Raw genomic sequence first — 47255 nt, 5'->3', positions numbered from 1 at the left:
CCGCACGACCCGTACGGCGACGGCCCGGGGGCCGCGCCGTCGGAGCCGGCAGGCCGGGGCGAGGGCTGGGAGGGCGTCTCCGGGCAGGACTCGTTCGGCGGTCGGGCGAGTGGTCCGGGCCCGCGGGGTCAGGGTCGGCATGACCCGTACGGCGAGGGGGCCGGCGCTGCGTCGCCCGGGGTGCCGGACCGGGCCGGGGGGCCGGAGTTCGCTTCGGGGCAGGTGCCGTTCGGTGATCGGGCCGGTGGGCCGGGCCCGCGGGCGGAGGGCCCGCACGGCCCGCACGACCCGTACGGCGACGCCGCAGGCCCGGGGCAGGACGGCGCGTACCGGGACGGAGCGTGGGGAGGTCCGACGGGGCGTTCGTCCGTGCCGTCGTCCGGTGGCCGGTACGCCGATGACACCGGGGGCGCGGTCCTCCGGGGGGCGTCCGGGAGCCCGGCCGCGCCCGCGGTGCACGGGCCGCAGGGACAGGCGTCCTCCCGGGCGGAGGCCCGTACCGCGTCGGCGTTCCCGCCCCCGCCGGACGGCGCGCCGGAACCGGTGACGCAGCCCGCGGCCGCGCCGGAGCGCTCCCCTGCCTGGCAGACGCCGCGGGGCGAGGTCCCGGTCGTCCCCCCGGAGTGGCGGGCGCCAGACCGGCCGCCCCGACGCCTCCCCAGGCTCGGCCGGCGGCCCCGCGGGGATCTGCAGACCCTGCTGGGCGGCCTTGAGGCCCAGCCCCGGAACCCCTCCGCCCCGGCCTCCGCCGCGGACGAGGCGCTTGTCGACGCGTTGCGCGAGCACCTTCCCTACGAGGCGACGACCCGGCTGCTGGCCGAGATCGCGCGCAGATGGCCGAGCTGGCCGCACAAGATGCGGCGCGAGCTGTGCCTCGCCGTCCTCGATCTGGGCCTGCTGGTGACGGACGACCGTCCCGGCTGCCCCGGCGACGATCTGCGGGCCGCCAACGCCGCTTCCCTGTACCGCTGGGCGGTGCGCCCGCTGGGCGGCGAGCCCCAGGTGGCCGACGGACTGGCCGAGCTGCTGCCGCGGCTGAGCCGGTCGGACGGCGCGGGCCGCGCCGCGTTCTGGCAGATCGTGGAGGGCACGCGGGACGACGACGCACTGCTGGACGCCGCGGTGTGGCGGACCCTGGTGACGACGGCGCACGGACGGCCGCCGCGCCCGGCCGCCTCCCCGGCGGCGCGGTCGAGCGGCTGGGGAGGCGGCGGCACCCGCACCGTTCGGCCGGCCTCCGGCCGGGCAGGTTCCCAGGACGGCCGGTGGATCGTCACCACCATGGTGTGCGTCCTCGCGGCCTGCGTGGGGCTGATCGTCCTGCTGGCGCAGCTGGCGTAGTCCGGGTGACGCCCGCGGCCCGTGCGGGCGGAACCCGACCGGAGACCCGCATCGGATTCCGCCCGGAGACCTGCCCGGAGACCCGCACCGGTTTCCGCTCGGAGACCCGGGCGGAAACTGGTGCGCCGTTCGCCGGGTGAACGGCGCACCGCGCGGTGAGGATGAGGGCATGGGATTCCATGTCGACTCCGAGACCGGGCGGCTGAGCCGGGTCATCCTGCACCGGCCCGATCTGGAACTGAAGCGGCTCACGCCGTCCAACAAGGACGCCCTGCTCTTCGACGACGTGCTGTGGGTGCGCCGGGCGCGTCAGGAGCACGACGGCTTCGCCGACGTGCTGCGCGACCGCGGCGTCGAGGTGTACCTCTTCGGCGATCTGCTCCGTGAGTCGATGGAGATCCCGGAGGCCAGGAAGCTCGTCCTGGACCGGGTCTTCGACGAGAAGGAGTACGGGCCGCTCGCCGCCGACCACCTCAGATCCGCGTTCGAGGAGCTGTCCGCCGCGGATCTCGTCGAGGCGCTGGTGGGCGGGATGACCAAGCGGGAGTTCCTCGCCGGTCACTCCGAGCCGACGTCCGTCCGCTTCCATGTGATGGATCTGGACGACTTCCTGCTGCGCCCGCTGCCCAATCATCTGTTCACCCGTGACACCTCCGCATGGATCTACGACGGGGTGTCCATCAACGCCATGCGCTGGCCGGCGCGGCAGCGGGAGACGGTGCACTTTGAGGCGATCTACCGGCACCATCCGCTGTTCACCGGGCCGCAGGCCGGGCCGTTCCATCACTGGTCGGAGGGGCAGGGCGACTATCCGTCCACCATCGAGGGCGGTGATGTGCTGGTCATCGGCCATGGCGCGGTGCTGATCGGGATGAGCGAGCGCACCACTCCGCAGGCCGTGGAGATGCTGGCGCGGGGCCTGTTCGCGGCCGGCTCCGCGCGTACGATCGTGGCGCTCGACATGCCCAAGCGGCGTGCGCTGATGCATCTCGACACGGTCATGACCATGGTCGACCGGGACACCTTCACCCAGTACGCGGGGCTCGGCATGCTCCGCTCGTACACCATCGAGCCTGCCGAGGGCGCGCAGGGGCTCAGGGTCAGCGACCATCCGCCGGAGCAGATGCACAGCGCCATCGCCGCGGCGCTGGGGATGAAGGAGATCCGGGTGCTCACCGCCACCCAGGACGTCCACTCGGCCGAGCGCGAGCAGTGGGACGACGGCTGCAATGTGCTGGCCGTGGAGCCGGGCGTGGTGGTGGCGTACGAGCGCAACGCCACCACCAACACCCATCTGCGGAAACAGGGCATCGAGGTGATCGAGATCCCCGGCAGCGAACTGGGCCGGGGCCGGGGAGGCCCGCGCTGTATGAGCTGTCCGGTCGAGCGGGACGCCGTCTAGCGTTCCCGCACCCCACCGATGCACCCCGGCTCTGTATATGAATGCGAAAGCTTGTATATACTTCCAGCCGCACCGCAACCGCGACCCAGGAGCAGCCGTTATGGCGACACACCTCGCAGGCCGCCACTTCCTCAAGGAGCTGGACTTCACCGCAGCCGAGTTCCGCGGCCTGATCGAGCTGGCCGCGGAACTCAAGGCCGCCAAGCGGGCGGCGGCCGAGGTTCAGCGGCTGCGCGGCAGGAACATCGCGCTGATCTTCGAGAAGACGTCCACCCGCACCCGCTGCGCCTTCGAGGTGGCCGCCGCGGACCAGGGGGCGTCGACCACGTATCTGGACCCGTCGGGCTCGCAGCTGGGGCACAAGGAGTCGGTGAAGGACACCGCTCGCGTCCTCGGCAGGATGTTCGACGCGATCGAGTACCGGGGCGACAGCCAGGCGGCGGTCGAGGAACTCGCCGCATATGCGGGAGTGCCGGTCTACAACGGCCTCACCGACGACTGGCACCCCACCCAGATGCTGGCCGACGTCCTCACCATGACCGAGCACCGCGACCGGCCGCTGGAGGAGATCTCCTTCGCCTACCTCGGTGACGCCCGGTTCAACATGGGCAACTCCTACCTGGTGACCGGCGCACTGCTGGGCATGGACGTACGGATCGTCGCCCCCCGGGCGTACTGGCCGTCCGAGCGGGTGCAGGCCCGCGCCCGCGCCGCCGCCGAGGCGAGCGGCGCACGGATCACCCTCACCGAGGACATCGGGGACGGAGTGCGCGGCGCGGACTTCATCGCGACGGACGTCTGGGTGTCGATGGGGGAGCCCAAGGAGGTCTGGGACGAGCGGATCACGGATCTTCGGCCGTACGCCGTGACCATGGACGTGCTGCGCGCGACCGGCAACACGGCGGTGAAGTTCCTGCACTGCCTCCCCGCGTTCCACGATCTCGGCACCGCGATCGGCCGGGAGGTCCATCAGAACCACGGGCTGCGCGAGCTCGAAGTCACCGACGAGGTCTTCGAGTCGGAGCACTCCATCGTCTTTGACCAGGCCGAGAACCGCATGCATACGATCAAGGCCGTGATGGTCGCCACATTGGGGGCGCAAGCGGCCTAGTGCCCCTCCCGGCAAGCTTTGCCCCGTCGCGCCGCCCTGCACGCACTCCCCCTGGGCCCTGCGGGCCCGGGAGGTGCCCCCACGCCGTGTTGGCCAAAAGCCCAAGTAGCTCCGCTACGAGGACTTCCGGCCGCCTTGCGATCGCACGCACCGGACGACGCTCCTTGACGGGCAAACATTGCCGGTCGCGGCACTAGCTCCTCGTGGCCGGGGCGGCGCTGTAAGCGGGATACGGCCGCCGCCGTTCACGGCTGGCCGCCGTGCGGGACACCCGGCCCGAGCCGGTCAGCGCCGCATCGAGAGGGTGAACCAGACCGCCTTGCCCGCGGGGGTGGGGCGGTGCCCGCAGGCGGAGCTCAGGGTGCGGAGCAGCAGCAGGCCCCGGCCGTGCTCCTGCCAGGGGTCCGGCTGGCAGCCCGGCCCCGGCGGGGTGAGGTCGCCGGGCGGCGCCGGATCGCCGTCGTGGACCTCTATCCGGCAGCCGGACGGCAGCAGTTCCACGACCAACTCGACGGGGGCCGCACCGGCCGCGTGTTCGACGGCGTTGGCCACCAGCTCGGCGGTGAGCAGCTCGGCGGTGTCGCTGTACGCCGTTCCCCCCGCTTCGGCCAGCGCCGTACGGATCAGGGCGCGCGCCATGGGCACGGCGGCAGCCGTGCGCGGGAGCGCGATACGCCAGGAGCCGTGGCCGGGGGCCGGGCTGTGGCCGGGTGCATGGAGCAAGATCCGCTGTCCGTTCGGGGAGATTGTGGCGACAACCATACGAACGGTTGTCTGTCTGGGATGCGACCTGTGCCACATCTGAGACGGGTTCATGTCCGAAGACGGACATCTGACCGCTGTATCGCGTATACGTGACGGCAGTCACGTAAGGGTGATAGCTTCGAAGGGCGGCAGGCAGTCCGCTCGCACCGGCAGTCCGTTCGCAGAAGGAGGCCACTCGCCCATGAGTCCCTTCACCGGATCCGCGCAGAGCACCGAGAAATGGCGTCATCTGCGGCTGGCGACGGACGACGGCGTCGCGACCGTCACCCTCGCCCGCCCCGAGAAGCTCAATGCGCTCACCTTCGGCGCGTACGCGGATCTCCGCGATCTGCTGGCCGAGCTGTCCCGTGAGCGGTCCGTACGCGCCCTCGTCCTCGGCGGCGAGGGCCGGGGTTTCTGCTCCGGCGGCGACGTCGACGAGATCATCGGCGCGACGCTCTCCATGGACGCCGCCCGGCTGCTGGACTTCAACCGGATGACCGGCCAGGTCGTGCGGGCCGTGCGGGAGTGTCCCTTCCCCGTCGTCGCGGCCGTCCACGGCGTCGCGGCGGGCGCCGGCGCGGTGCTCGCCCTCGCCGCCGACTTCCGCGTCGCCGACCCGTCGGCCCGGTTCGCCTTCCTCTTCACCAAGGTGGGGCTCTCCGGGGGCGACATGGGCGCCGCCTATCTGCTGCCCCGGGTCGTCGGCCTCGGCCATGCGACCCGCCTGCTGATGCTGGGCGAACCGGTCGACGCCGCAGAGGCCGAACGCATCGGCCTCATCAGCGAACTGACACCCGAGTCCCAGGCCCCCGCCCGCGCCGCCGCCCTCGCCCGCCGCCTTGCCGAGGGCCCCGCCCTCGCCCACGCCCAGACGAAGGCCCTCCTCACGGCGGAGCTGGACATGCCGCTCGCGGCGGCCGTCGAACTGGACGCGTCGACGCAGGCGCTGCTGATGAAGGGGGAGGACTACGCGGAGTTCCACGCGGCGTTCACGGCGAAGCGCGCGCCCGAGTGGCGGGGGCGGTGATGTCCCCCATCCCTCCCGCTACGCCCTGGGGTGCGGGAGGACCCCCACTTCCCGAAGCCGGGGGCAGGCCCCCGGATCCCCGTACGGCCTCCGATGGAGCCCCTCCGGCGCTTGAGGAGCGGGGGTCCGGGGGCGCAGCCCCCGAATACACAGCGGCGCCCACGCCCGCCCTCCGCATCGCCGTCATCGGCGGCGGCCCCGGCGGCCTCTACGCCGCCGCGCTGCTCAAGCGGCTCGACCCCGCCCGCACCCTCACCGTCCACGAGCGGAACACCCCCGACGACACCTTCGGCTTCGGCGTCGTCCTCTCCGACGAGACCCTCGGCGGCATCGAGCACGCCGACCCCGACGTCTACCGCGCGCTGCGGCGCGAGTTCGTCCGCTGGGACGACATCGACATCGTCTGCCACGGCCGTACCCTCACCTCCACCGGCCACGGCTTCGCAGCCCTCGGCAGACGCCGACTGCTCCAGATCCTGCACGAGCGCTGCCGCGGCCTCGGCGTGGAGCTCCGCTTCGGCACACCCGCCCCGCCCGCGGCGGAACTCGCCCGCACACACGACCTGGTGATCGCCGCGGACGGGGTGCACAGCACCACCCGCTCCGAGCACCCCGACGCCTTCGGCCCGCGGATCACCACTCACCGCTGCCGCTACATATGGCTCTCCGCCGACTTCGCGTTCGACGCGTTCCGCTTCGAGATCGCCGAGACCGAGCACGGCGTGATGCAGCTCCACGCCTACCCGTATGCCCGACGCCTCCCCTCGACGAGGCCCTCCGGGCCGGAACGGCAGCCGTCAGGAGCCTCCACCGTCATCGTCGAGATGCGCGAGGAGGTCTGGCGCGCCGCAGGTCTCGCGGACTGCGACGAGCAGCAGTCCGCCGAGCGCTGCGCCAAGATCTTCGCCGAGGCCCTCGGCGGACGGCCGCTGCGCGGCAACAACAGCGCCTGGACCGCCTTCCGCACCGTCGTCAACGACCGCTGGACCCACGGCAACACCGTGCTGCTCGGCGACGCCGCCCACACCGCCCACTTCTCCATCGGCTCCGGCACCAAGCTCGCCGTCGAGGACGCGCTCGCACTCGCCGCGTGCATCGAGGAGCAGCCCACGCTCCCCGAAGCGCTCGCCGCATACGAGGCAGAGCGCCGCCCCGTCGTCGAGTCCACCCAGCGCGCCGCCGCCGCGAGCCTGCGCTGGTTCGAGGAGCTCGGCGGCTATCTGGGCCAGCCGCCCCGCCAGTTCGCCTTCAACCTGCTCACCCGCAGCCGCCGCGTCACCCATGACAACCTCAGGCTCCGCGACCGTGCCTTCACCGATTCCGTGGAGCGGGACTTCGGCTGCCCGCCCGGCACACCTCCCATGTTCACGCCGTTCCGGCTGCGCGGACTGACGCTGCGCAACCGCGTCGTCGTCTCGCCCATGGACATGTACGCCGCCGAGGACGGCGTCCCCGGAGACTTCCACCTCGTCCATCTCGGCGCCCGCGCCCTCGGCGGCGCGGGTCTGGTGATGACCGAGATGGTGTGCGTCAGCCCCGAGGGCCGGATCACGCCCGCCTGCGCCGGCCTGTACACCCGCGGCCAGAGCGAGGCCTGGCGGCGTGTCACCGACTTCGTCCACACCAGCGCGCCCGGCACGGCCATCGGCGTGCAGCTCGGCCACTCGGGCCGCAAGGGCTCCACCAAGGTCATGTGGGAGGGCATCGACCAGCCGCTGGACCACGGCAACTGGCCGCTGGCCGCGGCCTCCCCGCTGCCGTACCGCGCGGGGGTCAACCAGGTGCCGCACGCGCTTGACCGCGCCGGGCTCACCGAGATCCGGGAGCAGTTCGCCGCGGCGGCAGGCCGTGCCGCGCACGCCGGGTTCGACCTGCTCGAGCTCCACTGCGCCCACGGCTATCTGCTCTCCGGGTTTCTCTCCCCGCTGACCAACCACCGCACCGACGCCTACGGCGGCAGCCTCTCCCGCCGCCTCCGCTACCCCCTCGAAGTGTTCGACGCCGTACGCGAGCGCTGGCCCCACGACAAGCCGATGACGGTCCGCATCTCGGCCGTCGACTGGTTCCCGGGCGGCGTCGTCGCGGACGACGCCGTCGAGATCGCCCGTGCCTTCGCAGCCCACGGCGCGGACGCCGTCGACGTGTCCAGCGGCCAGGTCGTCCCTCAGGAGCGCCCCGAGTTCGGCCGCTCTTACCAGACGCCCTACGCCGACCGCATCCGCAACGAGCTGCACATCCCGGTGATCGCCGTGGGCGCGATCTCCTCGTGGGACGACGTCAACTCGATCCTCCTGGCCGGCCGGGCCGATCTGTGCGCCCTGGCCCGCCCCCACCTCTACGATCCGCACTGGACCCTGCACGCGGCGGCCGACCAGGAGTACGCGGGCGAGGCGGCGCCCTGGCCGCCGCCGTACCGCGCGGGCAGCCGCAAACCCCCTACGGGCCGCACCGAGGCGCCCAAGCCCCGTCTCACCCTGGACCCCTAGGGGGCCCTCCCGTAACCGGGGGCTTCCCCCTCCAGACCCCGGTACGGCCTGAAGGCCGTGTCCTCGAGACCGCAAGGCGGCCGGAAGTCCTCGGAGCGGAGCTGCTCGGGCTTTCGGCCAACGCAGCGTGGGGGTGCCTCCCGGGCCCGCAGGGCCCAGGGGGAGTGCGGTGCAGGGCGGCGCGACAGGGCAGGCCCGCCGGGAGGGCACTAGGCTCCCCGGACCGTGCCGACGAACTCCGCCCCCGCGTCCCGCAGCCGCGCGTGCAGCCGTGCGAAGACCTCGGCCGAGCGGCCTCCCGGCCAGCCCTGCGGCAGCAGCGCCTCCGGCAGCCCGGGGTCCGCGTACGGCAGACGCCGCCAGGAGTCCAGGGCCGTCAGATAGTCCCGGTAGGCCTCCTCGGGCGGGGTGTCCTCGCGCGACTCCCAGCCCCGCAGCACCGGCTCGTGCAGATCGAGGAACTGCTCGTGCTGTTTGGCGATGGCCGTCAGATCCCACCAGCGGGCCGCCGCCTCCGCCGTCGGCGCGAAGCCGAGGTGCTCGCCGCGGAACAGCTCCACATACGGGTCGAGTTGCAGCCGCCGCAGGGTGTGCCGGGCCTCCTCGTACAGCCGCGCCGGCGCGATCCACACGCCCGGTGCGGCTGAGCCGAAGCCCAGGCGGGACAGCCGGGAGCGCAGCAGATGGCGCTTGTGCCGCTCCGACTCGGGCACCGAGAACACCGCGAGCACCCAGCCTTCGGACAGCTCGGGGGAGGTGCGGGCGTAGATCCGCCGGTCCCCGTCGTCGAGGAGCTGCCGGGCGTCCTCTGACAGGGCGTAGCCCGCGGCCCCCTGGTCCGTACGCCCGGAGACCAGCAGTCCGCGGCGCTTGAGCCGGGAGACGGAGGAGCGTACGGACGGGGCGTCCACGCCGAGGACCGCGAGGAGCCGGATGAGTTCGGCCACGGGAAGCGGCCCCGGCCGTTCGCGTCCGTACGCGCCGTACAGGGTGACGATCAGGGAGCGGGGAGTGTGCTGCTCGGCCACGTGATCACTCTAGAGCCAGGGTTCACCGAAGGTCTCGCAGCCTGAAGCGCTGGAGCTTCCCGGTCGCGGTGCGCGGCAGGGCGTCGAGGAAGACGATGGAGCGCGGGCACTTGTACGGGGCGAGCCGTTCCCGCACCGCGGCGTTCAGCGCCTGCACGGCGTCGTCCCCCGGGGCCGCGCCTTCGCGGAGCACCACGTACGCCACGGCGATCTGGCCGCGCAGCTCGTCCGGGCGGCCGACGACCGCGGCCTCCGCCACGTCCGGATGGTGCAGCAGCGCGTCCTCGACCTCGGGCCCCGCGATGTTGTACCCGGCCGAAATGATCATGTCGTCGGCGCGGGCGACATAGCGGAAGTAGCCGTCCCGCTCCCGCACATATGTGTCGCCGGTCAGATTCCAGCCGTCCCGCACGTACTCCGTCTGGCGCGGATCGGCCAGATAGCGGCAGCCGACCGGGCCGCGCACGGCCAGCAGTCCCGGCTCGCCGTCGGGCAGGGGCCGGCCGGAGGGGTCCACGATCCGCGCCTGCCAGCCCGGTACGGGCAGCCCGGTGGCGCCGGGCCGGATCGCCTCGTCGGCGGCGGAGATGAAGATATGCAGCAGTTCGGTCGCGCCGATGCCGTTGATGATCCGCAGGCCGGTCCGCTCGTGCCAGGCACGCCAGGTGGCCGCCGGGAGGTTCTCCCCGGCCGACACGCAGCGCCGGAGCGAGCCGAGGTCGTGCCCGCCGCCGTCCCGGCCGAGGCTCTCCAGCATCACCCGGTAGGCGGTGGGCGCGGTGAACAGCACCGACACCCGGTGCTCCGCGATCGCCGGCAGCAGCTGCTTCGGCCCCGCCTGCTCCAGCAGCAGCGCGGAGGCCCCCGCCCGCAGGGGGAAGACGACGAGGCCGCCGAGGCCGAAGGTGAAGCCCAGCGGAGGGCTGCCCGCGAAGACGTCTTCGGGTTCCGGGCGCAGCACTTGTGCGGAGAAGGTGTCGGCGACGGCCAGCACATCGCGGTGGAAGTGCAGACAGCCCTTGGGCCGCCCGGTGGTGCCGGAGGTGAAGGCGATCAGCGCCACGTCGTCGGCCGCCGTCGGAACCGCCGGGTACGGGGTCGGCGGCGCGGCTGCGGCCAGCCGCAGCAGGTCGTCCGGGCCGTCGGAGCCGTAGGGGGTGATGCGCAGTCCGGGCGCCTTGGCCTCCGTCAGCCCTTCGAGCGACCGCTCGTCGCACAGCGCATGGCTGACCTCGGCGAGTTCGCAGATCGTCCGCAGTTCCCGGGCGCGCTGCTGGGCCAGTACGGTGACGGCCACCGCGCCCGCCTTCAGCACAGCCAGCCAGCAGGCGGCCAGCAGGGGTGTGGTCGGCCCGCGGAGCAGGACGCGGTTGCCCGGCACCACGCCCAGGCGGGCCGTCAGCACATGCGCGATCCGGTCGACCTGCTCGCGGAGCCGCCCGTAGGTCCACGGTTCGCCGGAGCCGGTGCGGAAGGCAGGCCGTCCGGGCCCGAAGCGTTCGACGGTGGCGTCCAGCAGCTCCACGGCGCAGTTCAGCCGCCGGGGATAGGACGGCCCGGGCGGCCCGTACAGCAGATCGGGCCACTGTGCGGTCGGCGGCAGCCGGTCGCGCGCGAAGGTGTCGAGATGGGCCGAGGGTGTCAGCTCCATGGTCGTTCGCCCCCCTTGCCGTGGTGGCGGCCTTGTCGCGGTGGCGTCGCACAAGGAGCGTATCGTGATGGTGACGACAGTCAACGGTTCGCGATAGCGACAGAGGGAGTGGGGCAGGAATGTCCGTATTCTCACTCGACCCGGCACAGATCGCCTGGTGTGCGCAACTGCGCACGCTCGCCGCCGAACGGCTCAGGCCGCTCGCCGAGGCGGGCGAGCCGGGCCGCGTCAACCGCCCCCTGGTCGCCGCGCTCGGCGAACTGGGCCTGCTCAGAAGGGTCTTCACGGGCAGTGCGCTGGAACTCTGCCTGCTGCGCGAATCCCTCGCCCACGGCAGTACGGAGGCCGAGACCGCCCTCGCCCTCCAGGGGCTGGGGGCGGCCCCGGTGCACCAGGCGGGCACCAGGGCGCAGCGGGAACGCTGGCTGCCCGAGGTGGCCGCCGGGCGGGCCGTCGCCGCCTTCGCGCTCAGCGAGCCGGAAGCCGGCTCGGACGCGGCGGCCATCGCCCTGAAGGCCGCGCCGGACGGCCCCGGCTGGCGGCTCAGCGGCGAGAAGTGCTGGATCTCCAACGCCCCGGAGGCGGACTTCTACACCGTCTTCGCCCGTACGGCCGAGGGCGCGGGCACCAGCGGCATCACCGCCTTCCTCGTCCCGGCCGACCGTCCCGGCCTGTCAGGCTCCCCGCTGGAGATGCTCTCCCCGCACCCGATCGGCGCCCTCTCCTTCGACGGCGTTCCGGTCGGCCCCGACGACGTCCTGGGCCAGGCGGACCGCGGCTTCCGGGTGGCGATGCGCACCCTCGACCTGTTCCGCCCCAGCGTCGGCGCGTTCGCCGTCGGCATGGCGCAGGCCGCCCTGGACGCGGCGCTGGCGCACACGGCGGTCCGCACCGCCTTCGGCGGGCCGCTCAGGGACCTCCAGTCCGTGGCCCACACGGTCGCCGAGATGGCCACCCGCACCGAGGCCGCCAGGCTGCTCGTCTACGCCGCCGCCGCCGCGTACGACGACGGGGCAGCCGATGTCCCCGCCCGCTCGGCGATGGCGAAGCTGCTGGCCACGGAGACGGCCCAGTATGTGGTGGACGCGGCCGTCCAACTGCACGGCGCCCGGGCGCTGCGCCGCGGACATCTGCTGGAACACCTCTACCGCGAGGTGAGGGCGCCCAGGATCTACGAGGGCGCCACCGAGGTCCAGCGCACGGTCATCGCCCGCCGGCTCTATGCGGCCGCCGGCCGGGGACCGGACGCGGCCGCGCCCCCCGCCGGGGCTCCGGCCGCCGGGCACTTTCCGACCGGGGGAGCGCCTCGGCCCACGAGCGCGACCCCGGACACGGGACCGTCGTCGGCGACGATGCGGGCCGGGGGCTTGGTGCGGGCGGCCGCAGGGCCGTCGGATACGGGACGGGGCCGGCCTTCCGGCTCCTCCTCGGCCGCCGGACCCTCTTCGCGACCGGAGCCGCCCCCGGGCACGGGAGCCGCCCCGGCCGGGCCGCACACGCCCGGCGCCAAGCCGCCTGCCGAGGAAGGTCCCGCCGAGGAGTCGCCCGTATGAGCCTGGACCGCCGCAACCCGGCCGAACTCTCCCCGCCCGCGGGCTTCTCGCACGCCGTCGTCGCCACCGGCTCGCGCGTGGTGTTCCTGGCCGGGCAGACCGCGCTCGACGGCCACGGGGCCGTCGTCGGGGACACGCTGCCCGAGCAGTTCGAGACCGCACTCTCGAATCTGCTCACCGCCCTCGCCGCGGCGGGCGGCGCCCCGCGCGACCTCGCCCGGGTCACCGTCTATGCCACGGACGTCGCCGACTACCGTGCGCACACCCCCGAACTGGGCCGGATCTGGCGGCGGCTCGCCGGCCGCGACTACCCGGCAATGGCCGTCCTCGGCGTCGTACGCCTCTGGGACGACCGGGCGCTCGTCGAGCTCGACGGCTTCGCCGTGCTCCCCTGAGCCGCCTTCCTCACCTCTCTGACCAGCTCATTCACCCTCCGCCCCGGTGTGATCGACTGGTGGGGCGGAGGAGGCAGCCTTACCGTCGAAGCGTGGGCGGTCACGTCTGCTGGCCCTCACACGAGGGCACGGTGCACCATGACCAGCTCGCAGCCGACGCCACCGCCGCGGACCGCCGCCTCGCACAAGGGCGACGGCAGCGGGATCGCGCTTCTGATCATCGCCTCGTGCCAGCTCATGGTGGTGCTCGACATCACCATCGTGAACATCGCGCTCCCGCACATCCAGCGAGCGCTCGACTTCTCCACCACCAACCTTTCGTGGGTCATCAACGCCTACACGCTGACCTTCGGCGGACTCCTGCTGCTCGGCGGCAGAACCGGCGACATCCTCGGACGCAGACGGGTCTTCATCTTCGGCGTCCTGCTCTTCGTCCTGGCCTCGCTGCTCGGCGGGCTCGCCCAGAACCCCGGCCAACTGCTCGCCGCACGCGCCCTGCAGGGCATGGGCGGGGCCGTCGCCTCCCCGACCGCGCTCGCGCTGATCAGCACCACCTTCGCCGAAGGACCGGCCCGCAACCGGGCGTTCGGCGTCTTCGCGGCCGTCTCCGCCGGCGGCGGCGCGATCGGACTGCTCGCCGGCGGCATCCTCGTCGAATGGCTCGACTGGCGCTGGGTGTTCTTCGTCAACGTCCCCATCGGACTGCTGATCGCACTGGCCGCTCCCCGCTGGATCCAGGAGTCCGAACGCCACCCCGGCAACTTCGACTTCGCCGGCGCGCTGACCTCCACCGCCGGCATGGTGTCACTCGTCTACGGCTTCATCCGCGCCGCCCAGCAGGGCTGGCGGGACGGACTGACCCTGGCCGCCTTCGGCGGGGCCGTGGTGCTGCTGTCGGCCTTCTTCCTGATCGAGCGGCGCTCCCGGCAGCCGATCACCCCGCTGAAGATGTTCGCAGACCGCAACCGGTCCGCCACCTACGGCATGATGCTCTGCCTCGCTGCCGCGATCTTCGGCATGTTCTTCTTCCTCACCCTCTTCGTGCAGAACGTGCTGGACTTCAGCCCACTGCAGGCCGGGCTCGCCTTCCTGCCCGTCAGCGCGGTCATCGCGGTCGGCGCGGGGACGGCCTCGCAACTGCTGCCCCGGTACGGCCCCAAGCCGTTCATGGTCGTCGGCGCGCTGCTGTCCGCCGCCGGGCTGTCCTGGCTGACGCTGACCGACATCCACTCGACCTACGCCGGCAGCATCCTCGGGCCCATGCTCGTCTTCAGCCTCGGCATGGGGCTGCAGTTCGTGTCGCTGACCCTGATGGCGCTGTCCGGGGTCCCGCCGCACGAGTCGGGCGCGGCGTCCGGCATCCTCAACGCCACCCAGCAGGTGGGCGGTTCGCTCGGACTGTCGATCCTCGTCACCGTCGCCGGGACGTACAGCGCCAACAAGGCCCGTGAGCTCATCCCGTCCTTCCTGGCCGACGCCACCCCCGCCCAGCGCGCCGAGTTCGCGCGCACCAGGGAACTCCCGCCGCCCTGGGGCGACCAGGTGCTCACCGCCGGGGCCTCGGCGGCCTTCGTCACCGCGGCCGCCTTCGCCGTGATCGGCGCGTTCATCGCGCTGTTCGCCATCCAGGTGCGGCCCTCCGACCTCGAACGCCTGCAAGGAGGTTTCACCCCCGAGCCGTGACGGCAGTCCGAGACGGGTGTGAGAGGGAGGAGGCGAACGTGTGCGCCGACGACTCGCCCGCCGTGGCGGGGGTCGCCCTGCTGGACGCGGACGCGAACTACCTCTTCGCGGACGACGCGTACCGCCGGATGACCGGGGAACCGGCCGGCGGCCTCGAAGGCCGGCCCGTCGGCGCCCGGGCCGCGGACGTCGCCGGGCCGCCGGGACTGCTGGCCGCCGTCCTCGCCGACGGACGCCCGCGCACCCACGCGAGCCCCGGCCGCCGCTGCACCTGGCAGCGGATGACCGGGGCACGCTCCCAGGCGCTCGGCCTCATCGGCGTACTGATCGAACAGGCCCCCGGCCCGCCGCCCCGCCTCCATGTCGCGGCGGCAGCCGACCGCATCGGCACGACCCTCGACGCGGAGACCACCTGCGAGGAACTCGCCCGCTATGTGAGCACCGCCCTCGCCGACGCCGCCGCCGTCGATCTGACGGCGGCCCCCGACCCGGCGGCCGCACCGCTGCGGCGCACCGCGGCGGCCGGCAGGACGGAACTGCTCGCCGACCCCGCCCCCGCGGCCGCCGCAGAACGGGCGATCCGGGAAGGCCGCCCCGTCCTCGACGACCGGTGGCTGGCCGCGCCCCTGATCGCCCGCGAACGAGCGCTGGGCGTGGTCCTGGCGGCACGTGCGCACTCCCGCTTCACCCGCGACGACGTACTCCTGACACAGTCGGCCGCGCTGCGTGCCGCGTTCGCCGTCGACCACGCCCGCCGCTACGCCGAGGCCCGGCGCACGGCCGTCGAGCTCCAGCGCGCCCTGCTGACCGACCCCGGCCTGCCGCACCCCAACCTCCAGCTCGCCACCCGCTATCTGCCCGCAGGGACCGGGGACCTGGTGGGCGGCGACTGGTTCGAGACCGTGCGCCTCCACTTCGGCCGCACACTGCTCGTCATGGGCGATGTGATGGGCCACGGCGTGGCCTCGGCCGTCGACATGAACAGCTACCGCGCCGCACTCCGCGACGTCGCCGCCGCCGACCTGCCGCCCCACCGAGTGCTGCGCCGCCTGGACATGGCCATCTCCGACGCCGCGTCCCGCCGCCCCGCGGCCTGCCTGCTCGCCCGCGTGGACCCGGCCCGCGGCATCGTCTCGTTCTCCAGCGCCGGCCATCTGCCGCCCGCCGTCTTCGCCGGCGACGGCGCCGCCGAGTTGGTCGACGTGCCCGTGGGCCCGCCCCTGGGCACGGGCCTCGGCGGCTATGACATCGTCAGCCGCCGGCTCCGCCCCGAGGACACGCTGCTGCTGTTCACCGACGGCCTGGTCGAACGCCGGGGCGAGGACATCGACACCTCCCTCGCCCGCCTCGCCCGCTTCCGCCCACGCCCCGGCTGCACGGTCGACGAACTGGCTGACGAGGTCCTCGCCCGCCTCGACGCCGCCCACGCGGCCGACGACGTGGCCCTGATGGCGGCCCGCATCCGCGAACGGGCCCTCCCGGAGCCGGACTGATCCATCCGAGGACCCGGCCCGCGTGGCCGCCGAACCACTCGTCAGGCGTGGCCCGTCGGGTGGGCGGCGACGACGCGGCGGAAGAGGGCTTGGACGGCGGTGGTGATGTCGGCGCCGGTCTTGGTGTGGTGGCAGGGGCCGGTGTAGGCGTGGGTGAGGAAGTCGGCGGTGAGCTCGGGGTCGGGGACGTCGAACTCACCGGCTCTGTGGCCTTCGGCGAGGAGGGTGACGAGCAGGTCGCGGGCGGCGGTCATGGGTTCCTCGCCGGCGGCGCCGCCGGGCTCGTGGAAGAGCCGGTGGTAGAGCTCGTGGTGGTCCTGCTCCGCGGCGATCCAGGCGGCGACGAGGCCGTCGAGGCGTTCGGTCCAGGTCAGGCCGGGCTGGGCCAGGAGAGCGGCGGGCTGCTGGAGCATCCGGTCCCACATCTCGGCCTGGAGGGCGGCCAGGAGTTCCTGTTTGGAGTCGAAGTAGAGGTAGACCGTGCCCTTGGCGACCCCGGCGCGGGCGGCGACCTTGCTGACGGTCAGCGCCTCGTATCCGTCGTCCAGGAGCAGGCCGGCCGTGGCGTCGAGGATCTGGCGGCGGCGGACGTCGGGGGGCTGGAAGCGTCCGGTCGGCTGGGCGGTTGCGGACCTCTCCGCGGGCACGGGCTCTCCTCGGTGGTGGGGGCTGCCGTGGGCCGGTCAGCCTGTGGTCTCCAGGGTGTCATGCGGCTTGCGGGCAATGACGATGACCGCGTGATCCTCGCTGGGGTGCTGGATCCGCGGCACCACCTGCCGCTCGGCGCGCACGACGTCCAGGCCGAGGCCGGTGAGGGCTTCGGTCAGCTCGGCGAGGGTGGCGAGGTCGCCGGGCTTTCCCCAGTCGCAGGCCTCCTCGTCCCATTCGCCGAGGGCCAGGATCCCGCCCGGGGCGAGTGCGGTGGCCAGGACGGCGAGGGTTGCGGTGCGGGCGGGGCCGCGGGGCGGCAGCGCGTAGGAGCTGAGGGCGAAGTCGTAGGCGGTCTCGGGCTGCCAGGTGGCGCTGTCGGCCACGGCGAGTTCGATCCGGTCGTCCAGGCCGCGGGCGCAGGCGCTGGCGCGGGTGGAGGCGATGGCGCGGGGGGCGAGGTCCACGCCGGTGACGCGCCAGCCGCGTTCGGCGAGCGCGAGGGCGTTGCCGCCGGCGCCGCAGCCCAGGTCCAGGGCCCTGCCCGGGAGCAGCCCGTAGGCGGGGGCGAGGAGCATCGGGTCGGGGGCGGCGGTGTCGCTGCCGTCGCCGGTGTAGAGGGCGTCCCACTCGAAGTCCGGGTACGAGGCGGCCCCGGGGCCGTGGGTGTGGTTGCCGTCCTGCGTACCGCAAGCGTGGCCGGTGGTGTGGGTCACATTTCCTCCAGTGGGAATGGAATCGATCGAATGACCGTTGGTCAGTAGTATGACCGCTGGTCATTCGATTCCGTCAAGTCCCTTCGGAGACATCTCATGGACACCACCGCCCAGTACGACACCGTGATCATCGGCGGCGGGCCCGCCGGACTGACCGCCGCGCTGACCCTGACCCGCTACCGCTGCCGCACCCTGGTGATCGAGTCCCCCGCCCCGCCCCGCAACGCCGCTTCCCGCGGTGTGCACGGCCTGATCGGCCTGGAGGGCGCCACCCCCGACGAGCTGCGCTCCCGCGCCTGGGACGAGCTGAGCCGCTACGGACTGGCCCAGCGGCTCGACGCCACGGTCGGCGAGATCACCCCGCTGCCCGGCGACGGCTTCACCGTGCGAACCGACGACGGCGCCACCGCCTGGGCCCGCAATGTCATCCTGGCCACCGGCGTCATCGACCAGCACCCCGACGGCGTGGAGGGCTTCGCCGCATGCTGGGGCCGCACGGTGATCCACTGCCCCTTCTGCATCGGCGAGGAGAACGCCGACCGCACCTGGGCCCTGGTCGCCGACGAGCCCGCCTACCTCGCCATGGCCGCCACCGCCTTCCGCGCCTGGACCGGCGACGCCATCGCCATCGCCCCGCCCTCGCTGCCCGGCGCCGACGACCTGCGCCGGAGTCTGCAGGAGCAGGGCAGCGATCTCGTCCAGGGCGAGATCACCCGCCTGCACCACACCGACGGCGACCTGCACGCCGTGGAGCTGGCCGACGGCGCCCTCCTGGAACGCCAGACCCTGCTCTGGCCGCAGCCGCAGCGGCAGGTCCCGCTCGTCGAGCGCCTGGTCGCGGAGCACGGCCTCGCCCTGAGCGACGGATACGTCACCGTGGACGACGGCCGCCAGACCAGCATCCCCGGCCTCTACGCCGCCGGCGACCTGACCGGCCAGACCTGGGAACAGGGAGTCGTGCCCGCCGTCACCGCCGGCAGCGCCGCAGCCGACGCCATCCACTTCGCCCGCCTGGCCTGACCGCCCCGACCCGCCGGCGTCGCGGTCGCCCCCCCCCTCGGGATCCGCAGTGTCCGGCTGGCAGGGTGCATCGGGCCGGAGGGGCTCAGGGCCCGGTCGGAGGCCCGGAGCGCCCCGGAGCCGCCTTGGCCGGTCCGTGTGTGGCATGCCGCTTGCGGAGTAATGAGGGGATTGGGCTATTCGGCTGTGTCACCCTGTGGTCTTGTTTGATCACGGTCGTGCCGGGAGGCCGGGGTGTACCGCCCACATAAGTGGCTGTGTGAACGGATCCGCCGGGACGGCCGTGCAGCCCCTGCCGTCCCGGCACGGGGTTGTGCCCGATGCAGCCGATCGGTCCCGCCCCGGTCGAGCCGCGCCGCCCGAGTGCGGTCCGAGCCGCGGGTGTACGGCTTGCTCGTCCTGGGCGATCGGCGGACCGCCGCGATCGCCGAAGCCGGCGTGCCCGCCCGGCCGCTCTTCCCGGTGACCACCGAGCGGCGCACCCCCAAGGGCACGCTGATCCAGACCGGCGCCGGCCCCGGACGACCGGAGGCCACCGCGAGCGAGTACCGGCAGAGCAGGCGAGGGTGATGGCGCACGGCGAGGAGAGAGAAGAGGGCAAACGGCAGTCCCGCGTCGACGCCCTGGAGCGACTGAACGCCGAACTGGGCAGGATCGATGCTCAGCTGCGCGCCCTGGCCGCCGCGAAGGACCGGATTCAGGGCCTGCTGGAGGCTGTGGTGGAGATCACCCGGGAGGTGGAGCTGCCCTCCGTGCTGCACCGCATCGTGACCACCGCCATGGACCTGGTCGGCGCCCGCTACGGGGCGCTCGGGGTTCTCGACGAGTCCGGCGACCAACTGGCGCAGTTCGTCGCGGTCGGCCTGGACGAGCAGGATCGCCAAGCGCTGGCCGACGTGGGTCTTCCTCGCGGCAGAGGCGTGCTCGGGTACCTGATCCACCATCCGCAGCCCTTGCGGGTGGACGACATCTCCTCCCACCCGGCCTCGGTCGGCTTCCCTCCCGGCCACCCTCCTATGCGCGCCTTCCTCGGCGTCGCCATCAGCGTCCGCGGCGACGTCTACGGCGACCTCTACCTCTCCGAGCGACGCGACGGACAGCCCTTCGACGTCGGCGACGAGAACATCGTCGTCGCCCTGGCCAGCGCCGCCGGCGTCGCGATCGAGAACGTCCGACTCCTCGAACAGGTCCGCGCCGGCTCCGAACAGTTCCAGCGGCGTCTGCTGCCGACGCTGCCCGACCTGCGGCCCTTCGACGCCGCAGCCATCTACCGTCCCGCTGCCGAACCCCACCATCTGGGCGGCGACTGGTACGACGCCATCCCGCTTCCGGACGGCGCGGTGGCGGTCGTCATCGGCGACGTGGTCGGCCACGATCTGGATGCCGCCGCCGCCATGGCCTCCACCCGCCACATGTTGCGCGCGCTGCTGTTCACCCTGCGCACTCCGCCCAGTGCCGTCCTCACCCAACTCGATCGCACCCTGGAGGCCATCACCGACAACCCCGTCACCACCACCAGCCTGGCGCGCATCGAACCCGACGGTGCGGCCTGGAGGTTGCTCTGGAGCAGCGCGGGCCACGTCCCGCCTCTGCTGATCACCCCCGACGGCCAGACGGAATACCTCTTCGCTGAGCCCGGACTGCCGCTGAACGTCGACAGCGGGCGGCCCCGCCCCGACCACACTCACCCCCTGCCCCCGGACGCCACCGTGGTCTTCTTCACCGACGGTCTGATCGAACACCCCGACCACCCGATCGACGAAACCCTGAGCGAACTCGCCGACGTCGCCACCGCGCACGCCTCCCTGCCCCTGCACGACTTCGTGCAGGCCCTGGCCGACCACAACCCCAGCGACAGGCACGACGACATGGCCCTCCTCGCCCTGCGCACGCCGAGCCGCAGCCGCACCGACCCAGAGCGACACGGCTGAGGCGGAACCGCCAGGGCGGCGACACCACCACGAGCGGTCACCCGGAGCAACCCGACGGCGCATATGGCGGAAGGTCACACAGATGGGCGGCGCAATGGCGGAACCGGCAGAGCCGGCGGACGGTGAACAGCGGAGCAGCGCCACGGGGAGGGCTCCCCGGTGACGGTCGCGCGCCGTGACACGCTCCGCCGCGGCGCCACGGCGGCCCTGCAGATCGTGGCCGTCGCCGCGCTCTACTACGCCTCCGGCAAGCTGGGACTGCTCCAGCAACTCGTGCGCGGCCAGGTCACGCCACTGTGGCCCCCGACCGGCATCGCCCTGACCGGCCTGCTCCTGATCGGCCCGCGGGTCTGGCCCGGGATCGCGCTCGGCGCCCTTCTGGTCAACCTCCCCCTCGGGCCGTCGGCCCCTGTCGTTCTGGCCATCGCGACAGGCAACACACTCGCGCCCCTGTGTTCCTACGCACTGCTTCGCCGCACCGGGTTCCGCATCAGGATGAACCGCTTCCAGGACGCACTCGCGCTGGTCTTCCTCGGAGGGTTCACCGGCATGCTCATCAGCGCGACCGTGGGCAGCACCATGCTGCATCTGGCTCAAGCCCTGCCCACCGAAACCTTCTGGCCCACCTGGTGGGTCTGGTGGACCGGCGATGCCATGGGCGTCCTGTTGGTCACGCCCGTGCTGCTCGTACTCCGCTCGGCGCGGCGGCCGAAACACATCCCGCCATCCCGGTGGGCAGAGGGAGCACTGCTTGCCGCAGCCACCGCCGCCTTCGGTCTCCTTCTCCTCGAAACCGCCCCCGCGTCACTGCTCTTCCTCGGTTTTCCCCTGCTGACCTGGGCTGCCTTCCGCTTCCAGCAACCTGGAGCCGCACCCTGCGCGCTGGCCCTGTCCACCTTCGCCGTTCTCGCCGCCACCCGCGAGACAGGTCCGTTCGCCGGTCACAGCCTGCTCGCCGACATGATCTCCCTGCAGGCTTTCAACGGCGCCGCCGCGCTCACGGCGCTGCTGCTCTCCGCGACCATTGCCGAACGGAACCAGACCCAGGCGGAGATCGAGGAAGCCGTCAGACGACTCTCCGAGATGGTGTCGCGAAGCGCCCCGGACGTCGGCGGCCCGCCGCTGCCCGAGGCCCAGAGCGACGAGGACGAAGACGGCGGGCAGACCCGACCGCCGTGACCAACCGGTGGGCCTGCGGGCCGGTTGGCGGCCGGCGACGTTTGTCGATCAGATGTCGCGGAAGATCTCGATCTGCGCGCCCACCGAGTTGAGCCGCTCCGCCAGCTCCTCGTACCCGCGGTTGATGACATAGACGTTCCGCAGGACGGAGGTGCCTTCGGCCGCCATCATCGCGAGCAGGACGACCACCGCGGGGCGCAGGGCCGGCGGGCACATCATCTCGGCGGCGCGCCAGCGGGTGGGGCCTTCGACCAGGACGCGGTGGGGGTCGAGGAGTTGGAGACGGCCGCCGAGACGGTTGAGGTCGGTGAGGTAGATGGCGCGGTTGTCGTAGACCCAGTCGTGGATGAGGCTCTGACCCTGGGCTACGGCCGCGATGGCCGCGAAGAAGGGCACATTGTCGATGTTGAGGCCCGGGAAGGGCATGGGGTGGATCTTGTCGATCGGCGCCTCCAGCTTGGAGGGGCGCACGGTCAGGTCTGCCAGACGGGTGTGGCCGTTGTCCGCGGGGTATTCGGCGGAGCGGTCGTGGTCAAGGCCCATCTCCTCCAGCACCGCGAGCTCGATCTCGAGGAACTCGATGGGAACGCGACGGATCGTCAGCTCGGATTCGGTGACCACCGCGGCGGCCAGCAGGCTCATCGCCTCGACCGGGTCCTCGGAGGGGGAGTAGTCCACGTCCGCGTCGATGTTGGGCACACCGTGCACGGTGAGCGTGGTGGTGCCGACGCCCTCTACCTCCACTCCCAGCGCCTTCAGGAAGAAGCACAGGTCCTGGACCATGTAGTTGGAGGAGGCGTTGCGGATGACGGTGACGCCGTCGTAGCGGGCGGCCGCCAGCAGCGCGTTCTCGGTCACCGTGTCGCCGCGTTCGGTCAGCACGATCGGGCGGCCGGGGGTGACCGAGCGGTCCACCTGGGCGTGGTAGAGACCCTCGGTCGCGGTGATGTCGAGCCCGAAGCGGCGCAGCGCGATCATATGCGGCTCGATGGTGCGGGTGCCCAGATCGCAGCCGCCCGCGTACGGCAGCCGGAAGGCGTCCATGCGGTGCAGCAGCGGGCCGAGGAACATGATGATCGACCGGGTGCGGCGGGCCGCGTCCGCGTCCATCGCGTCCAGGTCGAGGTCGGCCGGCGGCACGATCTCCAGGTCCACGCCGTCGTTGATCCAGCGTGTGCGCACCCCGATGGAGTTGAGCACCTCCAGCAGCCGGTAGACCTCCTCGATGCGGGCGACGCGGCGCAGCACGGTGCGTCCCTTGTTCAGCAGCGAGCCGCAGAGCAGCGCGACACAGGCGTTCTTGCTCGTTTTGACGTCGATCGAGCCGGAGAGCCGGCGTCCGCCGACGACGCGCAGATGCATGGGGCCGGCATAGCCGAGCGAAACGATCTCGCTGTCAAGTGCCTCACCGATTCGGGCGATCATCTCAAGGCTGATGTTCTGATTGCCGCGCTCGATGCGGTTGACGGCGCTCTGGCTGGTGCCGAGTGCTTCGGCGAGCTGCGTCTGTGTCCAGCCTCGATGCTGACGGGCGTCACGGATGAGCTTGCCGATGCGTACGAGGTAGTCATCTGCCATGGCGGCAGGCTATCTCAGATATGAGATGTGATCGCGCGGGGGTAGGCCATCAGGGTGACAGCCCATGGGCTACCGGGTGATGCGGCTCATACAGCGGGAGTTCGGCTCCGCTGGGCAGGCGGACCGCCGCGAGAAGACCCCAGCCGCGGTCCGTTGGCGACTGGGAGACCTCGACGTCGTGCTCGGCCAGCCGGGCGAGTGTGTGCTCCAGGTCGTCGCACATGAGAAACAGCTCATGCTGCGGAGCGTCACCGGTCGGGTGTACGGCGAGCTCCGCGGGCGGCAGTTTGAAAATCAGCCAGCCGTGACCGGCCTCGACATGCGCGAAGCCCAGTTTGTCCCTGATGAACGCCCGGTCGGCTTCGGCGTCGTGCGTGTAGAGGATCACATGCGCGCCGTTGAACATGCCTTTGATGCTCGGTTCCCGTCGCCCGGGCGGCAACGAGAGCGCCGCCGTACGGGTCCCGTTCAGCCGACGGCCGGCGCGCCGGCGGCGGGGGGCGAGCGGATTCAGCTCGCTCCGCCGTCGGTGTCCGTACCGGGCGGAAAGCGCGGAACCGCCCGCGAATGACGCGCCCGGCACGGTCGCCACTCCCGTCGGAAGTCCTGTGTTCTCTGCCGCTCCCGCTGCGGCGAGCAGCGGCCAGAACGGGAAGTCGTGCGTCAGCGGCGGCGCCCTCGCGGTGAGAGCCGTACGCGCGCCCCTGCGCGATTGCGATCGAGTCGGCGCCGCAACAGGGCGTGGGCGTGCCCGGACATGACCGGACGGCGGTCATGTACTAGAGTTATCTCGACATCGAGATATCTGCCGAAGGCGTGCCGCACCACCTACCCTCGGAAGAGTCTGCTAAGGGTTACCTAACTTAGCCTCACCTTAGCGGATGGGTGAAGACCCCCGGACGGCAGGATGCGGTGAGATACGCGCACATTGATGAAGGAGACTGTCGTGTCGGCGAACAGCTTCGACGCCCGCAGCACGCTGCGCGTGGGCGACGAGTCGTACGAGATCTTCAGGCTGGACAAGGTCGAGGGCTCCGCTCGCCTTCCTTACAGCCTGAAGGTGCTGCTGGAGAACCTGCTGCGCACCGAGGACGGTGCGAACATCACCGCCGACCACATCAGGGCGCTCGGCGGCTGGGACTCCCAGGCGCAGCCCAGCCAGGAGATCCAGTTCACGCCCGCCCGCGTGATCATGCAGGACTTCACCGGTGTCCCGTGTGTCGTGGACCTCGCCACCATGCGTGAGGCCGTCAAGGAGCTCGGCGGCGACCCGGCGAAGATCAACCCGCTGGCCCCGGCCGAGCTGGTCATCGACCACTCCGTCATCGCGGACAAGTTCGGCAGCAACGACGCCTTCGCGCAGAACGTGGAGCTGGAGTACGGCCGCAACCGGGAGCGCTACCAGTTCCTGCGCTGGGGCCAGACCGCCTTCGACGAGTTCAAGGTCGTCCCGCCCGGCACCGGCATCGTTCACCAGGTCAACATCGAGCACCTGGCCCGCACGGTCATGGTCCGCGGCGGCCAGGCCTACCCCGACACTCTCGTCGGCACCGACTCGCACACGACGATGGTCAACGGCCTCGGCGTCCTCGGCTGGGGCGTCGGCGGCATCGAGGCCGAGGCCGCGATGCTCGGCCAGCCGGTCTCCATGCTCATCCCGCGCGTCGTCGGCTTCAAGCTCACCGGTGAGCTGCAGCCCGGCACCACCGCCACCGACCTGGTGCTCACCATCACCGAGATGCTGCGCAAGCACGGCGTCGTGGGCAAGTTCGTCGAGTTCTACGGCGAGGGCGTCGCCGCCACCTCGCTCGCCAACCGCGCCACCATCGGCAATATGTCGCCGGAGTTCGGCTCCACCGCCGCGATCTTCCCGATCGACGGCGAGACCCTGAACTACCTGCGTCTGACCGGCCGCTCCGAGCAGCAGGTCGCCCTGGTCGAGGCGTACGCCAAGGAGCAGGGCCTGTGGCTCGACCCGGCGGCCGAGCCCGACTTCTCCGAGAAGCTGGAGCTCGACCTCTCCACCGTCGTGCCGTCGATCGCCGGCCCGAAGCGTCCGCAGGACCGCATCGTCCTGGCCGAGGCCGCGCAGCAGTTCGCGCAGGACGTGCGCAACTACGTCGACGACGTCGACGAGGCGGGCAAGGAGTCCTTCCCGGCCTCCGACGCCCCGGCCGAGCACGACGGCGTGCCGACCCGCCCGACCCTGGTCACCGCCCCCGACGGCAGCACATACGAGATCGACCACGGCGCCGTCACGGTCGCCGCGATCACTTCCTGCACCAACACCTCGAACCCGTACGTCATGGTCGCCGCCGCGCTGGTGGCGAAGAAGGCGGTCGAGAAGGGCCTCACCCGCAAGCCGTGGGTGAAGACCACCCTCGCCCCGGGTTCCAAGGTCGTCACCGACTACTTCGACAAGGCGGGCCTGACCCCGTACCTCGACAAGGTCGGCTTCAACCTCGTCGGCTACGGCTGCACCACCTGCATCGGCAACTCCGGCCCGCTGCCGGAGGAGGTCTCCAAGGCCGTCAACGACCACGACCTGGCCGTCACCTCGGTGCTGTCCGGCAACCGCAACTTCGAGGGTCGGATCAACCCCGACGTCAAGATGAACTACCTGGCGTCCCCGCCGCTGGTGGTCGCCTACGCCCTGGCCGGCTCCATGAAGGTGGACATCACCAAGGACGCCCTGGGCATCGACCAGGACGGCAACCCGGTCCGCCTCAAGGACATCTGGCCGACCGAGGCCGAGGTCAACGACGTCGTCGCCAACGCCATCGGCGAGGACATGTTCGCCAAGTCCTACTCCGACGTCTTCGCCGGCGACGCCCAGTGGCAGGCCCTGCCGATCCCGACCGGCAACACCTTCGAGTGGGACGCCGAGTCGACCTATGTGCGCAAGCCCCCGTACTTCGAGGGCATGACGATGGAGCCCGCCCCGGTCGAGGACATCGCCGGCGCCCGTGTGCTGGCCAAGCTGGGCGACTCGGTCACCACCGACCACATCTCCCCGGCCGGAGCCATCAAGGCCGACACCCCGGCCGGCCAGTACCTCACCGAGCACGGCGTCGCCCGCCGCGACTTCAACAGCTACGGCTCGCGCCGCGGCAACCACGAGGTCATGATCCGCGGCACCTTCGCCAACATCCGCCTGCGCAACCAGATCGCGCCGGGCACGGAGGGCGGCTACACCCGCGACTTCACACAGCCCGACGCCCCGGTCTCGTTCATCTACGACGCCTCCCGCAACTACATCGACCAGGGCATCCCGCTGGTCGTCCTGGCCGGCAAGGAGTACGGCTCCGGCTCGTCCCGCGACTGGGCGGCCAAGGGCACCGCGCTGCTCGGAGTCAAGGCCGTCATCGCCGAGTCCTACGAGCGCATCCACCGCTCCAACCTCATCGGCATGGGCGTCCTCCCGCTCCAGTTCCCGGAGGGCGGGTCGGCCGAGTCCCTGGGCCTGACCGGCGAGGAGACCTTCTCCATCGCGGGCGTGACCGAACTGAACGGCGGCGCCACCCCGCGCACCGTCAGGGTCACCGCCGACACGGCCCCCGGCGAGGCCGACAACGTACGTCGTGAGTTCGACGCGGTCGTCCGCATCGACACCCCGGGTGAGGCCGACTACTACCGCAACGGCGGCATCATGCAGTACGTGCTGCGCAACCTGATCCGCAGCTGAGCGCGTCCCGCACGCGCCGCACAAAGGGCCGCACCCCGTCACACCGGGGTGCGGCCCTCGCCGTACGCGCGCCCGACGCCGTGTTCAGCACAAGGGCGGGAGCCGGCGGCCGGATCCGTCGGCCCTAGGGACGTCGCGGCAGCCAGAGTGATTAGCGGCTGCCGGACGTTCCCTGCAACGCCCCTACGAGAGCAGCTCCACCTCCGCGAGTGTCGCGCCCGGGCCCGCCGGGACCAGGCGGTACCGCGTGTAGGGGCCCGGCCGGGCGACGGTGAAGGCGCGGGTCTGCCGGTCCCAGGCGAACGACTCGCCCGAGCGCCGGTCCAGGGTCTTCCAGGCCGTGCCGTCCAGCGAGCCCTGCAGCGTCCAGCCGGAGGGCGCCTGCGCCGCCGCTGACGAGGTCAGGGTGTACTGGACGACCGGCTTCCCGGCGGCGTCCTCGCGCAGAGGCAGATCCGCCTCTGTGAACTCCGCGGTCGTCGCCGACGAGTCGTCGGCCAGCGGGCCCGACCGCCGCAGGACGTCCGCACGCGGCGACGGCGCCGCGTCATCCGTCGTGATGGACACCGGCGCGGCGTCCGGCCCCGTTCCCCACGCCGACGGCCGCGGCCCCATCTCGAACTCCAGCACCCCGCCGCGCGCCAGCAGCCGGTGCGGCAGCGCGGTGGACGTCCACCGCTTGCCGTTCAGCCGAACCCCCTGCACATAGACGTTCTCCGCGCTGTTCCGCGGGGCCCTGACCACCAGCGTGCGGCCGTTGTCCATCCGCACCGTCGCCTTGGTGAAGAGCGGCGAGCCGATCGCGTACTCCCCGCTGCCCATCACCAGCGGATAGAAGCCCAGCGCGCTGAAGAGATACCAGGCCGACTGCTCTCCGTTGTCCTCGTCGCCGTGGTACCCCTGCCCGATCTCACTGCCGACGTAGAGACGGGAGAGCACCTCCCGGACCTTCTCCTGGGTCTTCCAGGGCTGCGCGGCGGCGTTGTACATGTACGCGGCATGGTGCGCGACCTGGTTGGAGTGTCCGTACATGCCCATCCGGACATCCCGCGCCTCCGTCATCTCGTGGATCACCGAGCCGTACGAGCCGACGAACTCCGGCGACGCCGTCTCCGGGGTGGAGAAGTACGCGTCCAGCTTCTGCCCGAGCCCCGCCCGGCCTCCGTACAGATTGGCCAGACCGCGTGAGTCCTGGGGTGCGGTGAAGGCATAGCCCCAGCCGTTGGTCTCGGTGTAGTCGTAGCCCCACACCCGGGGGTCGTACGCGTCGCCGGGCACCCGCCAGGCGCCGTCCGGGCCGCGGCCCTGGAAGAACCCGGCTTCGGAGTCGAACAGCGTCACATAGTTCCGCGCCCGGTTGAGGAAGTACGCCGACTCCTCCTTGTAGCGGGCCTTCCCCGTCTTCTCGTAGAGGGCCTCGCCCATCTTCGCCAGGCCGTAGTCGTTGAGACAGCCCTCCAGCGACCAGGACAGACCCTCATGGGTCCGGGTCGAGGCGTAGCCGAGGAACGGCGAGGTCTCCATGCCCTTGCGGCCCACTCCCGAGGACGGGGGCACGACCGTCGCGTTCTTCAGCGCCGCCTCGTACGCGGCTTCCGCGTCAAAGCGCAGACCCTTCACATAGGCGTCGGCGAAGGCGACGTCGGAGCTGGTGCCGGTCATCAGGTCGGCGTAGCCGGGGGAGGACCAGCGGGAGATCCAGCCGCCGTCCTTGTACTGCTGGACGAAGCCGTCCACCAGCTCACCCGCCTTGCGAGGGGTCAGGAAGGAGTACGCGGGCCAGGTCGTCCGATAGGTGTCCCAGAAGCCGTTGTTCACATAGACCTTCCCCTCGACGATCTTCGCACCGGTGTGCGTCGGGGTGTCGGGCCCCTCCGCGGGGGAGAAGGGGCTCGCGTAGCGGTGGCGCGGGCGGTGCGGTGTTCCGGCGTTCTCGAAGCCGGAATTGGGGTAGAGGTAGAGCCGGTAGAGGCCCGAGTAGAGCGTGGTGAGCTGGTCGCGGGTGGCCCCCTCGACCCGCACCCGCCCCAGAATCCGGTCCCACTGCCCCTGCGCCCTGCGCATGACCTGCTCGAAGCGCATCGTGTGCGGGATCTCGTATGACAGGTTCCGCTTGGCCTGCTCGACGCTGATCAGCGAGGTGGCCAGCCGCAGCGTCACCGTGCGGTCCGGGCCCGCGTCGAAGCGGAAGCGGCCCGTGACCCCCTCGGAGGCGGCGTCGAGCACCGGTGCGTCGAAGACGCCGTAGACGAACATCCGGGTCGCGCCGGTCGACAGTCCGCTCTTGACGTCCGAGTACCCGGTGAAGGAGCGGGAGTCCGCGTCCAGGCTCAGCCCGCCCTCGGCCGTGACGTTGTCGAAGATCACGCTCGCGTCGTCGCCGGGGTAGCGGAAGCGCATCACCGCCGCGTGGTCGGCCGGTGCGATCTCGGCCTTCAGCCCGTTCTCGAACGTCACGCCGTAGTAGTGCGGGCGCGCGGTCTCGTTGTCGTGGCGGAAGGGCAGGGCGCGCGCCGTGCGGGAGGTGTCCGGGACGCCGGCCGCCGCGGACGGCATCAGCTGGAACGTCTGCCGGTCGCCCATCCAGGGGCTGGGTTCATGGCTGGCGCTCAGCGCCTGGAGGGTGGGCAGATTGTCGGCGTTGTTGGCGCGCGCGTACTCGTACAGCCAGCTCCGGGAGCCGGCGTTGGTCACCGGGGTCCAGAAGTTGAAGCCGTGCGGGACGGCGGTCGCGGGAAAGGTGTTGCCGCGCGAGTACGAGCCGCTCGAGTTGGTGCCGCGGACCGTGGACACATAGTCGGACAGATGGGCGAGCGGCCGCTCGGGCGGTTCGGGCGCCAGGGTGATGTCGTCGATCCAGCCCTGGAACTTCGCCGGGCCCCCGGGGGAGTCGTACGCCACCAGAATCCGGTCGACCCTCTTGCCCGCGGCGACCTCGCCGATCCGCGACGCCACATGGTTCCACTGGTTGGCGTAGAGCCTCTTGGCCGCGCCCTGGCCCTGCGGGGTCAGCCGCCCGCCATGGGAGTCGGCCGCCTTCAGCTCGCTGAGATAGGAGCCGTCGGTGAAGGCCAGGTCCACGGCGACATGGGTGGCCGGGTAGTTCAGATCCGTCTCCGGCATGGAGGGGAAGACCCGGTACGACAGCGCGGTGTCCCGCCGGACGAGTGTGTCGACGTCGAAGATCTTGTTGTACGAGTAGGCCCGGCCGTCCGGGTTGTGCGAACCGGCGTAGCGCAGTGCCCGCTTTCCGGTGAAACCGGCACGAGCCTTGGCGGTGGGGGAGCCTGCGGGGCCGCCGTCCACATGACTGCGCATCGACGGAGGCGTCGGGGTGCTGTCGTCGCCGTCGGAGAACTGGACATCCGCGAGCTGGGTGATGTCGGGTGCGCCGTTGTTGCGGGCGATCTCCAGCCGGTAGTGGGCGTACGGCGTCGGCTCCGCCGTCCCGGCGGCGACGTCGTACGTCTTGGTCTCGAAGCGCTTGGCGAACGACTCGCCCTTGCGGGTGTCGAGGACGGTCCACTGCTTGCCGTCGGCGGAGCCCTTCAGCGTCCAGTCCGCGGGGTCGCGACCGGCGAAGTCATTGGCGGAGGTCAGCGCATATCTGGCGACTTCGATGGGTTCGTCGGTGTCGAACTCGATCCAGGCGGTGGGGGCGAATGTCAGCCATTTGGTGCTGGGCTGGAGGTCGACGAGATTCTCCTTGGTCTCGCCCGCCCCGGTGTTCTCACCGCTGGCGCGCAGCCGGACCACCCGGTCGGTGACATTGCCCGGAATCCCCGCGGCGAATCCGCCGTCGACGCCGGACACCCGCTGCCGGCCGTCCGGCCCGGTCTCCACGGCATGCAGCCAGTCCGGCTGCGGGTCGCCGTCCTCGAACGACGAGACGAAGGACGCGGCGGGGGTGGAGTGCCGGGCGGCAGGCGCCGCCTGAGTCGGCAACGGCAGGGCGACTGCGGCCGACTGGGCCGTCAACGCCAGAAGAGACGCGGCCACCGTCAGGGTGACCGAATGGGCCGTTGGAGTCATATGCATTCCGGTCTTTCCTCCTGGGGAGGCAATCTCGGACAACGTTGTCAGGCGCGATGCGCAGGCTCTAGTAGGGAGGCAAGTGCCGTACGGTGTCAAGGGTGTTGAGCCTGTCGATCGCCCGGAATCACCCGTTCCGCAAAACCTGCCGGAACCGCCGGGTTGCCTGTACGGGGCATCTGTTCACGAGGTCTCAACTCGGGAAAGACTGCCGCCCAAAGTTGCTTTCGATCTTGCTCGGACGGCGGGAAGTGGACTATACCTGTCGGCGTCCGCAAGGCTGTTCCATACCTTCCAGCTCCACACGTTCCAGTTCTATCCGTGTGCGCAACACCGGCTTCACTGAGTTTCCCTCAGGGATGCACAGCAACTGACCGCGGTGGCGGGGCCCTTCGCCTGAGGCGAGATGTGACGGGCGACCGGTACACCGCCTGAGTCCTGGAGAAGGCGAGGACTTGAGCATGGGATCCACCTCCGCCCACAGCAATGAGGGCTCCACCAGCACCGACGAGGCCCCGAACCGAGGGGGCCTCGGCCGCCGCGATCTGATCAAGCGCTCCGCCGCGCTCGGCCTGATCACCGTGCCGACCATGAGTTTCCTGTCCGCGTGCGCCTCCGGCGGCGGCGGTGGCGAAGGCGGCAGCCAGACCAAGGGCAAGGTCTCCAAGGACAACCCCTTCGGTGTGGCCGAGGGGAGCAAGGTCGAGGTAGTCGTCTTCAAGGGCGGATACGGCGACGACTACGCCAAGGCGTGGGAAACCGCGTTCGACAAGAAGTGGGGCACGACCTCCTCCCATCTGGGCACCCAGGAGATCACCGGAAAGCTCCAGCCGCGGTTCAACGCGGGCAACCCCCCGGACGTCGTGGACAACTCCGGCGCACAGCAGATCAAGCTGGATGTGCTGTTCAAGAGCGGTCAGCTCAGCGATCTGGCCCCGGTGCTGGACGCCCCCTCCCTCGACGACCCCACCAAGAAGGTCCGGGACACCCTGATCCCCGGCACCGCGGATCAGGGGCTGCAGGGCGGCAAGATCGTGTCGCTCAACTACGTCTACACCGTCTGGGGCCTGTGGTACTCGGGCAAACTCTTCAAGGACAAGGGCTGGACGCCGCCCAAGACCTGGGACGAGTTCCTCGCCGTCTGCAAGGCCGCCAAGGACGCCGGCATCGGCGGCCTCGCCCACCAGGGCAAGTTCCCGTACTACATCAACGTCGCCATCATGGACCTGATCGCCAAGCTCGGCGGTCTGGACGCCATGAAGGCGATCGACAACCTCGATCCGAAGGCCTTCGTCGGCAGCGACGCCGCCAAGCAGTCCGTCGAGGCGATCTACGAGGTCGTCGAGAAGGGCTATCTCATGCCCGGCACCAACGGCCTGACGCACACCGAGTCGCAGACCCGCTGGAACCAGTACAAGGCCGCCTTCGTCACCTGCGGCTCCTGGCTGGAGAACGAGCAGCTCAAGACCACGCCGGACGACTTCGACATGAAGTTCCTGCCGATGCCGCTGCTGCCCGGCAGCGCGCTGCCCTTCGAGGCGATCCGGGCCGGGGCGGGCGAGCCGTTCATCGTCCCGGAGAAGGCGAAGAACAAGGCCGCGGGGCAGGAGTTCCTGCGCTCCATGCTCTCCAAGGAGTGGTCGACGATCTTCGCCCAGCAGGCGAACTCGCTGACCATCGTCAAGGACGGCGTCGACGCCGGCGTGCAACTGCGGCCGGGCACCAAGGCGGCCGTGGACGCGGTGAAGGCCGCGGGCGACAACACCTTCAACTACCTCTACCCGAACTGGTACAGCGAGATGGATGTGGAGATCCAGAACGCGTCCAATGAGCTGATGGCCAAGCGCATCCAGCCGGCGGAATGGCTGAAGCGGGCCCAGGCCGCGGTCGACAAGGCGGCCAAGGACCCGAACAGCAAGAACAACCGCCGCGACTGAGCTCGCGACTGGGCCGCCGGACGCGGTTCAGCGGTTTCCCGCGGCTCGGCCGGTACAACGGGAACTGCCGGAAACACCCGGAACACCAGGGACAGGATGCCATGCGAAAAGGGCAGTACCAGTTCGTCACGGGATTTCTTCTCGCTCCCGTGGCGCTGTATCTGATCTTTGTGATCTGGCCGTATCTCCAGACGATCGGATACTCCTTCACCGACTGGAAGGGCCAGTCGCAGACCTTCGGGTTCGTAGGCCTCGACAACTACGCCGCACTGCTCGAGGACAACGTCTTCCTGCAGGCGATCTGGCACAACATCCTGTTCCTGGTGTTCATTCCGGTGATCACCATCCTGCTCGCCCTCTTCTTCGCCTTTATGCTCAACGCGGGCGGCCGGGGCGGCGCGGGAGGGGTCACGGGCATCCAGGGCTCCGGCTTCTACAAGATCGTGTACTTCTTCCCGCAGGTCCTCTCACTGGCGATCCTCGCGGTGCTCTTCGGCGCCGTCTACCGCAGCGACCAGGGCGGACTGCTCAACGGTCTGCTCGTCAAGGCGGGTCTGGTCGACGCCGGCCGGCCCGTCGAGTGGCTCAACGAGCCCTCCCTGGTGCTGTGGTGTCTGCTGGCCGTCGTCGTCTGGCACGGTGTCGGGTTCTATCTCGTGCTGTTCTCCGCGGCCATGCAGTCCATCCCCAAGGAGATCTACGAAGCCTCCCTGCTGGACGGCGCGGGCCGGGCCCAGACGTTCTTCCGGGTCACCCTCCCGCTGCTGTGGGAATCCGTGCAGACCTCCTGGGTCTACCTCGGAATCACCGCGATGGATCTGTTCGTCCTGGTGTCGACCATGACATCGGGTCAGTTCGGCGGCGGCCCCGACCATCACAGCGAGGTCATGGCCACGGTCCTGATGCGTAACTTCCTGTACTTCGGAAAGAGCGGCTACGCCTGCGCCATGGGTGTGGTGATGCTGCTGCTGACCCTGATCCTGTCCGTCGTCACGCTCCGCGCCACCCGCCGCGAGCGCATCGAATTCTGAGCGGGGAGAGCGATGAGCATCACTGCCAAGGAGTCCTCCGCCACCGAGCCGGGCGCCGACGGCCCGCGGGGCGTCGGGCCGAAGAGCGGCCGGCGGGCCTTGCGCCCCGGCGACCGCGCCACCGAGGGCATCACCCTCAATGTCTTCTCGCACGGCTTTCTGGCGCTCTGGGCCGTGCTGATCGTGCTGCCGCTGCTCTGGCTCGTGCTGAGCTCCTTCAAGACCGACGCCCAGATCGGCGGCTCCGCACTGAGCTGGCCCACCAACTGGACCTTCGACGTCTTCGTACGGGCCTGGGACAAGGGCATCGGCGACTACTTCACCAACACGGTGATAGTGCTTGCCTTCTCGGTGCCGCTGACCATGCTGTTCGGGTCGATGGCGGCGTATGTGCTGGCGCGCTACGAGTTCCCGGGCAACCGCTTCCTGTACTTCTTCTTCGTCGGCGGGGCGATGTTCCCCGTCTTCCTCGCGCTCGTCCCGCTCTACTTCATGGTCGAGCGGTTCGGGATGCTGAACACCTACCAGGGCCTGATCCTGGTCTACATCGCCTACTCGATGCCCTTCACGGTGTTCTTTATGCACGCCTTCTTCCGCACCCTGCCGACGGCAGTGCACGAAGCGGCGGTGATCGACGGGGCCTCGCACACCCGTGCGTTCTTCCAGGTCATGCTGCCGATGGCAAAGCCGGGGCTGCTGAGCGTGGGCATCTTCAACGCGCTGGGCCAGTGGAACCAGTACATCCTGCCCGTGGTGCTGATGCAGCCCAGGGACAACAGCGACCCCGAGCGCTATCTGCTCACCCAGGGGCTGGTGCAGCTCCAGCAGCAGCAGGGGTACGCCAGCGATCTTCCGGTGCTGTTCGCCGGGGTGACCATCGCCATGATCCCGATGCTGGTCGTGTACCTGTCGTTCCAGCGCCAGGTCCAGTCCGGCCTCACGGCGGGCACGTTGAAGTGACGCCGAGCGAGCCGACCCGCGGCTGAAGAACCCCGACCTGCCGGAACCGCCCGTATGCGCAGCGTGCGCATACGGGCGGACGTCTTCGCCCGTCCTCCGGGCGAGGGAGGCCAGATCTCGGCGAGGTCTCCTTACGGTTCTCCTCTCGCTCAAGGTCTTGACGCGATATGCCCCCTCCGGTTGAGCTTAGAGTTCATAAGTTGGAGAGATGCTGGGTCACATCGTGGTGAACCCGGCCGGGGGCGGCGGTCGTGCCGCCCACCGGGGGCAGGAGTGGATGGGTCAATGGAGACTCCGGGGTCGCAGACATCACTGCACCGGGCCAACCTCGAGCGGGTCGTCAGGGCCGTGCGCTTGGCGGGCTCGCTCACCCAGGCGGAGATCGCCAGAAGCACCGGCCTGTCGGCCGCCACGGTCTCCAATATCGTTCGTGAACTGAAGGACGGCGGCACGGTCGAGGTCACCCCCACCTCCGCGGGCGGCCGCCGGGCCCGCAGCGTCTCCCTCAGCGGCGACGCGGGCATCGTCATCGGCGTCGACTTCGGCCATACGCATCTGCGGGTCGCCGTCGGCAACCTCGCCCACCAGGTGCTGGCCGAGGAGTCCGAGCCGCTCGATGTCGACGCCTCCGCCGCGCAGGGCTTCGACCGGGCGGAACAGCTGGTCAAACGGCTGATCGCGGCCTGCGGCATCGGCCGGGACAAGGTGATCGGCGTGGGTCTCGGCGTGCCGGGCCCGATCGACGTGGAGTCCGGCACCCTCGGCTCCACCGCGATCCTGCCGGGCTGGAGCGGGATCAACCCCAGCCAGGAGCTCTCCGCCCGGCTCGGCGCGCCGGTCTACGTCGACAACGACGCCAACCTCGGCGCGCTGGGCGAGCTGGTGTGGGGGAGCGGCCGCGGGGTGAAGGACCTCGCCTATATCAAGGTCGCGTCCGGAGTCGGCGCCGGTCTGGTGATCGACGGGCAGATCTACCGGGGGCCGGGCGGCACCGCCGGGGAGATCGGGCACATCACGCTGGACGAGTCCGGCCCGGTGTGCCGCTGCGGAAACCGCGGCTGTCTGGAGACCTTCGCCGCGGCCCGCTATGTGCTGCCCCTGCTCCAGCCCGGTCATGGAGCCGATCTGACGATGGAGCGCGTGGTCCAGCTCGCCCGCGAGGGCGATCCGGGCTGCCGCCGGGTCGTCGGGGACGTCGGCCGTCATGTCGGCAGCGGTGTGGCCAACCTCTGCAATCTCCTGAACCCCAGCAGGGTGGTGCTCGGCGGCGATCTGGCCGAGGCCGGGGAGCTGGTCCTGGGGCCCATCAGGGACTCCGTGTCCCGCTATGCCATCCCCAGTGCCGCACGGCAGCTGTCCGTGGCCCCCGGGGCCCTCGGCGGGCGGGCCGAAGTGCTGGGCGCCCTCGCTCTTGTGCTCAGCGAAATGGGCGATTCGACCCTTCTGGGCAGTGCGTTGCAGCCCAGTAGCCCAGCGTTCACTTAGAGAACACATGGCACCGTTGTCATCTCGTTAAGAATTTACTCCTTGACGGCAGCAGCGGGGCCGAGTTGACTTCCAGCCACCTCGGCCGCAACGCCGCGGCCGCGTCAGGGAGGTTTTAGAAGATGAACACGCGTATGCGTCGTGCAGCCGTCGTCGTCGCCGCTGGTGCGATGGCCGTTTCCCTCGCCGCCTGCGGCAGCGCCAAGGAGTCCGGCGACAAGGCCGCCGAGACCGGTGAGAAGAAGAAGGGCGACGACCTCACGATCGGCCTGCTTCTTCCCGAGAACCAGACCGCCCGCTACGAGAAGTTCGACAAGCCGCTGATCGAGAAGAAGATCAGCGAGCTGACCGGCGGCAAGGCGAAGGTCGTCTACTCCAACGCCAAGCAGGACGCCACCCTGCAGTCGCAGCAGGTCGACACCATGATCACCAACAAGGTCGACGTGCTCATCCTGGACGCGGTCGACGCCAAGGCCATCGCCGGCAGCGTCAGCAAGGCCGAGGAGGCCGGCATCCCGGTCGTCGCCTACGACCGCCTCGCCGAGGGCCCGATCGACGCCTACACCTCCTTCGACAACGAAGAGGTCGGCCGCGTCCAGGGCCAGGCGCTGCTCGACGCGCTCGGCGACAAGGCCAAGGACGGCCAGATCGTGATGATGCACGGCGCGATCACCGACCCGAACGCCGCGCTGTTCAAGAAGGGCGCNCGATCACCGACCCGAACGCCGCGCTGTTCAAGAAGGGCGCCAAGTCCGTCCTCGACGGCAAGGTCAACGTCGGCAAGGAGTACGACACCAAGGAGTGGAAGCCGGAGAACGCCAACTCCAACATGGAGGCGGCGATCTCGGCCCTTGGCAAGGACAAGATCGTCGGCGTCTACTCCGCCAACGACGGCATGGCGGGCGGCATCATCACCGCACTCCAGGGCGGCGGCTTCAGCAAGCTCCCGCCGGTCACCGGCCAGGACGCCGAGCTCTCCGGCGTGCAGCGGATCGTGGCGGGCGAGCAGTACATGAGCGTCTACAAGCCGTACGCCCCCGAGGCCGCGGCCGCCGCCGAGATGGCCGTCGCCCTCGCCAAGGGCGAGAAGCTCGACGCCATCGCCAAGGACACCGTGGACAGCCCCACCACCAAGGGCGTTCCCACCGTGCTGGTCCCGGTGGTCTCGCTGACCAAGGAGAACATCAAGGACACCGTCATCAAGGACGGCGTCTACACGGTGCAGGACATCTGCACGGACAAGTACAAGGCCGCCTGTGACGCGATCGGCCTGAAGTAAGGCCGGCAGGCCCCCTTCGGGCCGCCCCACGATCTCGTCCGGTGCTCCGCACCGCATCCAGCCCCGCAACTGGGCGGAGCACCGGGCGAAACGTATCTGCTGTTCCTCTGGCCGGCCGTTCGCCGGTCGCCGTCCCTGCCGCTGCGAGAGACCGCCCACGGCCTTTCGCAGCCCCGCAGACTTCTGCACACTTCTGCTCAGCCTCCGCGCTCCACCCCCTGTCGGGCGCGGCGTCCCCGCCGTCAGGCGGTGAAATCCCCGCCGGTCAGGCGGCGAAGGAGATGGTTCACGTGTCCGCTACGCCCGTGCTGGCGTTGCGAGGGGTCTCCAAGCGGTTCGGCGCCGTACAGGCGCTCACCGACGTAGAGCTCGAGATCCACGCCGGCGAGGTGGTCGCCCTGGTCGGCGACAACGGCGCAGGCAAGTCCACGCTGGTCAAGACGATCGCCGGCGTCCACCCGATCGACGAGGGCGTCATCGAGTGGGAGGGCCGCCCGGTCACGATCAGCAGGCCGCACGACGCCCAGGACCTGGGCATCGCGACCGTCTACCAGGACCTCGCGCTCTGCGACAACATCGACGTCGTCGGCAACCTCTACCTCGGCCGGGAGCTGCACAAGCGCGGCGTCCTGGACGAGATCGAGATGGAGCGCCGCGCCCGCGAGCTGCTCAGCACGCTGTCGATCCGCATCCCCAGCGTCCGCATCCCGATCGCCTCGCTCTCCGGCGGCCAGCGCCAGACGGTGGCCATCGCCCGCTCGATGCTCGGCGAGCCCAAGCTCGTCATCCTCGACGAGCCCACCGCCGCCCTCGGCGTCGAGCAGACCGCCCAGGTGCTCGACCTGGTCGAGCGGCTGCGCGAGCGCGGCCACGCGGTCATCCTCATCAGCCACAACATGGCCGACGTCAAGGCCGTCGCCGACCGGGTGGCCGTCCTGCGGCTCGGCTGCAACAACGGCGTCTTCGACGTGAAGAGCACCTCGCAGGAAGAGATCATCTCCGCCATCACCGGCGCCACGGACAACGCTGTGACCCGCCGTGCGGCACGCAGCGCGGAGGCGAAGAACGGGGAGAGCGCGACGAACGACAAGAGCGCGGAGAACGCGGAGAAGGCGGAGGCGAACAAGTGAGCACCGAGAAGACCTCCACCGCGACGGCGGCCACGGCCGAAGCGCCCGCGGACCACCAGGTCGAGAACCCCGAGGCGGCGCACGACGCCGTCGCCGCCGTCGATCCCCGGCTGCTGGTGCGTGAACAGGGCCTCGCCGGCTACTTCGGGGAGTTCAAGCGCAAGCTGCACGCCGGCGACCTCGGCTCCGTCCCCGTCGTCGTCGGACTGATCGTCATCGCGGCCATCTTCCAGAGCCTGAACTCCAACTTCCTCTCCGCCAAGAACCTCAGCGACATCGCGGTCACGATGGTGGCCACCGGCATGATGGCCGTCGGCGTGATCTTCGTCCTGCTGCTCGGTGAGATCGACCTGTCGGTCGGCGCGGTCAGCGGCGTCTCCGGCGCGGTCGTGGCCGTGCTCAGCGTCAGCCAGGGCATGAACGAATGGCTCGCGCTCCTCGTCGCCGTCGCGGGGGGCGCGGTCATCGGCGCGCTGCACGGCTTCTTCTTCGCCAGAATCGGAGCGCCGGCCTTCGCCGTCACCCTGGCGGGCCTGCTCTTCTGGCAGGGCTTCATGCTCCAGCTCCTCGGCGACACCGGCACCATCAACATCGACCGCGAAGGCGCGGTCGGCAGCCTGACCACGTACTTCTTCACCGATGTCGCCGCCGCCTACGGCCTGGCAGCCTTCGCCGTGGCCGCGTACTTCCTCTCCGGCTTCCTGGACAGCCGCCGCCGTGAGGTCGCCGGAGTCCCCGCCCGGCCGCTGAGCGACATCGCGCTGCGCGCCGCCGTGCTCGCGGTCATCGCCTTCGCCGCCGCCTATATGTTCAACCAGTACAAGGGGCTGCCGCTGGCGCTGGTGCTGTTCTTGGCGGTCCTGGTGGGCACGGACTTCATGCTGCGCCGCACGCCGTACGGGCGGAAGATCTTCGCCCTCGGCGGCAGCGTCGAGGCGTCCCGGCGCGCCGGCATCAACGTCACGGCGATCCGGATCTCCGTCTTCGCCCTCGCCGGCACCTTCGCGGCCATCGGCGGCCTCTTCTGGGCCTCCAAGATCGCCGCCGCCAACCAGAGCGCCGGCACCGGCGAACTGCTGATGAACGTGATCGCGGCGGCCGTGATCGGCGGCACCAGCCTCTTCGGCGGCCGCGGCCGGACCTGGAACGCCCTGCTCGGCGTCATGGTGATCGTCTCGATCCAGTACGGGCTGGCCCTGGAGGGCATCCGCACCCCGGTCCAGTACATGATCACCGGAGCAGTGCTGCTCATCACGGTCGTCATCGACTCGGTCACCCGCAAGACGCAGAAGACGGCGGGCCGCGCCTGACACACGGCAGATCACAGCGGTGCCCGGCGTCGGGAGACGACGCCGGGCACCGCTGCGTGCCCGTCGTCATGCACCGTACGGGTGACGTAGAACGCACGGTCCGATGACCGCGCCCGCCGGCGGAACACTAGACTCGGCGGAATCGGCATGCTCAACGCAAGGAGGCAGGGTGGAACAGCCGCGCAAACCGCGACCGCCGAAGACGGTGGCGGGCGACGGGTGGGAGCTGCTGACCCGCATCAGGGGACCGCGCGATCTGGACCGGCTCGGCCCGGAGCAGCTCGACAAGCTCGCCGCGGAGATCCGGACCTTCCTCGTGGACGCCGTCTCCAAGACCGGCGGACACCTCGGCCCCAACCTCGGGGTGGTCGAGCTGACCATCGCCCTGCACCGTGTCTTCGACTCCCCCAGGGACAAGGTCCTGTGGGACACCGGGCACCAGAGCTATGTCCACAAGCTGCTCACCGGCCGCCAGGACTTCTCCCGGCTCAAGGCCAAGGGGGGCCTGTCCGGCTACCCCTCGCGCGCCGAGTCCGACCACGACGTCATCGAGAACTCACATGCCTCGACCGTCCTGGGCTGGGCCGACGGCCTCGCCAAGGCCAACGAGGTCCTCGGGCGCGGCGACCACGTCGTCGCAGTGATCGGCGACGGGGCGCTCACCGGAGGCATGGCCTGGGAGGCGCTGAACAACATCGCGGACGCCAAGGACCGCCCGCTGGTCATCGTCGTCAACGACAACGAGCGCTCCTACGCCCCCACGATCGGCGGCCTCGCCAACCACCTCGCCACCCTGCGCACCACCGACGGCTACGAGCGCTTCCTGGCCCGCACGAAGGAGGTGCTGGAGCGCACCCCGGTCGTCGGAAAGCCGCTCTTCGACACCCTGCACGGCGCGAAGAAGGGCCTGAAGGACTTCATCGCCCCGCAGGGCATGTTCGAGGACCTCGGACTGAAGTACGTCGGGCCGATCGACGGCCATGACCTGGAGGCCCTGGAGTCCGCCCTGTCGCGGGCCAAGCGCTTCGGCGGACCCGTCATCGTCCACTGCCTCACCGAGAAGGGCCGCGGCTACCAGCCCGCCCTCCAGGACGAGGCCGACCGCTTCCACGCCGTCGGCAAGATCCACCCCGACACCGGGCTGCCGATCGCCAGCTCCGGCCTCGACTGGACCTCGGTCTTCGGCGAGGAGATGGTCAAGCTCGGCGAGGAGCGCGAGGACATCGTCGCGATCACCGCCGCGATGCTCCAGCCGGTCGGCCTCGACAGGTTCGCCAAGGTCTTCCCCGACCGGGTGTACGACGTCGGCATCGCCGAGCAGCACGGCGCGGTCTCCGCCGCCGGTCTCGCCACCGGCGGGCTCCACCCCGTCTTCGCCGTGTATGCCACCTTCCTCAACCGCGCCTTCGACCAGGTGCTGATGGATGTGGCGCTGCACAGGTGCGGCGTCACCTTCGTCCTCGACCGGGCCGGCGTCACCGGCACCGACGGCGCGTCCCACAACGGCATGTGGGACATGTCCATCCTGCAGGTCGTCCCCGGGCTGCGGATCGCCGCCCCGCGCGACGCCGACCAGGTGCGCGCCCAACTGCGCGAGGCGGTCGAGGTCGACGACGCGCCGACCGTGGTGCGCTTCTCCAAGGGCGCGGTGGGCCCGGCGGTCCAGGCCGTCGGCCGGATCGGCGGGATGGACGTGCTGCGCACGCCCGAGGACGCCGAGCGTCCGGACGTCCTCATCGTCTCCGTCGGCGCGCTCGCCCCGATGTGTCTGGAGGTCGCCGAACTACTCGACGCCCAGGGCATCTCCGCGACCGTCGTCGACCCCCGCTGGGTCAAGCCGGTCGACGAGGCGCTCGCGCCGCTGGCCGAGCGGCATCGCGTCGTCGTCACCGTCGAGGACAACTGCCGCGTCGGCGGCGTCGGCGCGGCGGTCTCCCAGGCCCTGCGCGACGCGGGCGTCGACGTCCCGCTGCGTGACTTCGGCATCCCGCCGCGCTTCCTCGACCACGCCTCCCGCAAGGAGGTCCTCGCCGAGATCGGCCTGACCGCTCCGGACATCGCCCGTCAGGTCACGGGCCTGGTGGCGAAGCTGGACGGCCGCTACGAGAGCGAGGCGGTGGAACCGGCCCGCGACTGACGCCGGACCCCAGCAACGCGAACAGGGGCGTGGGCCGCAAGCCCACGCCCCTGCGCCGTGCCCACGCCTCTGCGCCGTGCCCACGCCCCTGCGCCGTGCCCACGCCTCTGCGCCCCGCGCCGCCTACCCCCGCACCGTCCGCGGCCCCACGCACCGCGCCCCGTACGCCTCCACCCGCGCCCGCAGCTCGCGGTCCGCCGTGACCACGACCACGGCGCGGCCGCCCTGACTGCCGCTCACACCGCCGGCCGGCCGCCCGCCCCCGGCCGCCTCGTCCCGGACGAGTTCCACGATCCGGTCGTCGCCGCTGCGCGGTGCGGAGTCGACGCGGACGCCGGGTGCGGACTCCACCCCACGCGCCGCGCCCTCCACCACGAGGACGATCTCGACGGGGCCAGGATGCCCGGCCAGCCCTGTCGACGTCAGCAGGGCGAGCCGGTCGCGGAGCCGTTCGGCGGCGCCGCGGCGGTCGCGCCACCAGCCGTCCGGTACGGAGCCGACGACGTTCGCCCCGTCGACCACGACCAGCGCCGGACGCGCCCCCGCAGGGCTCAGCGGTTCCCGACCGTCCATACGCTCTCCCACGACATGGCAACCCGTGCACCGGGCCCTTCCGGGACACGGCGGTGTCCCCCGGTCCAGGGTTCCACTGAGGACCGGGGGACGCCGCCCGGCACGTCAGCCCCCGGTGGCGGGGGACTTCTTCGCGGACTGGGGTATCTCCGAGTCTTCGCGGACGGCCTTCCACAACTGCTCTGCCTGCGGTTCCGCGGCCACCACACGGTTGGGGTCGACTGCGTCGTAGGCCACCGGCAGCATGATGGTCTCCATGGAGCCCGGGTCCACGCCCTGCATGCTCTTCGCGAAGTCCGCGAGCTTGCTCAGCGAGGCGAGTTCCGAGTCGGTGGTGAGCGACCTGGTCGCCGAGTCGGCGATCTTGTACGTCTTGGTGGGGCTGCCCAGCAGGTCCTGCTCCTTGACCTCGCTGAGCAGCGCGGTCATGAACTGCTGTTGCAGTCCGATCCTCCCGAGGTCGCTCCCGTCGCCTATGCCGTGCCGGGTGCGGACGAACTTCAGCGAGTCGGCGCCGTCGAGTTTCTGCGGACCGGCCGCCAGGTTGAGGCCGGTGTGCCTGTCGTGGATGGGCTCCTCGACATCGACGGTGACCCCGCCTATGGCGTCGACGAGATCCTTGAACCCGGCGAAATCGATCTCCATGTAGTGGTCGATGCGTACGCCGGACATCTGCTCAACGGTCTTGACCACACAGGCCGGACCGGCGCTGGTGTAGACGGAGTTGAACATCACACGCTCGGCCGACGGCAGTGCAGCCCCGTCGCGCTTCACACACTCGGGCCGGGTCACCAGGGTGTCGCGGGGAATGCTGACCGCGACCGCCTTGGTCCGGCCCTCCGGGATGTGCACCACCAGCGCGGTGTCCGACCGCGCCCCGGTCGCATTCCCGCCGCCCAGCGCCTTGTTGTCCCCGGCGCGCGAATCGGACCCCAGCACCAGGATGTCGGTGGCCCCGGCGACCGTCTTCTCCGGCCGGTCCTCGCCGAGGGACTTGTTCAGATCGACGGCCTCGATATTGCCGTCGAGCCTGCTGTACAGCCAGTAGCCGGTGCCCCCGGCGGCGAGCAGCAGCACCACGAGCGTCAGCAGTACGATCCTGCCCCACCTTCTCTTACGACCTGCGGTGGCCTGTCGTGTTCGGCGGCCGGAAGGGGCGGCGTTCTCCGTCATACTCCTCGAATCCTCTGCTGGGCATCCGCTCAAGGCGGGGCGGGACTCGGGTGGGGGGTGGCCGGTCCGCGGGAACAGCTGGCTGACCGTGCACTATAGACAGATTTTCGACTCGGTGCCCTCGGTGGATGCATTTCCCGCGCTCACCGACTCGCCACGGTCGTGCCGCAGTTCTGCGGCAGCAGGCTACGTTTCCGCAAGCCAGGAAAGGCCCGGCCCGGTGGCCGCCGGTACGACGGCGGCCACCGGGCCGGACCACTTCGGTCGTCACGCGGGGACGGAGGCCGTCCCAGGCTGCAGGAACGTCTTTCCGTTCACCCGCTCGGAGACGCCCTCGCGGTCCAGGTACGGCGTGATGCCGCCCAGGTGGAAGGGCCAGCCGGCGCCGGTGATCAGGCAGAGGTCGATGTCCTGGGCCTCGGCGACGACGCCCTCGTCGAGCATCAGGCCGATCTCCTGGGCCACCGCCTCCAGGACGCGGGCGCGGACCTGCTCCTCGGTCAGGACCGTGTCGCCCTGCTTGAGGAGGGCGGCGACCTCCGGGTCCAGCTCCGGCTTCCCGGAATCGTAGACGTAGAAGCCGCGCTTGCCCGCCTCCACGACCGCCTTCAGGTTCGGGGAGACCCTGAAGCGGTCCGGGAAGGCTCGGTTGAGGGTCTCGGAGACATGCAGGCCGATCGCCGGGCCGACAAGCTCCAGCAGGACCAGCGGCGACATCGGCAGCCCCAGCGGCTCGACGGCCTTCTCTGCCGTGGCGACCGGGGTGCCCTCGTCGATGACGTTCTGGATCTCGCCCATGAAGCGGGTCAGGATGCGGTTGACCACGAAGGCCGGGGCGTCCTTGACCAGCACCGCGGTCTTCTTCAGCTTCTTCGCCACGCCGAAGGCGGTGGCCAGCGACGCGTCGTCGGTCTGCTCGCCGCGCACGATCTCCAGCAGCGGCAGCACCGCGACCGGGTTGAAGAAGTGGAAGCCGACCACACGCTCCGGGTGCTTGAGCTTGGAGGCCATCTCCGTCACCGACAGGGAGGAGGTGTTGGTGGCGAGGATCGCGTGCTCCGGGGCGACCGCCTCGACCTCGGCGAACACCTGCTGCTTGACGCCGATCTCCTCGAAGACGGCCTCGATGATGAAGTCGGCGTCGGAGAAGCCCTCGGCCTTGTCCAGCACACCGGTGACCATGGCCTTGAGGCGGTTGGCCTTGTCCTGGTTGACACGGCCCTTGCCGAGCAGCTTGTCGATCTCGCCGTGGACATAGCCCACACCCTTGTCGACGCGCTCCTGGTCGATGTCGGTCAGCACGACCGGCACCTCGAGGCGGCGAAGGAACAGCAGCGCCAGCTGAGAGGCCATCAGTCCCGCGCCGACGACGCCGACCTTGGTGACCGGACGGGCCAGCGACTTGTCCGGCGCACCCGCCGGGCGCTTGCCGCGCTTCTGCACCAGGTTGAAGGCGTAGATGCCGGAGCGCAGCTCGCCGCCCATGATCAGGTCGGCGAGGGCGACGTCCTCGGCGTCGAAGCCCTTCTGCAGATCGGCGTCCTTGGCCGCCTCGATGATGTCCAGGGCGCGGTACGCGGCCGGGGCCGCGCCGTGCACCTTGGAGTCGGCGATGAACCGGCCGCGTGCGACGGCCTGGTCCCAGGCCTCGCCGCGGTCGATCTCCGCGCGCTCCACGGTCACGGAGCCGTTCAGCACCGACGCCGTCCAGCTGAGCGACTGCTCCAGGAAGTCGGCGCCCTCGAAGATCGCGTCCGCGATCCCGAGATCGAAGACCTGCGCGCCCTTGAGCTGCTTGTTCTGGTTGAGCGAGTTCTCGATGATCACCGAGACCGCCTTGTCCGCGCCGATCAGGTTCGGCAGGATCGTGCAGCCGCCCCAGCCCGGTACGAGCCCGAGGAAGACCTCCGGCAGCGAGAAGGCGGGCAGCGCCTTGGAGACGGTGCGGTAGGTGCAGTGCAGGCCGGCCTCGACGCCGCCGCCCATCGCCGCGCCGTTGTAGTACGCGAACGTCGGCACGGCCAGCGACGACAGCCGCTTGAAGACCTCGTGGCCGCCCTTGCCGATGGCCAGCGCGTCCTCGTGGCGCTTGAGCAGCTCCACGCCCTTGAGGTCGGCGCCGACGGCGAAGATGAACGGCTTGCCGGTGAGGCCGACACCGGTGATCTGGCCCTCGGCGGCCTCCTTCTCCACCTGGTCGAGAGCGGCGTTCAGGTTCGCCAGCGACTGGGGGCCGAAGGTGGTCGGCTTGGTGTGGTCCAGGCCGTTGTCCAGCGTGATCAGCGCGAAGTTGCCCGCGCCCGCCGGGAGCTGGAAGTGGCGCACATGCGCCTGGGTGACGACCTCGTCAGGGAACAGCTCGGCCGCGCCCTTCAGGAGTTCAGCGGTGGTGCTCACTTGTTGCCTCCGTCGAAGTGCGGGTTCTCCCAGATGACCGTCGCGCCCATGCCGATGCCGACGCACATGGTGGTCAGGCCGTAGCGGACCTCGGGCTGCTCCTCGAACTGGCGGGACAGCTGCGTCATCAGCCGTACGCCGGAGGAGGCGAGGGGGTGGCCGTACGCGATCGCGCCCCCGTACTGGTTGACGCGCGGGTCGTCGTCGGCGATTCCGTAGTGGTCCAGCAGGGCCAGGACCTGGACGGCGAACGCCTCGTTGATCTCGAACAGGCCGATGTCGCCGATGGACAGGCCCGCCTTCGCCAGCGCCTTCTCGGTCGCCGGGATCGGACCATAGCCCATCACCTCCGGCTCGACGCCGGTGAAGGCGTAGGAGACCAGGCGCATCTTGACCGGCAGGCCGTGCTCGCGGGCGAATTCCTCCGAGGCGATGACGGAGGCGGTGGCGCCGTCGTTGAGGCCCGCGGCGTTGCCGGCGGTGACCCGGCCGTGCACGCGGAACGGCGTCTTCAGACCGGCGAGGTTCTCCAGGGTGGTGCCCGGGCGCATCGGCTCGTCGGCGGTGACCAGGCCCCAGCCCGTCTCCCCGCCCTCCGGCGTGGTGCGGCGCACCGAGATCGGCACCAGGTCCTGCTGGATCTTGCCGTTGGCGTACGCCTTGGCGGCCTTCTCCTGGGAGCGCACGGCATACTCGTCGGCGCGCTGCTTGGTGATCTGCGGGTAGCGGTCGTGGAGGTTCTCCGCGGTCATACCCATGACCAGGGCGGACTCGTCGACCAGCTTCTCCGAGACGAAGCGGGGGTTCGGGTCGACGCCCTCGCCCATGGGGTGACGGCCCATGTGCTCGACACCGCCGGCGATGACGGCGTCGTACGCGCCGAAGGCGATGGAGCCGGCGGCGGTCGTCACGGCGGTCATCGCGCCCGCGCACATGCGGTCGATGGAGTAGCCGGGCACGGAGTGGGGCAGCCCGGCGAGCAGGGCGGCGGTGCGGCCCAGGGTGAGTCCCTGGTCGCCGATCTGCGTGGTCGCGGCGATCGCGACCTCGTCGATCTTGGCCGGGTCCAGACCGGGGTTGCGGCGCAGCAGCTCCCGGATGGACTTCACGACGAGGTCGTCGGCCCGGGTCTCGTGG

The 47255-nt window shown here is 70.8% G+C and carries 31 protein-coding genes and 3 pseudogenes (1 of these 34 running past the window's edge); 22 read left to right on the top strand and 12 right to left on the bottom strand.

Annotation, left to right across the window (positions count from 1 at the left end; translation table 11 throughout):
• The 3 genes and pseudogenes from QCN29_RS20465 to argF form a co-directional block, all read left to right on the top strand.
• Positions 1-1341: pseudogene (locus QCN29_RS20465) on the top strand (hypothetical protein); the annotation flags it as partial.
• Between the two features lie 169 nt (positions 1342-1510).
• Positions 1511-2743: an arginine deiminase gene (locus QCN29_RS20460; RefSeq protein ID WP_279929842.1), complete on the top strand. Its 1233-nt coding sequence runs from the start codon at positions 1511-1513 to the stop codon at positions 2741-2743.
• Positions 2744-2843: 100 nt separating this feature from the next.
• Entirely contained in the window at positions 2844-3854 is a 1011-nt protein-coding gene (argF, locus tag QCN29_RS20455; RefSeq protein ID WP_279929840.1) for an ornithine carbamoyltransferase, read from the top strand.
• Positions 3855-4139: 285 nt separating this feature from the next.
• On the opposite strand, the gene QCN29_RS20450 is transcribed toward argF, so the two are convergent.
• Positions 4140-4616: an ATP-binding protein gene (locus tag QCN29_RS20450; RefSeq protein ID WP_279929839.1), complete on the bottom strand. Its 477-nt coding sequence runs from the start codon at positions 4614-4616 to the stop codon at positions 4140-4142.
• A gap of 184 nt (positions 4617-4800) precedes the next feature.
• On the opposite strand from QCN29_RS20450, the gene QCN29_RS20445 reads away from it, so the two are divergent.
• Positions 4801-5628: an enoyl-CoA hydratase family protein gene (locus QCN29_RS20445; RefSeq protein ID WP_279929838.1), complete on the top strand. Its 828-nt coding sequence runs from the start codon at positions 4801-4803 to the stop codon at positions 5626-5628.
• On the top strand, positions 5628-8114 hold the full coding sequence (locus tag QCN29_RS20440; protein ID WP_279929837.1) for a bifunctional salicylyl-CoA 5-hydroxylase/oxidoreductase: 2487 nt from the start codon (positions 5628-5630) through the stop codon (positions 8112-8114). Before QCN29_RS20445 ends, QCN29_RS20440 begins: the two co-directional genes overlap by 1 nt.
• A gap of 209 nt (positions 8115-8323) precedes the next feature.
• Here the strand turns inward: QCN29_RS20440 and QCN29_RS20435 are convergent, their stop codons facing one another.
• On the bottom strand, positions 8324-9142 hold the full coding sequence (locus QCN29_RS20435) for a PaaX family transcriptional regulator (protein ID WP_279929835.1): 819 nt from the start codon (positions 9140-9142) through the stop codon (positions 8324-8326).
• Positions 9143-9164: 22 nt separating this feature from the next.
• Positions 9165-10793, bottom strand: coding sequence for an AMP-binding protein (locus QCN29_RS20430; protein WP_279929834.1), 1629 nt, complete (start codon positions 10791-10793; stop codon positions 9165-9167).
• A 119-nt stretch (positions 10794-10912) separates the two neighbouring features.
• Between QCN29_RS20430 and QCN29_RS20425 the strand changes: the two are divergent.
• The 4 genes and pseudogenes from QCN29_RS20425 to QCN29_RS20410 form a co-directional block, all read left to right on the top strand.
• Positions 10913-12031 (top strand): annotated as a pseudogene (locus tag QCN29_RS20425) (acyl-CoA dehydrogenase family protein); the annotation flags it as partial.
• Positions 12032-12342: 311 nt separating this feature from the next.
• Positions 12343-12741, top strand: a complete 399-nt coding sequence (locus tag QCN29_RS20420) for a RidA family protein (RefSeq protein WP_279929833.1) — start codon at positions 12343-12345, stop codon at positions 12739-12741.
• A gap of 138 nt (positions 12742-12879) precedes the next feature.
• Complete coding sequence (locus QCN29_RS20415) at positions 12880-14424, top strand: MFS transporter (protein ID WP_279929832.1); 1545 nt, start codon at positions 12880-12882, stop codon at positions 14422-14424.
• 38 nt (positions 14425-14462) lie between these two features.
• Positions 14463-15917, top strand: a complete 1455-nt coding sequence (locus tag QCN29_RS20410; protein WP_279929831.1) for a PP2C family protein-serine/threonine phosphatase — start codon at positions 14463-14465, stop codon at positions 15915-15917.
• Positions 15918-15958: 41 nt separating this feature from the next.
• Here the strand turns inward: QCN29_RS20410 and QCN29_RS20405 are convergent, their stop codons facing one another.
• Together QCN29_RS20405 and QCN29_RS20400 are read right to left on the bottom strand one after the other, a co-directional pair.
• Complete coding sequence (locus tag QCN29_RS20405) at positions 15959-16564, bottom strand: TetR/AcrR family transcriptional regulator (RefSeq protein ID WP_279929830.1); 606 nt, start codon at positions 16562-16564, stop codon at positions 15959-15961.
• Between the two features lie 36 nt (positions 16565-16600).
• The gene (locus QCN29_RS20400; protein ID WP_279929829.1) at positions 16601-17281 is read right to left on the bottom strand and encodes an SAM-dependent methyltransferase; all 681 of its coding nucleotides are present in this window, start codon (positions 17279-17281) and stop codon (positions 16601-16603) included.
• 96 nt (positions 17282-17377) lie between these two features.
• Here QCN29_RS20400 and QCN29_RS20395 point away from each other — a divergent pair, with 96 nt between their 5' ends.
• The 4 genes from QCN29_RS20395 to QCN29_RS20380 all read left to right on the top strand — a co-directional run bounded on the left by QCN29_RS20395 (position 17378) and on the right by QCN29_RS20380 (position 21411).
• On the top strand, positions 17378-18301 hold the full coding sequence (locus QCN29_RS20395; protein WP_279929828.1) for an NAD(P)/FAD-dependent oxidoreductase: 924 nt from the start codon (positions 17378-17380) through the stop codon (positions 18299-18301).
• A gap of 390 nt (positions 18302-18691) precedes the next feature.
• Positions 18692-18871 carry a hypothetical protein gene (locus tag QCN29_RS20390; RefSeq protein ID WP_279929827.1) on the top strand — a complete coding sequence of 60 codons (180 nt, stop codon included), beginning with the start codon at positions 18692-18694 and terminating at the stop codon, positions 18869-18871.
• The gene (locus QCN29_RS20385; protein ID WP_279929825.1) at positions 18871-20232 is read left to right on the top strand and encodes a PP2C family protein-serine/threonine phosphatase; all 1362 of its coding nucleotides are present in this window, start codon (positions 18871-18873) and stop codon (positions 20230-20232) included. The genes QCN29_RS20390 and QCN29_RS20385 overlap by 1 nt, the downstream gene beginning before the upstream one ends.
• 159 nt (positions 20233-20391) lie before the next feature.
• On the top strand, positions 20392-21411 hold the full coding sequence (locus QCN29_RS20380; RefSeq protein WP_279929823.1) for an MASE1 domain-containing protein: 1020 nt from the start codon (positions 20392-20394) through the stop codon (positions 21409-21411).
• A 48-nt stretch (positions 21412-21459) separates the two neighbouring features.
• Here the strand turns inward: QCN29_RS20380 and QCN29_RS20375 are convergent, their stop codons facing one another.
• Entirely contained in the window at positions 21460-22989 is a 1530-nt protein-coding gene (locus tag QCN29_RS20375) for a helix-turn-helix domain-containing protein (RefSeq protein WP_279929822.1), read from the bottom strand.
• A 49-nt stretch (positions 22990-23038) separates the two neighbouring features.
• Positions 23039-23395: a VOC family protein gene (locus tag QCN29_RS20370; RefSeq protein WP_279929821.1), complete on the bottom strand. Its 357-nt coding sequence runs from the start codon at positions 23393-23395 to the stop codon at positions 23039-23041.
• 540 nt (positions 23396-23935) lie between these two features.
• On the opposite strand from QCN29_RS20370, the gene acnA reads away from it, so the two are divergent.
• Positions 23936-26674 (top strand): aconitate hydratase AcnA, encoded by a 2739-nt coding sequence (gene acnA, locus QCN29_RS20365; protein WP_279929819.1) that lies wholly within the window; start codon positions 23936-23938, stop codon positions 26672-26674.
• Positions 26675-26857: 183 nt separating this feature from the next.
• On the opposite strand, the gene QCN29_RS20360 is transcribed toward acnA, so the two are convergent.
• The gene (locus tag QCN29_RS20360; protein ID WP_279929818.1) at positions 26858-30712 is read right to left on the bottom strand and encodes a GH92 family glycosyl hydrolase; all 3855 of its coding nucleotides are present in this window, start codon (positions 30710-30712) and stop codon (positions 26858-26860) included.
• Between the two features lie 455 nt (positions 30713-31167).
• On the opposite strand from QCN29_RS20360, the gene ngcE reads away from it, so the two are divergent.
• The 8 genes and pseudogenes from ngcE (at position 31168) to dxs (ending at position 41975) form a co-directional block, all read left to right on the top strand.
• The gene (gene ngcE / locus QCN29_RS20355; protein ID WP_279929817.1) at positions 31168-32643 is read left to right on the top strand and encodes an N-acetylglucosamine/diacetylchitobiose ABC transporter substrate-binding protein; all 1476 of its coding nucleotides are present in this window, start codon (positions 31168-31170) and stop codon (positions 32641-32643) included.
• A 101-nt stretch (positions 32644-32744) separates the two neighbouring features.
• Entirely contained in the window at positions 32745-33674 is a 930-nt protein-coding gene (locus QCN29_RS20350) for a carbohydrate ABC transporter permease (protein WP_279929816.1), read from the top strand.
• A 12-nt stretch (positions 33675-33686) separates the two neighbouring features.
• Entirely contained in the window at positions 33687-34634 is a 948-nt protein-coding gene (locus QCN29_RS20345) for a carbohydrate ABC transporter permease (protein ID WP_279929813.1), read from the top strand.
• 285 nt (positions 34635-34919) lie between these two features.
• Entirely contained in the window at positions 34920-36119 is a 1200-nt protein-coding gene (locus QCN29_RS20340; protein WP_279929812.1) for an ROK family transcriptional regulator, read from the top strand.
• A 122-nt stretch (positions 36120-36241) separates the two neighbouring features.
• Positions 36242-37398 (top strand): annotated as a pseudogene (locus QCN29_RS20335) (substrate-binding domain-containing protein).
• A gap of 281 nt (positions 37399-37679) precedes the next feature.
• On the top strand, positions 37680-38528 hold the full coding sequence (locus QCN29_RS20330; RefSeq protein WP_398859557.1) for an ATP-binding cassette domain-containing protein: 849 nt from the start codon (positions 37680-37682) through the stop codon (positions 38526-38528).
• Entirely contained in the window at positions 38525-39838 is a 1314-nt protein-coding gene (locus QCN29_RS20325; protein ID WP_279929811.1) for a sugar ABC transporter permease, read from the top strand. Before QCN29_RS20330 ends, QCN29_RS20325 begins: the two co-directional genes overlap by 4 nt.
• A 169-nt stretch (positions 39839-40007) precedes the next feature.
• Positions 40008-41975 carry a 1-deoxy-D-xylulose-5-phosphate synthase gene (dxs, locus tag QCN29_RS20320; protein WP_398859555.1) on the top strand — a complete coding sequence of 656 codons (1968 nt, stop codon included), beginning with the start codon at positions 40008-40010 and terminating at the stop codon, positions 41973-41975.
• Between the two features lie 123 nt (positions 41976-42098).
• Here the strand turns inward: dxs and QCN29_RS20315 are convergent, their stop codons facing one another.
• From QCN29_RS20315 to QCN29_RS20300, 4 genes are all read right to left on the bottom strand, one after another.
• Positions 42099-42548, bottom strand: coding sequence for a PIN domain-containing protein (locus QCN29_RS20315; protein ID WP_279929810.1), 450 nt, complete (start codon positions 42546-42548; stop codon positions 42099-42101).
• 105 nt (positions 42549-42653) lie between these two features.
• Positions 42654-43721 (bottom strand): LCP family protein, encoded by a 1068-nt coding sequence (locus tag QCN29_RS20310; RefSeq protein ID WP_279929808.1) that lies wholly within the window; start codon positions 43719-43721, stop codon positions 42654-42656.
• 267 nt (positions 43722-43988) lie between these two features.
• Positions 43989-46118 carry a 3-hydroxyacyl-CoA dehydrogenase NAD-binding domain-containing protein gene (locus QCN29_RS20305; RefSeq protein ID WP_279929807.1) on the bottom strand — a complete coding sequence of 710 codons (2130 nt, stop codon included), beginning with the start codon at positions 46116-46118 and terminating at the stop codon, positions 43989-43991.
• On the bottom strand, positions 46115-47255 hold the 3' portion of the coding sequence (locus tag QCN29_RS20300) for a thiolase family protein (RefSeq protein ID WP_279929806.1). The gene runs 80 nt beyond the window's last position; 1141 of the gene's 1221 nt are visible here — the last part of the coding sequence; its start codon lies off the right edge, out of view; it ends in the stop codon at positions 46115-46117. Before QCN29_RS20300 ends, QCN29_RS20305 begins: the two co-directional genes overlap by 4 nt.

It is taken from the genome of Streptomyces chengmaiensis (genome assembly GCF_029846775.1).
Lineage (GTDB): Bacteria > Actinomycetota > Actinomycetes > Streptomycetales > Streptomycetaceae > Streptomyces > Streptomyces chengmaiensis.
This window is presented reverse-complemented; position numbering and strand designations above follow the sequence as displayed.

What these genes read in the sequence shown, in the direction of transcription:
- QCN29_RS20360 (WP_279929818.1), bottom strand. Translation starts at nt 30,712, where the DNA reads ATGCATATGACTCCAACGGCCCATTCGGTCACCCTGACGGTGGCCGCG.
- QCN29_RS20420 (WP_279929833.1), top strand. Translation starts at nt 12,343, where the DNA reads ATGAGCCTGGACCGCCGCAACCCGGCCGAACTCTCCCCGCCCGCGGGC.
- QCN29_RS20375 (WP_279929822.1), bottom strand. Translation starts at nt 22,989, where the DNA reads ATGGCAGATGACTACCTCGTACGCATCGGCAAGCTCATCCGTGACGCC.
- QCN29_RS20440 (WP_279929837.1), top strand. Translation starts at nt 5,628, where the DNA reads ATGTCCCCCATCCCTCCCGCTACGCCCTGGGGTGCGGGAGGACCCCCA.
- QCN29_RS20315 (WP_279929810.1), bottom strand. Translation starts at nt 42,548, where the DNA reads ATGGACGGTCGGGAACCGCTGAGCCCTGCGGGGGCGCGTCCGGCGCTG.
- QCN29_RS20460 (WP_279929842.1), top strand. Translation starts at nt 1,511, where the DNA reads ATGGGATTCCATGTCGACTCCGAGACCGGGCGGCTGAGCCGGGTCATC.
- QCN29_RS20350 (WP_279929816.1), top strand. Translation starts at nt 32,745, where the DNA reads ATGCGAAAAGGGCAGTACCAGTTCGTCACGGGATTTCTTCTCGCTCCC.
- QCN29_RS20330 (WP_398859557.1), top strand. Translation starts at nt 37,680, where the DNA reads ATGGTTCACGTGTCCGCTACGCCCGTGCTGGCGTTGCGAGGGGTCTCC.
- ngcE (WP_279929817.1), top strand. Translation starts at nt 31,168, where the DNA reads ATGGGATCCACCTCCGCCCACAGCAATGAGGGCTCCACCAGCACCGAC.
- QCN29_RS20415 (WP_279929832.1), top strand. Translation starts at nt 12,880, where the DNA reads ATGACCAGCTCGCAGCCGACGCCACCGCCGCGGACCGCCGCCTCGCAC.
- QCN29_RS20370 (WP_279929821.1), bottom strand. Translation starts at nt 23,395, where the DNA reads ATGTTCAACGGCGCGCATGTGATCCTCTACACGCACGACGCCGAAGCC.
- QCN29_RS20450 (WP_279929839.1), bottom strand. Translation starts at nt 4,616, where the DNA reads ATGGTTGTCGCCACAATCTCCCCGAACGGACAGCGGATCTTGCTCCAT.
- QCN29_RS20385 (WP_279929825.1), top strand. Translation starts at nt 18,871, where the DNA reads ATGGCGCACGGCGAGGAGAGAGAAGAGGGCAAACGGCAGTCCCGCGTC.
- argF (WP_279929840.1), top strand. Translation starts at nt 2,844, where the DNA reads ATGGCGACACACCTCGCAGGCCGCCACTTCCTCAAGGAGCTGGACTTC.
- QCN29_RS20395 (WP_279929828.1), top strand. Translation starts at nt 17,378, where the DNA reads ATGGACACCACCGCCCAGTACGACACCGTGATCATCGGCGGCGGGCCC.
- QCN29_RS20310 (WP_279929808.1), bottom strand. Translation starts at nt 43,721, where the DNA reads ATGACGGAGAACGCCGCCCCTTCCGGCCGCCGAACACGACAGGCCACC.
- QCN29_RS20430 (WP_279929834.1), bottom strand. Translation starts at nt 10,793, where the DNA reads ATGGAGCTGACACCCTCGGCCCATCTCGACACCTTCGCGCGCGACCGG.
- QCN29_RS20345 (WP_279929813.1), top strand. Translation starts at nt 33,687, where the DNA reads ATGAGCATCACTGCCAAGGAGTCCTCCGCCACCGAGCCGGGCGCCGAC.
- QCN29_RS20445 (WP_279929838.1), top strand. Translation starts at nt 4,801, where the DNA reads ATGAGTCCCTTCACCGGATCCGCGCAGAGCACCGAGAAATGGCGTCAT.
- QCN29_RS20340 (WP_279929812.1), top strand. Translation starts at nt 34,920, where the DNA reads ATGGAGACTCCGGGGTCGCAGACATCACTGCACCGGGCCAACCTCGAG.